Genomic DNA, 57,671 nt, shown 5'->3' with positions numbered 1-57,671 from the left:
CCTCCGGCTACCGCCAAAATGATTGGCGGAAAAAAACACAGCGGCCTAATGGTGTTTAAAAACACATAGGCTATTGGCCCCCACCAGCCTAATGAAGTAATTAATTTACTAATAGCTTCTGGCTTAAATCGTTCAAGACCAAACCCATATATATACATAAAGGCTACTATACTAGTAAGAATGAAACAACCAGTTATAGCAGGTTTTGATAAAGAATTATTAAAGTATCTCATGAGTATTAATTATAGTAGTATCTGGAAATACTGTAAAGAATTTTTTAACTGCACTCCACATTATATATTTTGAAAATTCTGCAAAATTTTGTAATAGTCTCCAGCCTCCATGTATAAACATGTAGAAAAAGGTCCAAAGGAGGCAGAGCAATGCTTAATAAGAGCGAAAATATCGTATGGAGCGAACTTCAAACAAGGTGTGTACCTGAGTCTTTTGTGCAGTATTTCGACTTTTCTGGTGAATTGAAAGTAAGAGATTCCTTAACAAATGAATTAATCACACTCCAATTAGCAAACTGTAGTGAGGTCCAGCAAGCGGCTAGAATCTTTGGTATTAAACCTGGCTACCAATATTAGGTGAAGTATGTTATAATAAAAAGATGGCTCATTTACCAAATGGGGTAAAAAGGAGCTATCTTTTTATATTTTGTGCCTATATTACTAATACTATTATTACCTTATTAAAAGCCATATTATAGTAAAAGAATGGTGTGGGTATTATAATATATAATAGAACAAACAAGGAGATGAATGAATTGGATAAATTTAGAGAGTTAGGATTAAGCGATTATTTAATCAGGTCACTTAACGATATGGGCTTCGAGGAACCTACCCCAATACAAGAAGCAGCTATACCTCCCGTAATGGCTGGTAATGATCTTATTGGACAAGCCCAAACCGGAACAGGCAAAACTGCTGCCTTCGGTATTCCGCTAATAGAAAAGTTAAAAAATACTACAGCGGGTATACAAGGCGTAATATTAACACCTACCAGAGAACTCGCAATTCAAGTTGCAGAAGAGCTTAATAAAATTGGGCAATTTGCCAATGTTTTTGCACTGCCGATCTATGGTGGACAGGAAATCGGGCGACAAATCAGAGCCTTGAAAAAAAATCCTCAAATAATTGTGGCTACTCCAGGCCGCTTGATGGATCATATGGATCGCCGCAATATAAGACTAAGTGAAACTAAAGTTATTATCCTAGATGAAGCAGATGAGATGCTTAACATGGGCTTCATCGATGATATTGAAAAAATATTAAAAGAAACTCCGGATAGCCGCCAAACTTTATTATTCTCAGCCACCATGCCAAAAGCAATTCAAAACTTATCACAAAGATTTCTGAAGAACCCTACCTTCGTAAGTATTAAAGGCAAAGAGGTCACTATTCCCCTTGTAGAACAATCCTATATTGAATTACAAGATAGACAAAAATTTGATGTACTATGCCGCTTGCTGGATATACAGGCTCCGCAGCTATCAATCGTTTTTGGCAGAACTAAGAGACGGGTAGATGAACTTTCCGAAGCTCTGAAAAAACGCGGCTATTCGGCCGAAGGTATTCATGGAGATTTAACGCAAGCCAAGCGTGATAGTGTATTACGGCAATTCAGAGACGGCGTGATTGATATTTTGGTAGCTACCGATGTTGCCGCAAGAGGTTTGGATGTCAGCGGCGTAACCCACGTATATAATTTTGATATTCCACAAGATGCCGAAAGCTATGTACATAGAATTGGCCGTACTGGACGAGCTGGCCAGACTGGCTCAGCACTTTCCTTTGTAATTCCGCGTGAACTTGAGCATTTGAGAACTATCGAAAGACTCACCAAAAGAAAAATTGTCAGAATGGCGATACCGACAATAACTGATGCTCTAGAGGGTCAGCAGAAATTAGCTGTGGACAAGCTGCTCCATATTATAGAAGAAGGCAATTTCGATGAATATAAAGGCCGAGCGGAAGAACTCTTAACAGACATCGATTCTGTCTCCCTTATATCTGCCGCCCTTAAACTACTGACAAAAGAGCCGGATACTACGCCAATAAAATTGACAGAAGAAGCACCTCTAAGGGTTCGTCATGACCGCGGCAATAGGCCATATAATAAACGTAAAGTTTCCGGAGATGGCCGTCCGCCAATTAATAAAAATCGTTCACGCCCCCGTTCCTGATTAAATTCAAAATTTAACCCTCCTTCTTATGCCAAAAACTGCTTGTATTAGTTGGGACCAAACTTTGGACAAACTAATATAAACATATGTAGAAGGGGGCAGTTTATGATAAACTCAAGCAAAAAAGGTCAAAAAAGAAGATATAAGCGAATTGCTGCTGCACTTGCTGGGGCGGCAGTAATTTCTTCCGCACTACTGCCCAGCATTCCAATTTTTAAAGTACATGCCTCTCCCAAGGTAGATAATGTCAGTTCTCAAACAGTAACTAAGGATGAATATTTCGCGGCAAAAAGCTCTCCGCTAAAAACAGCAAGAGAACAAGCTGATAAATATGGCTTTAACACAAACCGCGATAGATTCTCGTTGCAGAAACGAACCGATAATAACGCAACGGTTATCATTCGTACTGCAGACGGCAGAATGTATAGAATGGAACTATCCAGACATGATAACCGCGACTGGCGCATTGACAGTGTGCGGCCGATCAGTGAATCAACCGCTACATTAAGTGATCCCGTAAAAGAGGTTAGGGATAACGCTTATCGCTTCGGCTTTGATACTGATACCAGTAAGTTTAGTCTACTGTCACTTACCGGTTTAAAGGCAGTTGTTCAAGTACGCACAACTGGTCAAGATTTTAAGGTAGATTTAATAAAAAGACAGGGCGACTGGGAAATTACTGCTATCCGCGGTATCGGTAATTCAAAATATCCAGCAACATATATACCAGCTAGCATGTTCCCTTATACAAGCCTTCTGCCCAAGCCAGTTATCAATGTTGGTGAAACTAAAGTCCTTTTCAGTTCTGATAAGTTCAATGGATGGTCCTGGTTAGAAAACACTTATCCTGCTGATAGGTCGTTTGGTATTCTCCTGCAAGATCCTCGACTTAGTGATACAGCTGACCTTTATCCAGGCAGTGTCATAGACTCAATAAAAAATGTTGATTTCGGGAAAAACTTTGTCCTCTATGCATCATTGGGAAGTGCTAGCGCAAAAGGTTATGGCATAGGAATTGAAAAGGTTGTTCAAACAGGTAATGATTTTACTGTTACAGTAAGAGCAAAAAGCCCTCGTGCAGATCAGACTCAGCCAGCAACAAAGTTTTCCGATTATGTAACACTTAATCGCGCGTCCTTGGACTTTAGTGATCCTGTCAGCATAACCTTTGTTGATGTAAAAGGAAACACCTTAAGCCAATATACACTAAGACTAAGATTCTAGCAGTAAATTTAAAGCCTGAATCCAGCTAAATTGCGGATTCAGGCTTTGATTGATTTTCAGCTAAAATGGCGAGTTTTCGTTGGCTGTAGTATATAAGTTGGCTATTACTGATTTATAATTTGTTAATTCTTCATCACTTGTTTCAGCATCATAAAGCCTGAATAATAGCTCATCAAACAATCCAGTCGCAACATCAGTAGGCATTTTAGTCGTACCTAAAACGAACGCCAGCACCAAAAGAGAAGTCATCTTTGCCGCAGGGGTCTTAGCAGCACTTAGTTCAATAATCATATTTACGATGGTTTCCTCATGTGGATTTTTGCTGAATTCTCTTATCCACTGAAAGCTTGAATCTAGCACTTGTCCAGCTATCTCTGTTATACAAGCTTCATCGCCAATATTAGAATACTGCTGTATGAATGCTTTTATTAATTGTGTGTATTGTTCCTTCAAAAAAGATACCTCCCGAAAAACAAATCATTCTAATCAGTTCTTCGTTTTTGATCTAAAGCCTGCTTAATATTTCTAAGACAATTAGATTTTTTTGCATGCCTGAATAATGCTTTAAAGTATACTGGTTTTAAATTCTTTATAATATTTCCATCTCTGCTCCTTAATGCATCTACTATTTCTTTGATAGTTTCACTAAACAGCTTCGCCAATTCAATCTTCTTTATAAATTCCTTATTCTTTTGCTTAAGTGTAGTAGTTAGTTTTTTCATCTCAAGTTTAGCAGGGCTTAAACGTTCCCAGAACATATAGAATTTCCAGGCTTGACAACCGATAACTATAGGTAAAACGACGAACATTGTTGTAGCAATTATTTTTAATGTAGTCTGGCTTGCAGCCGAATTATATATATCTAAGCTATGTTCAGGGCTTATCGTCGAGACTATTATTTTTGGAAAAAGAGCGATTATAATACTTGTATATATTAAAATTATTGCACTTGTGCTGGCTAGTAGACTTAGCATATACTCACTGTTCTTAAGCAGTCTGCTGCCTTTAAGCAAAATTAAGAAAGACATTGCTAACGTGATAACTGCCAAAGTTTTCTCACCTGTCGAAGTATCAGTTATTGTTAGGATAAAAAAACCTAAAAATACTATAAAAATATATCTATATATTTGCAGCCCGATATTTTTAAAACGCTCATCTAGGCCCTGCTCAAGTCTAAGGGCCAGATAAGTTGAGCCGTGTATCAAAAATACCATTGTTAAAGTTATCCCCAGCGATACCGTGTACATGCTAAGTACGGCAAATATCGTGCCGCTGTATTGCATATCTCCGTCAATAGGTAAGCCTTTTAAAAGACTTGCGATTGCAGTTCCCCATATCAATGGAGGAATAAAGCTTCCGCTAAAAACGCACCAATCACAAATTTTCCGCCATTTAAAACTGCGCTCTTTACTACGCAGCTCTATTGCTACCCCCCTGAAAATTAAAGTTACTAAAATTAAAAACAAAGCAGGATATAAGCCGCTGAATAAAGTTGCATATACTTCCGGAAAACTTGCAAATAGTACTGCTCCAGCTACTATAAGCCAAACCTCATGGCCCTCCCATACTGGAACGATAGAATTAATTATTACTTGTTTTTCTAGTTCTGTCTTACCTGCAAATGGCAGTAGCATACCTACGCCATAATCCAGACCTTCTAGTATTAAATATCCTAGTAATAAAAAACCAAATAGACCAAAGCAGATTATATTAAAATCCATTTTGCCACCTATCTAAGTTATTCAAGCGTTTCAGGTCCGTCGTAAATAATATTACGCATAATATACATGGCCACTAGCGCAATAAAGGCGTATATGCTGACAAAGCTTATAAGAGAGATCCATATATATGTAACAGGTACTACCTTAGAAACACCATGTTCGGTTAATTGTAAGCCGTACACAATCCAAGGCTGCCGCCCTAATTCGGCGATTAACCACCCTGCAGTATGGCAAACAATTATTAATGGCATTGCAATCATAACCCCTTTTAGCAATGAAATTTTTAAGGCTAAATGCCGCTTTTTTTGCCACCACAAGCAATATGCTGAAAGCAACAACAGCAAAACTCCTATAGCAACTTTAACGCGAAAACTCCAAAACAATATGCCTACAGGTGGAATATAATTGTTTTGTCCATATTCGCTGTAAAATTTGTATTGAAGCTCATTTATTCCCTCAACCTCGCTATTAGAGCGATTTGTGGCCATGATTGATAACATACCTGGCACACTGATTTCAGCTCTATTCCTACGCTGCTCTTCATCAATTATCGCAGCAATTGAAAAGGGTGCCTTAGCTGTAGTTTCCCATATGGCTTCCATAGCAGCAAATTTCATGGGCTGAGCTTTAACTAGATATTGAGTATAAAGATGACCACTAAGAAGAAGCATTGCTGTAGTAGCCATTGCGCAAACTACACCTATTTTGAAAGACTTATTAGCAAAATTCTTATGTCTTTGCTTAATTAAATAGAAAGCGCTCACAGTCATAAGAAATAGCCCGCCTGTTAATAAACCTGATAGCACTGTATGAGAATACTGATATATTAAATATGGATTCATCATTATCGCTGATAAATCAGCCAGCTCCAATCGCCCATTTTGATAACTATAGCCTATTGGTTTTTGCATAAAAGCGTTGGCGGCTAATATCCAAAACGCCGAGTAGTTACTGCTTATAGCAACAAGCCAAATAGCTAATAGATGTACCTTGCGCGAAAAGTGGTCCCAGCCGTATACCCAAATCCCAATAAAAGTTGATTCTATAAAAAATGCAGTTAAAGCTTCAAACGCCAATGGAACTCCAAATACGTCACCAACAAACCGCGAGTACTCTGACCAATTCATACCGAATTGAAATTCTTGAACTATGCCTGTAACTACTCCGACTATATAGTTGACTATGAATAGTTTCCCCCAGAAGCGGGTCATTGTCTTGTATATCTGTTTATCCTTAACCAGGTATATAGTTTGCATTATAGCAATTAAAACTGATAGTCCCAATGTAAGTGCTACAAACCAGAAGTGATAACTCAAAGTAATACCAAACTGCAGTCTTGATAAAAGCAAGGCGGTATCGTTCATTTACTCCCCCGTCATGGATGCATAATTTGTGCTATTTCTATTATGTCTATTTTTACCACATATCAATTCTAGAAAACAAAAAAAACTAGCCGCTGCCAACAGCAGCGACTAGTTTTGAAGGGGTTGGGCTATTATCTGCTCGTAAATGTATCATCTTGCAACAAGACGAAAAGGAGTAGGATTATTGCTAGAACGATTAAAATATCATCATTATTGTTGTCACAACCAAAAAATCTCATGTAAACTCCTCCTTTGTGGGCACTTATATATTTGTTCCATCCTATGAAAAACACAGCCAATTTGCTAATGTTTATTAGTACTAATTTTTATTTTTTTAGTTCTCGATCATAAAAATATGTAATTGTTTTGGTGAGTAGATTTTAGAAGCACAAAAACCGGGGCTCAAAATGCCCCGGTTTTTGTACTTCTAAATGTTTAATTTCTAGCCATTAGTAATGCTGTCCATTTTCATAGTATTTTTCTTCGCTTAAAGTTATAAAGTATATTTCAACTTGATCGTGCCCCAAAGCTCGAATATTACGATCTATAACGGCCGCAGCCTGGTCTTGCACCGACTGACCTCTGTCAAACCAGTTTACTTGCACAATAGGAGATCCTGAAACCTCTTCGCCATCATAAACAAATGTTGAATTAACTGCTTCAATAGTAAAATAGTCCCGCGGACAGCCTATTATGGTGGTAAGCTCGTCTACCAACTGTTTACTCATCTTTTTTATTAAGTTTTTTTCCATGCCTCGAATAATAAGTTGGGGCATCTTATTCCCTCCTGATTTAATTAAAACACTGAGCATAATTATGCCCAGTGCTAGTATCTTTATTATTTAATTTTTAAAATTACCGGTTTTCAGGAAGAATTTCAATCCAATAGCCATCCGGATCTGAAATAAAATAAATTCCCATGTCCTTATTCTCGTAACAAATACAGCCCATATTCTTATGTAATTCATAAGCCTTATCAAAGTCATCGACGACAAATGCCAGATGAAACTCGTTTTCACCCAAATTATATGGCTCGGTACGATCATGCAGCCAAGTAAGCTCAAGATTGTGCTGAGTTTTTCCATCACCTAAAAACACCAAGGTAAAGCCTGGTCTTTCTTTACGCCTTACTTCAACGAGACTTAATGCTTCGCGATAAAAAGCAAGACTTTTTTCAAGATTTAGGACATTAAAATTGTTATGCACAAACTTAAACTGCATGGGTAAATCCTCCTTAATATTTTTCCCAAAGACACTCACATTACTGCTTTTGTCCTTAGGTAATTTATAATTATATTTCATCCTCATCTAGACCAATTTTCTTTTTATTTACAAAAGCCATTGACCTCTGTAAAACTTCGGCATCGCCTACTACTACCAGCCTGTCTTCGGCATGAATAGTAGCCAACGGGCCAGGCGAAATGATAATATCCGTATCACGGCGTATTGCGACGACGGTTGCGCCTGTATGCTGCCATAATCTTATTTCAGCAATTGTCTTACCAATAATATGTGAATCATCGGGTACCCGCACTTCAACAGGGTTATATGGTGTTAAATTTTTAAGCCTGTCGGAATAGCCAATTATATCGTTTAGAATAGTTTCAAGTCTCACATCAATCTCATTTTTTTTCGTTAATAATATTTCAATTTCCTGCCGTAACGAGTAAACCGATTGCATGCTTTTATGATGTTCAATAAATTGATAGGCTTGCTCCACTGAGAGCACAGAAACTTCTTTCCCTTGTGAAACACTTACTACATTTGCATCTTTTAAAAGCGCCACTGCCTTCCTGATCGTTTCCGAAGACACATTATAATGGCTTGCTAATAGACTTCTCCCGGAGATTCTGCTGCCAACAGTAAACTCTTCGTTAATAATACGCTGTGCAATATCAGTTGCAATAGATAGATACATTGATGCCATTTTACAAAAAACCCCTCCGAAAGAGCATTTAATACTATTCTACTTTATATTAGAGCATCTAGCCAATAAATTGCAACTTTTACCAAAGAAATATTTATCATTTCGAAATTTATTAAGTATAATTCTAAGCCAAAATACAAATAAAGTACCCTCCTCTTAGGAAGATACTTTTTATAAATATATTGTTATATTACTGATCACTAACATAGTAAATTTACGCGAGATCTAGTTCAGCCAACGTCTGCTCTGCTCTACATTCACTCATAATAAGACTTCTCTGTCTTTTTTCATATTCGAAAATATCATTCATTTCATAGAATCCTTTTTTATCGTATATAAACTGTGCGGCTTTATATGCCCCCTGAGCAAAGGCTACCCTTGAAAACGACTCATGAGAAATTTCCAGCTGATCATATTCGCCGCAAACCAATACTTTATGTTTGCCAACAATTCCGCCAGCCCTAACAGCGTGCGTAGGAATTTCCCTATAGGTCATTCCATTATTCCTAATTTTGTCCGCGATTTTTTTTGCTGTACCTGACGGGGCATCTTTTTTATATTTATGATGTTCTTCAAATATTTCAAAATCGTAATCACTCATCAGCTCTGCGGCTATCTCGGCCATTAACATTAATATATTGACTCCATAGGTAATATTCGGTGCCATTACAACACCAATATTGCCTTTCTCTGCAACATTTCTGATTTTATTGATTTCGGCTGCATCATAGCCTGTAACTGCTGTAACAACACTTACACCACATTTAGCAAGAGTATTAATATTATCTCTTAAGAAGCTGCTGCAGGAAAAGTCAATAACTATATCCGGTTTTCGATAAAATAGTCTTTCCTCAAGATGGTCGGTTGGCTCAACGATTATTCCCGTTTCTTGCATGTTTAGTATAGAGCCAAGGTCTTTATTAACTTTTGAACTGTTCGGACGGCACATTACCATACTCAATGCACCCTTTTGTAATAAATACCTGGCAACTACTTCTCCAGTTCGGCCCAATCCAACAAGAGCAATTTTCATTCCTGCACCTCCCATTTTCTTACTAACAACTCAATAATATCATCAAAGTTGTTAGTTGTCAATCCTGTAATATTTTTCCAGGTTATTATTTATTTTTTGATCTTAAATTTTCAATTAATAAAGTAAAGAAAACACGGCTTAAGCCGAGCCTTAGCGACAGTGCAAGTCGATATTACCACTTATGCATGTTAAGAAAGTTACTACTTTTTTATTGTACAAAAAAACTGCAAGCGATTTAAAATCACTTACAGTTTTACTATCACTAATACTCTCAGCAGCTACCGTTTTTGATCTTCTCAGCCAATTCGTTTAAATAGGTCCAACGATCTAGCAACTCTTCAAGTTTTTGTTCAAAAACCTTCTGCTCGTTGATCAGTTCTTGGAGCGCTTCAAAATTACTCCCAGCCAGTTCTATTTGCCTTTGGACATTCTCTAAAGCATTTTCAACGTCTGCTATACTGTCGTCGATTTGCTCATATTCACGCTGCTCGGCATAGGTAAATTTAAGCTTCCGTCCACCTACAGACACATTGAACTTTGTGTTGGTGTCAGTATCTTTCTTTATTTTATCTTTTTCATTTAGCTGTTTTTCAATGCTTTTTTGTTTTAATTCTTCTTGATATTCCGTATATCCACCATTGTGCTGGGATATAACTCCATTGCCCTCAAAGGCAAATACTTTATCAACTAACCTATCTAAAAAATACCTATCATGTGAAACTATAATGAGCGCACCCGGGAAACCATCAAGATAATCCTCAAGCACAGTTAATGTCTGGATATCAAGATCATTAGTTGGCTCATCTAACAATAGAATATTTGGTGCTCCCATTAATACTTTGAGTAAATAAAGACGGCGCTTTTCACCACCGGAAAGCTTAGATATTGGTGTCCATTGCAGATTAGGCGGAAATAGGAAGGTTTCAAGCATTTGCGCAGCCGTAATAACACTTCCATCGGCTGTAGTCAGGTAATTAGCCTCTTCTTTTATATATTCAATTACCCTCATATTTTCATTTAAATCGCTGTTCTCCTGCGAGAAATAGCCAATCTTAACGGTTTGACCTACATCGACCGTTCCATAATCTGGACTAACCTTACCTGAAATAATATTTAGTAACGTTGATTTTCCTTGTCCATTTGGCCCGATTATTCCGACTCGGTCATCCTTTAGCAGCGTATAAGTAAAACTTTTTATTAGTGTATTATCACCATATTTCTTTACAATATTGTCCAATTCAATAATCTTTCGTCCTAGTCTGCTGACTCCCGCTAGTATCTCCATTTTGCTGTCAGCAAGCTGCGGTTTAATAGCACTTAGTTGTTCAAATCTGTCAATACGTGCCTTTTGTTTAGTTGTTCGAGCTCGTGCTCCACGTTTAATCCAAGCAAGTTCGTTTCTAAACAGATTTTGTCTTTTTCTCTCACTTGCCTCGCGCTGCTCTTCACGTGCAGCTTTCAGTTCCAGAAAACTAGTATAGTTGCCTGAATAACTGTATAAATTACCTCTGTCCAGTTCAATCATGCGATTCGCAACACGATCAAGAAAATAACGATCATGAGTAATCATAATTAGTGCACCTTTGCGCTTATGGAGGTATTGTTCCAACCATTCTACCGTGTCATTATCTAAATGATTGGTTGGCTCATCAAGAATAAGCAGTTCAGCTGGATTTATCAAAGCACTTGCCAGTGCTATTCTTTTTCTTTGTCCGCCTGAGAGGTTTCCAATTATAGCAGTAAAATCATTGATACCTAATTTCGTAAGGATTGCTTTTGCCTCACTCTCTAACTGCCAAGCGTCGGCTGAATCCATCCGCTGACTCAAACGTATTAAGTTCTGCTGTAATTCCGGACTATCTGGATTTACCATACTTTGGTCTAATGCTTGTTGATATTCTCTAAGCAGGACCATAACAAGTGAATGCCCTTTAAACACTTGCTCTAGGACAGTAGCAGATTCGTCAAAGTCTGGGTTTTGCGGCAAATATTCAATATTGCTATTACTTCCCTTAATAATATTTCCAGCATCGGCGGGCTCCTTACCTGCTATAATTCTAAGAAATGTTGATTTTCCCGTACCGTTAACTCCGATAAGACCAATTTTATCAGTCTCTTCTATTCCTAAACTGATACTGTTAAATAAAACTCGTTCGCCGTAAGCCTTAGTTAAATTTTCGATTGACATTATATTCATAAACATTACTCCATTTATAATTCATCAGAAATAAAAACACTTATTATAATTAACTTTAACACATATTCATCTAAAGATAAAACTTTAAACTACTGTAAAGGCTATACCTTATACAAGATTTGAGCATGTAAAAGTTATTACTAATAGCGTGACCATGGAAACCCCTTTGATTATCATTAACACTATCTATAACATCTCTATTGCATTTAAGCTTAATTACTCTAAAATGAATAATATAATTCTAATATAAGGAGGCCGCAATTATTGCGCAAATTGACCTACCTGGCCTACCTCGTTTTCATTTCACTCGGTTTAACAACAACTTTATTTGGCATTGTGTTATTAGATATCTCAAGAACCTTTGCAGTAGAACCCTTCGTTATTGGTTATATTTTGGCCCTATTGCCAATTGGAAGCACTTCAATGATGCCCTTGTCTGGTAAACTCCTCGAAACGATGCCGCTAAAAGCACTTATCTTAGCTGCACTTTTAATTATGTCTACTAGCTTGATCACAATGATTTCCAGTTCCAAATTATTGCTGTTTGCTGCAAGTATGCTAATGTTAGGGTTAAGTAATGGCATGCTCATATCTATTGCGAATTATCTAATAGTCCATCTTTACGATAACAACGCCCGCCCATCTTATCTTAATATGCTGAATTTCTTTTATAGTTTTGGTGCAGTAGCTGCCCCTTTTATAAGCGGTATTTTAATTAAATATTTTACCTGGCAGCTATTTTTCTGTGTTTCACTGTTCTTACTATTAATCACTGGTACCATTACACTAAATTCCGATTTTAAACATATTAGGCGAGACTGCCCATTGCGAAATGCAGCAAATACCGATAAATGGGGCAAACCAATTTATTATATAGGTTCAGCTCTTTTTTGCTACGTGCTGTCTGAGTTTATTCTGGTAAATTGGACTGCAGTATATTTTCGCCAAAATTTAAGCCTAAGCTCAAAAGAAGCAAGTACTATACTCTTCTTTTTCTTCGTATTGATGGCAATCGGCCGTTTTTTTTCAGGTTATATAATAAAATTCATAAAAATTGATCGATATATCTTGATTTGTTCAGTTTCTGCCATCATTTCTTTCATTATCTTACTAATCGTCCCTGGTCTAACTTACAAAGTTATCGCATCTTCACTAATGGGATTTGGTTATTCCGGCATTTATGCTTCGCTCTTGTCGTACGGGACACAACAACTCCCTTATCCATCACCTAAGCTAGTCACCTATTATATAACTTCTGGTTCCGCGGGCGCAATCGCAGGGTTAATCGTTTCCGGTTTATTTGAACAGTTTATTGGCACATTAGCATGCTTAATCCTAAGTATAATTGCAATGTTACTGGTATTTGGATTAGTTATTCTAGCACGCAAACCAGAAGAAAAGGAGGATAAATAATCAATTTTAGACTATTTATCCTCCTTTTTATTTTTTATTATTACAATTTTGATTTTGTGCTTCATTTTGGATTCTTTTTTCTTTTAAATCATTGTTAGTTAATTCTTCTGACATTTCAAACTGTATCTCCATTTTAGAAGGCACAGAGGATTGGTCAGTAGTCGCTCGGTAACGATTTTGAATAAAATATAGTGTCGTAAATAGACCAATCATTATTACTCCAGCAGTCAAACCAGCGCCTTGACCTGGTATAAGCGGCATACTAACAATTATCGCCGTTATGCCAGCTAGCGCAAACCAAGATGTATATGGAAACCACGGAAGTTGGCACTTTCCATTAGGTGGACAGCCATTTTTCTTGCGGTGCTTATAATGAGTCGCCAAAATTACAATATAAGCAAACAGCAGTGAAAACCCGCCTGAGCTTACTAAAAAGAGATAAACTTGTTCTGGGAGAATAAATGCAAACCCTAGCCCAATTAGCATAGCGGCTCCTGAGAACAATATTCCACGGTAAGGAATATCACCATTATCTCTAATCCAACTAGGGGCATGCCCTTCGTCAGCCAGCGATCTAAGCATCCGACCAAGGCCAAACATTGCCGCTAGCATAGTAGATAGAATAGCTGTAATTAGAACAATATTCATTATTGAACCAAACCACCCCATTCCCCATCTCGCTAATGCAGCGACTAATGGGCTTTCCTCACTAATTAAACTAGCCGTAGGTATTAACGGCAGCAGAACGCCTACCGCTGTTACATACAAGCCAACGAGTGCTAGTACTGTGTAAGCTATAGCCCGTGGTATTGTCTTGTGAGGATCACGTGCTTCAGATGCAGCTAGTCCGATTATTTCGAAACCGGCATATGTAAACATCACGATCAGCATACTTCCGGCAATTCCTCCAATTCCACCTGGCAACAAAGGCTCATTGAGCAGTTCTCCAGCTCCAATTGCAGCCCCCGTATTTAAGGCGCCGCTGATCAAAGCAATCCCCACTACTATAAAGCCTGTGACCGCAAATATTTTTATTAAAGCCAACCCACTTTCTAACTTGCTCAAAACGTCTGCCCCCAACAAATTAAGCAAGGTGACAGCTATAATGATTAAAGAGCCGAGCAGCGGAATAGATACGCCCGGAAACCAATTTTTAAGGAAAATTGAAACCGCAGTAGCTTCGCTAGACATGGCTAGCACCAGTCCCGTCCAATACACCCATCCGACTACAAATCCAATAGCTGGTCCAAAAGCTCGATGAGCAAATGTCCTGAATGAGCCTGGCGCATTATCTGAAACAGTCATTTCGGATAATGCATAAAGGATGACAAATACTAATGCCCCGCCAATAATGTAAGAAATTATAACAGCCGGACCGGCAGCTTTTATTGCTACTGCAGATCCCAGAAAAAAAGAGCCGCCGATAACAGTTCCTAATGCCATCATAGCTAACTGCCACGCAGATAACCCATTATCGCTTTTCAAAAAATCAGCACCCCCAGTCATATTCTTTTCATTTAAAGTATTTGTAAAACAGCTCCAGGTTATTATTTATACCTCTTAAATATCTTATAAAAAGGCTATTACGTCCTAAGATAAGTCTATACAAAAATAAAAACGAGAGTATAGTCACCTATACTCTCGTTTACCTATATAGTTTTACTTACTATAAACTTGATTAAACTCTGCACCAAGTTGTTCATAAAATTCAAGATGCTTAACTACTTCAACAGATTGTGTAAAATCAATTTCTACAACACTGTCTTTACCGATAGCTTCCTGAATAATACTCTTGATCGCAAAGGAACAATAGCCCAAAAAGGCTAATCGCTTCAAAAGCTGCTTTATACGCTGCTCCATTATTAATTCCTCCAAACTTCAACAAATTGGTAATTACAACGCACCTCTGGCACGTCATCAGCCGCTAATTACCTTTCGACTACTACCAATTACGCATTAGATTAAAGAGATAATTCGGGCAGTTTTACTCTTTCTAATGGTCGCTTATCGCATCGCAATAATCTATGTAATAATACTATATATATTACTATTTGTCAATAAATAATTTTATCCACGGATAAATTTTATTATTTAACCTTAGCTTTAGTTTTAAAACTGTTTGGTTTACGGCGGATATTAGAATCTAGCACTTGTCCATTAGCAATATATTTAGCAGAAATCTTTATCTTTAAACTTGTTTCAAGTTTCTCGATGATATATTTCTCCTGAGGAGCAACAATTGAGAAAGCAGTGCCGCTGCGGCCAGCTCGTCCCGTCCTGCCAACACGATGCAGATATATTTGAGGGTCATCAGGCATAGCTAAATTAAAGACAAAATCTACCCCGACTATATCTAGACCGCGTGCGGCAACATCTGATGCTACAAGCAACTGTACCTTGCCTTTTCTAAAATCTTCGATTGCCTTTTTGCGATCCAGCTTTTCACTACCGCCATGTAAGCCCGATGCTTTCAATCCTAAAAAGTTCAGCTTAGCAGTAGCAATTTCGATCTCATCGCTTTTATTTACAAAAACTAATCCACGCTCAACATTTAAGCCTCTTACTAGTTTACGAAGTTCCTCAATTTTATCACGATGCTCGGCAATTACAAATAGATGCTCTATATCGGGCTTTACATCAGCCGCGCCAGTTGCTTTAATTAATTCAAATTCGCCTATAAATTCTTTGGATCTTTCAATCGTTTTTGGCGTAATCGTTGCAGAAAACAACATTATCTGACGATCTCGCAAAGTTGTCTTAATTAACGCCTTAACACTTGTCACATTCTGGTCGTCAAGCAATCTGTCAGCTTCATCCAATACAATTGTCTTAACCGTCTGCGATGATATCTTCTTTTTTTGGATCAATTCTAAAATGCGCCCGCTTGACCCGATAATAAGGTGAGGCTTTTCTCTTAGCTTCTCAATTTGACGGGCTATATTGACATTGCCAATAATGGGTGCGGCATTAATTTCTAAATTACCATTATCGATAAGCATTTCAGCCTGACGTTGAATCTGAATAGCCAATTCATAAGTTGGCGCTAAAATAATTGCCTGATTCTCCCGTTTTGTTGCATCAATCTTTTGCAAGATAGGAAGTAAATATGCAAGTGTTTTTCCTGTACCCGTAGCGGATTGGCCAATCACGTCTTTTCCTGACAATCCGATAGGGATAACTTGCTTCTGTATAGCAGTAGGAACAGTTATGTTAGCTTTTTGCAAGGCTGCAGTTAACTGTTCATTTATTCCTAACTTAGTAAATGATTCACTCATTTTATTCGCTCCTATAAAGTTACTTTAATTGGTTTCTTAATTTCCATTTGTACCGGAACATCCGGTTTATTATCTTTGTCATTATATGTTGCTCGGCATATCGGAAATTTAGTACATCCCCAAAACTTACCATTTTTACCGTTTATCTGCTGAAGAGCACCTTTTGCACAGCGGGGACAACTATGTTCAGGTTTCTTTGGTTGTCCATTGTGGTCGTCGTAGGACGCCTTACACTGCGGATATGCCGAGCACCCCCAAAACTTACCGTTCCTACCGTTTCTAGCTTGCAAAACTCCTAACCCGCACTGTGGACATGGGTACTCACCTTTTAGCGGAATACTAAGACTTATAGCTTTCGAACAAAGCTTAATTGTAAACTCAACTTGTTGACTAATAAACGTGTCTAAACTTTCCGCACCGCTGGCCATACTGTGTAAATTGTTTTCCCACAGAGCAGTAGAATCAGGATAGGTCATATCGTCGGGTAATGCATCAACTAAAATATAAGCAGCATCTGTTGGGAGTAGATATTTTTTCTTTTTTTCTTCACGCAGAAAGCCACGGGTTATCAGCTCATTAATTATAGTAGCACGAGTTGCCTCTGTCCCAATGCCACTAACGTCCTTAAGCTGTTTTTTTAATTCTGGGTTCTTTACATATTTATGGATTTCTTTCATAGCCGCTAATAGTGTAGATGCCGTAAAGCGAGTCGGCGGTCTAGTTGCCTTTTTGTCAACTGCCGCACTAATATAGTTAGCACTATCCCCCTTAGACATAGCAGGCAAAGAATTACTATCTTCGTCCTTTTTGTCTTCAGCATCCGCCCCATATACTTCTTTCCATCCAACCTCAGTAATTATCCGACCGCTTACTGTAAAGGTTTCATCAACATACTGCACTTCAGCGCGAGTCTGATCATAAATATGAATTGGGTAAAACTGGGCAATGTACGCTTGAGCGATAAGAAAATATATATTTCTTTCTGTCTCGCTTAAGCCGGCAAAATTACACTTTTCTTGAGTAGGTATGATAGCATGATGTGCTGTAATTTTCTTATCGTTCCAAGCCCTGCTTTTAAGAGATGCCTTAGCACCGCTTGACCAGTTAGCGAGCTCACTTTGAGCGATTGATCTTAAGTTATCTAGAATCACTGGGGCATCCTCATGCTGCGATTCCGGTAGGAAATCACAGTCTGAACGCGGATAACTGGTTAGCTTCCTCTCGTAAAGCTTTTGAGCTGTATCTAATACAGTTTGCGGATCGTAATTATATTTTTTACCAGCCAGAACCTGTAAGGCTGAGAGAGAAAAAGGAAGCCGCTGCGGTTCTTTTTTTTCGACTGTTTCGCAAAATGAGATTACAGCATTTTTATCCGAGGTCTCAAGCTTATTGACTAATTCATTTGCTACAGTCTCCGCGATTAGCCGCCCTTCAGAATCCAACCCTATTTGTTCATCCTTTGGCTTCCATGTAGTTATGAAGCTGCCATTAATATGCTGGAATTCAGCTTTGATTGTATAGTAATCTAATGGCTTAAAATCTTCCAATTCCCGCTCACGTCTCACAACAAGTGCAAGGGTCGGTGTCTTAACCCGCCCGATCGGCAAAGTCAGTCTATGCCCTGCCCGCTGGGCCGCCAGCGTATAGGCCCGAGAAAGATTCATCCCGATCAGCCAGTCCGCACGCGCCCTGGCGAGTGCCGATTGTTTTAAATTAAAAAAATCTTTGTTGTCCCGTAAGTTGGCAATAGCCTTCTTTATACTTTTTTCGTCAAGCGCATTCAAAAGAATGCGACGCACTGGTTTCTCATTATTTATGTAGTCAAGCACTTCATCAATCAGCAGCTGACCTTCTCGGTCAGGGTCACCTGCATGAATTATCTCTGTTGCTTTATTTATTAGATTTTGGATTATCCCAAATTGTTTTTTACATGATTCTGTGACTAAAAGTTTCCAGACTCCCGGAATAATCGGCAAGTCTTCCATCCGCCATTTTTGGTATTTTTCATCATATTCACCTGGCTCAGCTTGACGAAGAATGTGCCCAAATCCCCAGGTAACTACACCATCACCAGTTGTTATATAGCCATCCTTACGGCTGATCGGTCCAGGTAGACATTTTGCTATTTCGGCGCCCATGCTGGGTTTTTCAGCAATATATAATCTCACTTTCACACCTCTTAAAGACTATGGTTTATACTTTTAATTCCGCTGGCGCAAAAGCCCAAGGTCTTTATCCAGGTCTCGAGCAGAATTAAAAAATGGGAATCCTATTTCAGGATTCCTATTTTCATATTACTTCTGTTGTATCATATCAAATGGTACACTCTACGTAAATACCTGCTTTTATTAAATAAGATATCATAGCAGTTTTATTCCTGTTTGTGTTATTATATAATACAAAGCCATTGGAGAAAATACTGGAAGGAGAGTACATATATGGCTGAACAAAAAAAATATAGACTGGTAACCAGAAGCGATTTTGACGGCTTAGTTTGTGCCGTTTTATTAAGAGAAATGAATATGCTTGAGGATATTAAATTTGTCCATCCTAAAGATATGCAGGATGGCAAAGTGCCAGTTTCTGAAAACGACATTACAACTAATCTACCTTACGTACCAGGTGTTTATCTAGCATTTGACCATCACCTCAGCGAAACTATTCGAGTCAGTGATAAATACGAAAACCACATTATCGACGCTAATTCTCCTTCGGCAGCTAGAGTTGTTTATAATTATTTTGGCGGAAAGGACCGCTTTCCTAATGTTTCTGAGGAAATGATGGCTGCGGTGGATCAAGCCGATTCAGCTCAGTATAGCTTAGATGATATTTTAAACCCGCAAGGCTGGGCTCTGCTTAATTTCTTAATGGATGCTAGAACAGGTTTAGGCAGATTCAGAAATTTCCGTATCTCAAATTACAACCTAATGATGGACTTAATTGACTACTGTCGTACATATAGCATAGATCAAATATTAGAGCTGCCCGATGTCCAAGAACGGGTGGAGCTGTATCGCTCGCATGAGGAAAAATTCAAGGAACAAATCAAACGTTGCGCCAGAGTAATTGACAATATTATCGTTCTTGATCTAAAAGACGAAGAAATAATATATCCAGGCAACCGGTTCATGATTTATGCCCTCTATCCAGAATGCAATATATCAATTCACGTTCTTTGGGGCCTTAACAAGCAAAATACCGTTTATACAGTAGGTAAGTCAATCATCAACCGCAGTTCAAATACTAACATCGGTGAGCTTATGTTCAAGTATGGCGGCGGTGGTCATGTCAACGCTGGAACGTGCCAAATTGCTCATGAAGATGCTCATGTAGTTCTAGACGACCTTATTAAAAAAATCACCCAAGACGGTTAACTTTAAAAAGTAATAATATAAAATCTTACTATAAAGCCAGGCTGTATCCATTATAATGGATACAGCCTGGTGTTTTTTACTTAAAGATTAGATATCCCAGCCCTATCAAAGATAGACTTAACCATACTAACATCATCAGTATAATAATCCCAAGAACCCACGGCAACCGCTTTCGCCATTTTAAGCTTTCATGATAGCACTCCTTAAAAATTGCATCTGGAAGCAGTTTTGTTATATAAACTACTGCTGTAGGAAGCAACAGGGCATCATCGGCAATTCCAATCAGAGGCAAGTAATCCGGAAGGATATCCACCGGACTAAACACATATGCAATGACTGCAACAATCAATCCTTTAATATAGCCCGGAGTAAACGGATGTTTCCAAGCATAATATAAAACCACGGCATCATCCTTAAGTATCTTAATCCACCCGGAAAACCGGTTTAAAAAGTCTATTCGCATTAGAATCACTACCTATAAGTTTTATTATTATCCTACCTTGCCGCCGCTTAATTATATTAAGGCTATTATAGAAAAATTCATAATACTGCTGATGCTAAATAAATTATCTTAACTGATTTTTTGGCAAAAGTGCTTACCTATTACCGCTTTAATCGCAGCATAGCCAATTTCCTCTGGTAATGCTTCCTTGATAGGCCGTAAAGCAGCAGCTCCAACATTATTAATTACCGTTACTATCAGATCTTCATATTGTTTCGGAATAAGTCTATCCCAATCAACCTCATAACCTTCACTACTGCAGCGATTTAGATGATTTTGAACCGTACTTAGAGTTAAACCACGAATGTGCGCGATCTGTTCTAAATCTTGTCCCTGCTGAAACTGCTCCAATGTAATAAGATGGCTCGCCTTTTCCTTCTTAGATTCTTTTGGTGTTACTTCCGTTACTGTTGGTTTTAAGATATCATCAGTATTTTCCCTGATAAGCTGAAGGAATTCAGCTCCATATTTTTTTAACTTTAATTCGCCAACACCTTTTATCTGGCGTAAAGCGCCTTCATCTTTTGGACAATATTTGCTCATCTCTTTTAGCGTGCTATCGGCAAAAATCAGATATGGCGGAACCTGTTCCCGTTCGGCGATACTCTTGCGCAGCTGGCGGAGTAGTTCGAATAGACCATCATCAGCGTCCATTTTGCGCTGCTTAACTCCCTTTTGCCATACACCTGCCAGATTTTTCAAAACAGCGAAAGCCTGCGGTGTAAGTTTCACTATTGGATATTCACCTTCGGTAAGACTTAAATACTGTGTTGCAACCAAGCGTTGAACCAATGTCTTTAAGTCCTGAACAGTATACTCAGACATTAAACCATATGTCGGAAGCTGATCCAAACCAAACTGTTGAACCTTTTTATTTTTTGAGCCTTTTAGTACGTCGGCAATCATTGCTACACCAAAGCGTTCTTTCATGCGGTAAACACATGAGAATACCTTTTGCGCATCTAAAGTGATATCAATAAGTTCGCCTTCTTCTTCGCAGTTACCACAATTGCCGCATTCTCCAGACAGCACAGTTTCTCCAAAATAGCGCAAGATATATTGCCGCAGGCATTCCGGGGTATGACAGTAGTCTACCATTTGCTGCAGTTTGCGAAGTTCATGCTGCTTGCGCGCGGGATTCTCTACCGATTTGTCAATTAAAAACTTTTGCAGCAGTGTATCCTGAGCGCTAAAGAGCAATATACATTCTCCTGGCTCGCCATCACGCCCGCTGCGCCCTGCCTCTTGATAATATGACTCCATATTCTTCGGCATATTATAATGAATGACATAACGAACATTGGACTTATCAATTCCCATACCAAAAGCATTTGTTGCTACCATTACCCGAATATCATCATATATAAAACATTCCTGCTGCACAGCTCTTTCATCGTCACTTAGCCCAGCGTGATATCGGCCAACAGCTATTCCTCGTTTAAGAAGAAGTTCATAAAGTCCATCAACCTCTTTGCGGGTAGCAGCATATATTATCCCGGCCTGCCTACTGTTAGACTTTAAATAATTTAGAATATACTTCTGTTTATCTTCTCCCCGCAGTACGGTAAAAGATAAATTCGGTCTATCAAAACCAGTGACATAGACGTCTGGCTGCTTTAAAGATAATAGTGATACAACATCGCCCTTGACTTCTTCTGTTGCTGTGGCTGTAAATGCCCCAATTACCGGTCTTAGCGGAAGATTTGCAATAAAAGGGCTGATATTTCTAAAACCGGGGCGGAAATCATGCCCCCATTGCGAAACACAATGGGCTTCATCAATTGCGACAAGGCTTATATTAAGTTGTCTTAAGGCCGCTTGAAAAGATTCAACTTCCAACCGCTCGGGAGCAACGTAAATCAATTTGCAATACCCAGCACTTATTCTCGCTAAACGCTGCCTGACTTCAGCAGCAGATAAAGTGCTATTTATATAAGTAGCAGAAATGCCCTGATCACTCAGTCCATCTACTTGATCTTTCATAAGTGAAATAAGCGGTGAAATAACAATGGTAACACCCGGCAAAAGCATTGCTGGTATTTGAAAACAAATTGACTTTCCCGCTCCAGTTGGCATAATTGCCATTGTGTCACGCCCAGCTAAGAGACTTTCAATAATTTTAGTTTGCCCTGGGCGAAATTCACTATATCCATAATATTTCTTTAATATTTCTTTTGCTTTTTCCATAATCATAATTACTCTGGGACCTGCCCTTCTTAATAACTGGGTATCTAATTCCCAGAAGCATTACATATTTCAATGCTCTGTTTTAAAATTCGCTACCATTTAGCTTAAGTCCTCTTACCTATTGGTGCGTATTGTAATAAAGGTTTAGCACTGATAATATTATTATTGATACGGACTGGTACAAGTAAAAGATAGGATGATTCTATGATAACTACACTAATTTCGAAATTTAAAAATACCAATCGGGACTATTTGCTTTTTCTCTTAGCGAGCGTCTTTATCGGTATTAGCCAAAGTGTTGATGGTTCTACATTAACTAATTATTTAAAAGAACATTTAAATATGCTTATCCTCCAGCGTTCTGCCCTTGAGGTTCCCCGAGAGCTGCCTGGCCTGCTAGTATTCCTAGTAATTGGTTCACTTTATGCCTTAGGTGATGTACGGATAGCCGTAGTTGCTAATATTTTAGCTGCTATAGGCATGTTTTTACTAGGTTTTATTCCGCCTGACTATTTCATGGTTGTTATCGTTATATTTATCTATAGCATGGGTCAGCACATGTATATGCCGTTGGCTAATAGTATCGGAATGAGTTTTGCAAAGGATGGCGAAGTTGGTAAAAAACTCGGTCAAATGAGCGCGTTAAACACAGCTGCCCTTGTCGTAAGCAGTGCCGTCCTATGGGCTTTGTTTAAATTTTATAATATTAGCTATACGACATCATTTACAATTGGTGCTGTCTCATTCTTAATTGCCGCGCTTCTGCTTTTTTATATTACACCTGCAGCTAAGTCTAATAATAAAACAAGGTTTATATTTAGAAAAGAATACCGTTTGTATTATTGGCTTTGTGTTTTATTTGGTGCAAGGAAACAAATTTTTATCACATTTGGTCCATGGGTATTAGTAGATATTTTTAAAGAACCTGTAACCACAATGACAATGCTCTTCTTTATAATTTCTATAACCGGTATATTCGTTAAGCCTTTAATCGGTTATTTAATTGATAACGTTGGTGAAAAGTTTGTTCTAACAAGCGAAGCAATCGCCTTTTTCTTCGTTTGTTTAGGTTATGCCTTTACTGCCGATATTTTCAGTTCAAGTTTTGCTTTATTCATAATAAATGCCTGCTATGTCCTTGATCAAACTTTAAGCTCTGTCAGCATGGCTCGTGCCACTTATTTAAGGAAAATTGCTCTAAAGCCTGAGGACGTTTCACCCACTCTGTCGTTGGGTACTAGTATCGACCATATAGTTACTATGTTTCTTCCTTTAGTCGGCGGTATGGTATGGTATAACAATGGTCCCAATGGTTATAAATACGTATTTATTGGCGGTGCATTGATTGCTTTATTAAATTTAGGTTCAGCAATGTTCATTAAGATCCCCACCAAACAATCCACTCAGTCTTATTAAATGCTAATTTAAATTTAATCAAATAGCAGATTAAAAATGTACAGAGCTGCTTATTGCAACTGTACATTTTTCCTTCTTAAAACAAAAAAATGCTGCTCACTTAAGCAGCTAAATGTTACTAATGGAGTTGTACAACTTGATATTCAAATTTATTCCCTTTACTTACAATAGGCGAATGAAAACCTGTGCTGGAATGATCACTTAAGCTAGCCAATTTATTATTGATCATATCAATCGTAAAAAGTCCTAAATTAGCAACAAGAGCACACAAATCTTGATGATTTAGATTAGTCAATTCAAAATCTTCATTTGCATTTTGGCTAATGCCGCTTGGTAAACTAATTGGCTGCATAAGACTGCCTACCGACTGCCCAGATTCATCAATATATTCTATCCATTCCCACTTAAATGGCACCGTTTTGCCATATCCTCTTTTCATAAAGCAGCGCGTTAGACACTTCCATTTAAATTCTCTGCCAATGCCACGCTCTTTAGCCTCGTTTATAAGAAAGCTTTCACCATTTGTGTCTTGATAAAGAATAAAGGCTGCTAAATTAGTGTATGTTTCGTAGTCAGTCAGCTCCACCCAAGTAGAATTGTGTAGAGGTGAAATATTTGCATAATCTACAATTCGCTCATAATTATAAGTATATCGACAAACATCAGATACAGAATTGAGCAAAATAGAAGCATCTAAAACCTTAGCATCACTTAAGCCACTGGCTATCTGCTGCCAAAATATATTAGAAGTATCAATGACTCTTAACCTTTGCGAATCCTTCCTAGCATATAAACGCCTAAATTGTTTAGAAATTTCCTGATAAATTTCCATCAATATTCCCCTCTAATAACTGTATACCTAATGCTACTATTTGCGGATATGAGCTTTTTATGCATTAAGGGAAAAGATTGATCATAAATAGAAAAGCACTATGCTTTGCTCTTAGAGGACAAAGCTATAGTGCTTTTATCGGCTTAAACTGCGCTCGTTATGTGTGCATTTTTATTCTGATTATAAAACAGCTTGTTTTTTGACCAGTTCAAACTCAGCATTTTGCAAAGAAGATTCATTGCGGAAAAACATTGTATAATCTCGTGTATAACAAATTACTCTAAGTGAGCAGCTTCTTAAAATAATTGACATAACATCAGCAAACTTTCCTGCAGATAGAGTGTTCAACGAATTACTGTAAGTTAAGTTAAGTATCATCTGCTTACACTGGTCTAGCTGATTCAAAACAGCCCATTGAAATTCTGCAAAATCAGAACCGGTAAGTTCCTTTAGTATAGTTATGTATAATACTCCATCCCGATTTTCGATTAGATATTGCAGTTGTGATGCTGGCTGATTCACTGCCACTTGAGAGCTTACTAGCTTAGCTAAACCCCTATTGTAGTCACTACTATCAGTACCAAGAACTTCGCTAATAGTTGAAATCAGTTTATCTTCTTTTAATGGTTTTAAGATGTAGCTTTTTGCACCATTTTGCAAAGCTTCAAAAACTTTATGTTTTTGCCCTAAAGCACTGACCATAATAACCTTTGCCTCGGGATCGTAAGCTGCTATTTGTGTTAACGCTGTAATTCCATCTACTCCTGGCATGGTAATGTCCATTGTAACTATATCCGGACGATGTTTTTTATAGGCTTGGACCGCCTGTTCACCATTCGCAGCCTCATCAACAATTACATGACCTGCTTTGGTAAGCATGGTTCCTATAGCCTTCCTCATCATTAATGCGTCATCAACCACTAATACACGTGCCATTTGAATCCTCCTTGTCATTTTCAAAGGATATTGAACTAAAATATATCTGTCCTAAATCAGTATCAATATTCCAGGTTTTAGTCTCGGCATCAGCATAATTAGCCGATGCACCTTCTGCCCACACCGTAACAGGTGGTCCGATATCAATACCTTCTAAATCAGATATTTGCTGTAACGAGTTACCAACAATCGTGTTAAATACTTCGGCAAACGTACTTTCAATCAATTGTTTCTCGTAAGTAACAGTATTATCTTCCGGATAAAATTTGTTTAATAAATGAGCTGCTAACGCTTCGTCCGCACTTATCATTAATCTGCCTCTTAGGATTCCATGGATATCAATAAACGTAGAAATATTCCTCATTGGAACAACACTTTGGTTTGAGATAATTGCGCTCACCTTAGTTTCAGATATGCCAAACTCTTGTTGCAAGTAGGTATTAGTTTGATTAAGAACATGATTACTAAAACTAGCAAAACTATACCGCACAGCTTGGTGAAGTTTAGGCAGCACAAATGTAAATGTTGTACCACTTCCTATATCACTTTCGACCTTGATATAACCTTTTAGTTTTTCTACCTCCTCATGTACGGCATTTAGGCCTACGCCTCGTCCTGCCAGGTCGCTAGCACTAGCCGCACTAGAGAAACCATCGGCAAAAATCATACCAACCGCCTCTTCTTTCGATAGCTTATCAGCTTCAATCTGGCAGCAGACCCCTTTTGCAACAGCAATATCACGAATATGCTCAGCATCAATGCCTCGTCCGTCATCAGAGATTGTTACAACAATACAATCATCTGTTTCATCTATTACGCATTCAATCCTACCCTTAATGTCTTTATTGGCTTCAAAACGCTCATCTGGAGTTTCCAAGCCATGTGCCACTGCATTTCGGAAGACATGGGTAAGAACCTTAGCAAAATTACTATATTTTTCTGGTTCAACCAGACATTCTGATCCAGTAATATCGAATAGGTGTACATCTTTGCCCTGATTATTAGCAATGTTTATAACATAATCAGGATACATTTTAAGCAATTCTCTAAAAGGTTTGTAGCGCAATCGACGCAGATCGGTTATAAGTTGACTTGCTTGGCAAGGCGACAATAGTCGCTTTACTTTTTCTTCTAATTGTTTTAGCTTAGAACTTTCAACAATGACAGTATCTTCCTTTACAAAAAATCCTTCGCCAAGAATCCCTTTTAAAATCTGCAGTTCTTCATTCAACCATAAATACATTGAACTTGACAGACACTGACAAAAACAATTTCGTAAATCCTCATCACAAACTTCTGAAGTTCCATTACTGCGAATATTAGCAAGATCATTTTCCAAGTTATGCAGTTTAGTTGCAAGTCGGTCTAGTCCTAATTGCCCAAAAGTCCCCTTCCATGTATGAATATGCCTAAAGATTGTACTAAGCTTTTCTGCAGCCGTTATATCTGCTTCTAATATACTAGGTAGTTCCTCTTCACAAAAAGCCTTGTATTCATGAGTCGACTTTATAAACTGCTGATAATGTGTAACTGTTTGAACTACCATTGCGAGAACATTCTTTTCATCTTGGATTTGTCTTTCCATTTCACGACGCTCGGTTATGTCAGTAAGTATGAGAAGAATCTCCTTCCGATCTGATCCCGAGCGATTAATTATTCTATAGGCGACACTAATAAATAATTCATCTAAAATTATTTCCGCTGGTAACAATGACAGATAATTTTCTCTTAAAAAGTCATCTGTTTCATTAAAAATTTTCGCAAATAACGCCTCTAAAAATACCTGCTGCTTCTTATCATTTGGATATAATAGTTTAGGAATTGATTCGCCATTAATTTCCTGATTGAAAATCATAACACATTCGGCACTGTATTCACCAACGACCCTTAAATCAGCACCAAAGGATAGAAATCCTTGTCCCGTGTTATCCATTAGGTTGCGCAATTTGCTAACAACCTCTGTTAATTCTTGCGTTTTTCCTTCCAGCTGGGCTTGGACAATTAGTTGCTCCTCATTGATCTTCTCTAACGCCATCTTTTGCTGGCCAATTTCTTTTTGAGAATTTTCCAATTCAACTAAAGCCTGTCTTAAACCCATATCATTTACTTTAATACAATGGGCCATCCAGTTCATATTTCGCATAAGCTCTATAAATTCGTTTTCACTTCCGCTATCCTTACCTGAATTAGGTACTGGGAGATGGACCTCGTACTGTCCCTTTTTAACATCTAAGCAAAACGCTTTAATCTTATCTAAGTGTTTTGTGAAAAAGAATTGCATAATAAAGCCTGGTGCAATCAGTCCAACCAGCACTATCCCCATTAACGCAAAAGCCGCAGCACTGTGGAAAGATTTATTTGCAGCTAATCCTGACTGAGTGGCCACCCAAAACATTATTAATATGGGCATAACCCCAAAAACAAGTAAAATAACACTTAACCTAGTTTTGATTTTCAATCTTGCGCACCTCAACCTAAATTTTCAAAATCCATAATATAATTGATAATGATAATCATTACTCATATTATCATTTATATTATTAAATATGTCAATATATTCTAGATTGTCTATCTGCTTTTTTAAAAAAATAAACAGTGCTTGTCATCATGTGACAAGCACTGTTTTATTAATCCATGCAATTTTGTTCTTTTAAATTATCTTCGTCGGAAGTTTTCGTCAAAACTATACTTACCAGGGCCAATTAAGATTAGGCTAAGGAATAAAATACCCAGCTCTATTGGTTGGGCGGCTCCGGCAAACCCCACGCCTGAAGCAAACTTAGTGCTTATAGCAACAATCATAGTTATGGTTAGCAACAAATTTGCTATGCGGAAAAAAAGTCCTAATACAAGCAATAGTCCGCCTCCGAACTCAGCAAAGGCTGCCATAAACCCCCAGAATACTGGAAAAAACGTGATCCCGAAATTACTAATCGCTCCTCCCAGCTTGGCCCAGGTAGCTGTCCCACCCATAATTTTAGGCCATCCATGATACATGAACATTATTCCAATCCCAAATCTAAGCAGTAAAAGTCCTAAGTCCCGATGTCTATCCAAGCTTGTACAAAACATCTTATTCCCCACCTTTTTATAAGTAAAAGTATTACTCCGATTATATATAGTTGGTCACTTCACATGAGAAAATTTTTCTTTAATCTCAAGTTCAGTATACAAGTATTTTCTTCATTAAATTCGAATTAAATACATCAAAGAAATTTTAACAGTACAGTCTGATGAAAACTAAATCAACCCAGTTGTTGTATAAATTAAAACTCCAAGAAACCCTACTGTTACTTTCATTAAAGTCAGTATAAATACATCATAGTAAGACTCCTTATGCGTCAGTCCGCATACTGCTATAAGCGTAACTAGTGCGCCACCGTGGGGAACAGTATCTAAACCACCTGAGGCCAAACACGCAATTCGATGCACCACCTCCGGCTGGATACCGACGGCATTAGCCCAGTTCAACCATTCTTTACCGAGCATGCCTAACGCAATAGTTATTCCTCCAGAAGATGATCCAGCAAACGCAACCATTATATTTGTAGTTACCACTTCTGATAATAGCGGGCTATTTCCAATTCTTAGCTCAAACAAAGCATTCTTTACTGTTTGAAAACCAGCTAGACTCGCAATAACTGCACCAAAAGCATAGCCAGAAGCGGTATTTAATATAGCACTTACTGATGATACTGCACCAATATTAACCGGGAAAATCAGCCCGCCATTTTTCGCAATTCTTTTTCTACCGATAAGCGCTGCACAAACTATTCCAATTCCTAATGCAATATTCAGCGACCAAATAGCCTGAATTCTATCAACACTTGAACTTAGGAGCGTAAGATTGAGTGGTCTTAAAGCAGCTAAACTCTTTGAATCCCAATGATATGCCCAATTCCAATGAAAAGGATTGCTCATATAGATATTTACTAATATGACAGCAGCTAACGGGATTGCAGAAACTGACCAATGAGGCAGCTCATCTTTAACAGGCTTAGGTTCATTTAGACTATGCGTACCATAACCTTCACCTTTTAAGGCAAGTCTTCTGTGTCTATATGTAATCCACGCCCAGCCGAAACAAAAATATAAAACCCCACCAATAAGACCTAGCATAGGTCCAGCCCAAGTTGAAGTACCAAAAAAGGTAGTGGGTATTATGTTTTGTATTTGCGGCGTACCAGGCAATGCAACCATTGCATAAGTAAAAATCCCCATCCATAAAGTTGCCGGAATTAGCCTTTTAGGTATATCTGCTTCACGAAATAGAATTGCCGCAAACGGGTACATGACAAAAGCTACGACGAAGACACTTAGGCCGCCATATGTTAGAACACCACAACCAAGCAGAACTGATAGCACGGCTCGTTCCTTACCTAAAGAACGGACAATAGCTGCTGCAACCGAGCTAGCCATACCACCCTCTTCCATTATCTTTGCAAAAACAGCTCCTAGTAAAAAGACAGGAAAATATATTTTTACATACTCAGCTATTTTGGTCATGTATATCTCACTAAATACCGGCATTATTTCATAACCACTCCCAATTGAAGCGGTCATCGCAAATAACGGGGCGAATAGAATTATTGAATATCCCTTATATGCAAAAATCATCAATAATGCAAGACTTACTAAAATCGCTGCGAAATCCATACTATCTCCTTCTAGTGCACTTTATTAATTATTAACTTCCACCATAGATTATCAAAACCTGCTCTTCTTTAAATATTGGGCAATATAAAAAAACATCTGATAAATAAGCGAAATATTAATCAGATGTTTTCTATAAGCTATTGAATTTGATCTAACTCCTAAAGTAATTTAGTACGTTATCCAGCATATAACTTAACATTTCTCCGCCAGATACTTCGGCTGAATCAAAAAACATTAAATCAAAACCTATCTTGTCGAGCTTAACCATAGGGAAAAGTTCGTCGCCGGTTTGCAAAAATACCGGTTCAGTAAATTCATGAACGACGGTTTGCATAGAATAATCATTTCTGCTGCGGCTTTCTTTTATGTATTTATTAAATATACCTTGAACTGAATCAATACAATTTCTTTCAGCATCATAAATAAATAAGGTTTTAGGTTCTCCGCCAAGCTTAATCTGCTGATCGCCCATTCCTAGGCGTTCTTTTTCGGCCTTGGCCCACTCTGCGTCTACTTTTACTTGGACATTCTCGATCACCGATTCCCATACCTTTTGGTCAAGAGGCATTTTAAGCTCATACAAAGTAATGCCCACATCTCTCGCTAAATCGTGGGTTACTTTTTGGTATACAGGCTGGGTAACTAAAACACCGGCGGTTTGGCCAGGAATATCGCGTAATATTGATAATAATTTGAAAAGTTCGGTATTTCCAATCTTTTTATTCCAGTCCTTGACTTGAATAACCGTATTATAGTTGATCTCACCATCCGTGAATTCCCAATAGATATCAACTTCATGATAGCCTACTCTTCCTTGAATTGTAGAGTTACGCACAACTTTAATTGTCTTGACAGACTTTTCGTCCTCTATTGCTTGAACTAGCTTACTGATAATTTGTTCATAATAAAACTTCTCATCCTGCATCTAAACACCACCTGCAATATTTTGAGAGATTAATTCCTAGACCTCTTTTAAGACCAGACTTACCTTCACTATATTTGACGCAAATTCGTAAATACCTACTTTTCCCAATAAAAATGATGGAGAAGTATGTATCACACTTCTCCATCATTTTGCTTGAGCACAGCAACAACCTCTTCTTCCCTTTCTTCCGGCACAAAAGCTACCACAGTGAAAGCATGTCCGCCTGCAAGCCCGTCTCCCCCAATACTAAACCCGCTAACTGATGGATCTGCCCCCATGAGAACTCTTTCTGATGCATTAGTAGCATCGTTCGGTAAATTTGCCGAGAAGATGGTTAGTCCTGTAAGTGTCTCTGCACTGGATATGGCGCTATCCCTATGCTCATCTTGTGTTACGCCAAAGCGTGTGTTGCGTCTGATATGAACATCTTGTAATCCTTTTTCGGCTAATGTCTTCCGAGCAGCGTCTGCCTTGGTACTTGACGGAAAATGTGCGATGATTGTACGTTCGTTTGGCACCAAATAACCCCCTAGACTACTTTTTCTATTAGGTTATCAGATGCAGCTTAATTTATACTTCCTAACAAGTGATGTTTAAGAGCCACCCCAAAATTGAGCAGCTCTTAAACATTATTTTTTATTTAAGTACTTACGAATATCAAATGCTACTGCAGCTACAATAATCAGACCTTTGATAATAAGTTGCCAGTAAGGATTTATCCCAATAAAGGTTAAACCATAATTTATTACTCCAAAAATTAGTACACCTGCTAGTATGCCAGGGACTGTCCCGATACCACCGGCAGTGGATACTCCCCCCACTACACACGCGGCTATCGCATCTAATTCGTACATATTGCCATAGTTATTAGTTGCGCCGCCAGTCCTTGCTGCTTCGAGCACACCTGCTAAACCATAAAGAGCTCCGGCTATAGCATAAAGATATAATAGATTTCGTTCAACATTAATGCCAGATACAATTGCAGCATGAACATTACCGCCAATTGCATACATATTTTTCCCCAGCCTGGTCTTAGAAAAAATGACCCAAACTAATATCGATATCACTATTGCAATAATTACGATATAAGGAACTGAATACTCTCCAGTCCCGAAGGCTCCTGAGCCTAGCTCAGTAAAATCGCTTCTTAAACCCCCGATCGGCTGAGATTCATTTGGCTTCATATCAAAATAGATAGAATTTACTCCGTATACCATTACCATAGTACCCAGCGTAGCAATGAACGGTGGAACACTAAATTTAGCTACAATAGTTCCATTTATCACCCCTACAAGCAGACCCGCCAAAATTGCCAGCATTATCGGCAGCCAAAGCGGTAAATCCGGCATATCAGGGTAAAAGCGGCGTGAATAGTCAGCTACCTGAAGCATGGATGCAGATAATACCGCTGTCAAGCCGACTACCCGTCCAGTCGAAAGATCTACTCCGCCGGTTATTAGCACAAATGCAGCACCAAGAGCAATAATCGCCCTAGTTGATGACTGCAACAATATGTCTCTAATAGTGGTAACCGACATAAATCTTGGATCATAAATTGCAATAACAATTATCAAACCAATTAGAACTATGTAAATTGCATGCTGCATAAGAAAATCATATGATTTTCTTGCGTCAAGACTCATCGCTCTCCCCTCCTTATGATAAACGCTGAGTTGCCAACCTCATAATTTCTTCTTCTGACGCTTTATTGCCATCAACAATACCAGTTAATCTTCCTTCACACATCACCATTATTCGATCTGACATTCCTAATAGCTCAGGCATTTCTGACGAAATCATGACAATACTTCTACCTTGCCTTGCTAATTCAGCAATAATTGAATATATTTCAAATTTGGCACCTACATCTATCCCACGGGTTGGTTCGTCAAGAAGTAAAATTTCCGGTTCAGTCAGCAGCCAGCGTGATAACAAGACCTTCTGCTGATTACCGCCCGATAAATTCTTGATAAGAGTTTTAATTGATGGTGTTTTTATACGAAGTTTTTGCATACTCTGCTCAGCGTCTGCTACTCGCTGTTTTTCATTTAGAAGCAAATAACTTGTTTCATAGCGAGCTTGCTTAGCGATAGCTGTATTCTCTAAAACCGACAATACGGGGAATATTCCCGTTGCACGGCGTTCCTCGGTTAAAAGAGCTATTTTATGCTTTTTAGCGGCAATGGGTGATTTTATCGATATTTCTTTACTATTTAACACAAACTTTCCTGAAGACACAGTTCTTAATCCAAACAGAGCCTCAATTAGTTCTGTTCGCTGTGAGCCTACAAGTCCGCCTATTCCAAGAATTTCTCCTTTTTTTAGATCAAAAGATATATCTTTAAAAGATTTAGCATCACACGCTGTTAAGCCTTCTATCCTAAGTACTACATCACCCGGATTATTGAACCGCTCAGGAAACCGCTGAGTAAGATCCCGTCCAACCATCTTTGAAATAATCATATCTGTTGTCAGCTCCGCAGCTGGCCATGTTCCAATATACTTACCGTCCCTCATTACAGTAACTTCATCTGATATTTCGAGAATTTCCTCCATTTTGTGAGAAATATAGATTATTGCGACACCACGTTTTTTTAAATCGCGAATAATATTGAACAATTGCTCTACTTCATTGCCTGTTAAAGATGATGTTGGCTCATCCATAACGATAACTTTCGCGTTGAATGAAACAGCTTTCGCTATTTCAATTGATTGCACTTTAGACACGGACAGTTTACCTAAAAGTATTTTCGGGTCTAAATCAATTTGTAAATCTTTAAAAAGCTGTTCAGTATCTCTGAGCATCTTAGCTTCATCTACCAATTTGAACGGTCCAAATCCCTTTACAGGGTAACGGCCCAACCACAAGTTATCCATTACATTTCGATGCGGTACAGGATGCAGCTCTTGATGAATCATAGAAATTCCTAAATCGAGTGCAGCCTTTGAATTAGATATTTCAACCTTTTTGGCATCTAATAATATCTCGCCGGAGTCAGGTTTATAAATACCAAATAAACACTTCATTAAGGTTGATTTACCCGCACCATTTTCGCCCATCAATGCATGTACAGTACCAGCTCGGACCTTTAAATTTACACTATCCAGGGCCTTTACACCGGGAAATTCCTTAGAAACATTGCGCATTTCAAGCAAAATATCTTGACTTGCCATGAGGCCCCCTCCTCACACCATATTACATTTTATATAGACGGTGTATACACCAGGAGTTTTCAAAACTGAGAGATATAATAAATAGTTTATCGATATTTAACTATCAGCAGAGGCGAAAAACCTCTGCTGATAGTTAGTTACGTTACGATTATTACTTAGCGTCATTCATATTCTGTTTAGTTATCTTTTTATATGCGACCCAAACATATTTACCATCTGTTAACTCAAAGCCGGTATTTTCTTTTGTAGGTACTTGCCCATTCGCTAGAACTGAAGCTATGTTAATAGTAGCTTTGCCTTGGTTAACAGCATCGTTTAAAACAGTTCCTAAAAGAGTTCCTTCTTCTAGAGCTTTTAACGCAGGTGCGGTTGCATCAACACCTACTACCGGAATAAATTTTCCGTCTTTAAAGTAGCCTTTAGCTTTTAAGGCTTCTATTGCACCTAACGCCATATCATCATTATTAGCAAAAACCGCTTCAATACTGTCGCCATGAGCTGCTAGAAAAGCAGCCATTTTTTCTTGTCCTTTAACTCGATCCCACATCGCGGTATCTTCAGCTACCTTTTGTACTTTGATACCCGCATCTTCAACTGCCTTTATCGAATATTTAGTGCGTAACTCTGCATCCTGATGGCCCGGTTCACCTTTAAGCATTACATACTGAAGAACTCCGTCTTTATTCTTATCGGCTGCTGGATTTGCTTTTAAGTAATCTACAATAAGTTGGCCTGAGATTGTTCCCGACTCCTCAGCTTTTGCCCCAACATAATAAACCTTATCCCATTTTGTCATATCTTCAGGCAGTGGCTCACGATTGAAGAATACAACTGGAGTGTTCGCCTTTTTTGCTTTATCAATAATAACTCCGGCAGCAGTACGATCAACAGGATTAATTGCTAACGCATTAACCTTTTTAGTAATGAACAAATCAACCTTATCATTTTGAGCAGATTGTGAATTCTGACTATCAACAATTTCTACTTTAGCTTTACCCTCTGCAAATTTTGAAATAGCATTGCGAACCCCTGTCATAAAAGTATCATCAAATTTGTAGATAGCAACGCCTACTGTCTGTTTGCCTGCAGTGGCGCCCGAAGGTGCTTGAGAATTTGAACATCCTGCTGTCAATAAACCAAGCAGCAAACCAGAAATAACAAGTCCTTTTAAGCCCTTTTTCACAGAAATTTACCTCCTCTTATTTTGGGTAAAGTTTTTAATATAAAGCAGAAGAGACTAAATAGTTTCTCTGCTTCACAACATTAGGAAACTACTACTGCTGATTAAGCATATTAAGTTCGGTTATCTCCGAAAAAACTAAGTCAGTTGCGCCCCTAAGCGTATTTTCTGTTGCCTTGTCGGAAAACCTTATATCCAGACCGCTATTACAACTTTCGAATGAACGTTCCCGTACTATCTGTTTAACCATGCCTTCTATATGCTTTCTTGCTCGTACAATCCCACCGGCAATAACTATAAGTTCAGGATTAAAAATATTCACCAAATTTGCTATGCCAATGCCTAAGTAGCGGGCAACTCTGTTTAGCATTCTAATTGCAACATCATCACCAGCGTCAGCAGCCTTGTATATTTGCTCTGGCTCAATATCCTCCAAATTTTCTCCAATATACTCTTTGACTAGTGTTGGCTGACCTTCTTTAATTGCTTTAATAACTAAGTCAACTAAAGCATTTTCGGAAGCCATTGCCTCTAAACATCCGTAGTTTCCACAGCTGCAGGCCGGTCCGGTAACATCAATAGTTGTATGTCCAACTTCTCCGGCACTATCATTAACACCACGATAGAGTTTTCCATTAAAAATTATCCCGCCCCCGATACCATGACTGACCTTTAGCATCACCATGCTCTGAGCATCCTTCACTGAACCGTAGTAGTATTCGCCGTTAGTTAACGCTCGTGAATCATTTTCCACAAAAGCTGGCAGACCAGTCTTATCTTCAATAATGTACTTTAGTGGTACATTACGCCAGCCAATATTGGGCGCAAATACCGAAATACCTTCTTTAAGTCGGACAGGACCTCGTACTATTACCCCTGCTGCCGCAACAGATACATCCGAGGACTGCCGACAGCTTTCGATTATTTTAAGCAGTAGTTTTAAGACTTCCTCTTTATTGCATTTTCGTATATCTTTTACCTGTTGATGATGGATAGTTAGTTCTGCATCAACCAAATAGCCCATAATCTTTTCGGATCTAATGTGTACCACAATGATTCGGGCGATATTCGGGTTTATTTTCAGGAGCACAGGGCGCCTTCCCCCATTTGATTCCCCCATCATGTGCTCTTGAATAATTTTTACTTCAGTTAGCTTGTTGATAATATTGGTTACGGCAGGAGGCGTCAAACCAAGTTGTTTTGCAATCTCAGCTCTCGAAATTTTTCCAAAACGCCGAATCAAATTTATAACCTGTGCATCATTTGTACCCTGCCCCAGTTTTACCTTTGCCGCTGAAATTTCACGCATAGCCTCCCCCCTCAAGCTAGGCTCAATAATTCAAATAGACTAATATTAATTATTCATTTCATAAGAAGTAAGCCTTATTTCTAGATACCATTCTTTTACTGCCCCTGGGCCCAATAAATCTATACTGTTTAACAAATAAGCGGTATCAAGCCGGTCAAAATACCCTGTGGCTGGCTCTAGGGCACAATTATACTCACCTTTAAAACCACCCTCATTAACCCAAACACCTAAATATGGCACTTTATCTACAGGAAATAATAGTTCATATATCAGTTGGTTGTTATTAAGAGTTATACCGGCAAAACCCTTAGCTTGTTTATCGGCAGCATAAAATTTTTTAGTTTTCTCTAACGAGCGTGAACCGACCCGATTTAAATGAGCCTCGATACCATTTATCCCCATGCTCACAGGAAAAGAATGTCTTGTTCCAACTGACCCTAGTATAGTGCTTTCATGAACGTTAATGACCTCGGAAACACCAGGCAGCATAATACGGGTAAATTCATCACAGGCAACCAGTCCGTGGAATGCCCATAAGCCGTATATTGCAGCACTTCCAATATTGCGGACTTTGTACGACATTCGAATAGTGCTTTTGTTTAATGAAATAGTCCGAAAAAAGACATAGGGAAGAGTTCGTCCTTCTACTCTTGCAGCCAAACCATCTTTATCTACGGTCACTTCCCACGGCAAACTCCAAAGTTCCCCATGGTCGGGCAATGTTATGCCAGTATAGTCACCTGTCGGATAGCTGCAAGGATCTATCGTGGGAAACATCTCATCCGCACCAGAAGTATCATACTCAGCAAAATTAGCCCCATAGTTTGCTAGTTGGTATTTGCCGTCTGCCGGCTGAAATAATACTTCAAATTGCTGGGGTTTGTAAAAAATCGAGGCAATCTTCGCACCTAATTCCGGTAGTATAAGTAAGCTGATAAGGCTATTCTCAATGCTATAGCAGGATAACCCTTTGTATATACCCCTCTTAATCTCCATCATAACCCTCGTATCTTACACCCTCAGATATTACGGCTATATAAAATTCCGCTGTTCTCCCAGTCGAATGCTTATAACCAGCACCAACAGAAGTAATAAAATCGTCTATCTTACCGTTTTCAACCAACGCAATTGCACAACCGCCAAAGCCGGCCCCAGTCATTCTAGCACCAATACAGCCTGGAGAACTTATAGCATGTTCAACAATTGAATCAAGTTCCGGTCCGGAAACTTCGAAATTCTGCTGCAGCGATTTATGTGATGCTATCATCGAATTACCAAAGCCAGTTAAGTCTCCATTACAAAGAAGCCTTACTGCTTGACTGACTCGTATGTTTTCGGAAATAACGTGCCTTGCTCGCTTCCTTATAGCTGGGTTTGTAATAAAAACTTCCACCTCATTTAAGTAAGCTTGACATAAATTTTCTATATGTCGATTTTTTCTTATCTCTGTGAAGGCTTGATCGCATTCCTTGCGACGTTCATTATACTTTGAGTCTGTCAATTCCCTTTTCTTATTTGTGTTCATTATTACAAGCCTGTATTTCTCAAGTACAAAAGGAATATAGCTGTAATTTAAGTTATTGCAATCCAAAAGAATCGCCTGATCTCGCTGTCCATGAGCGATTGTAAAATGGTCCATAATACCGCAATTCACACCAATAAAATTGTTTTCAACACTCCGACAGGATTTTGCTAACTCTACTCTATCCATTTTATCTTTTGAAAATGCATGCTGCAGCATAAAAGCAGTGAGGACTAAAATTGCGGCTGAAGAGGAAAGACCAGTCCCCTCAGGCAATTCGCCATAATACAGAATGTCGCAGCCCTTAAGTTCATACCCGTGATCTATTAGATATTTGATTATTCCTTTAGGATAGTTAGCCCATCCATCAATTGCCTCAAATGAAACTGGCTGATTAAGATCAATGGAAACAGATGATGACATATTCAGTGATCTAAAATTAATTATGCTATCTGTACGCTGGCGCAAAAGTCCCCAAATTCCCAGAGAAATTGCTGCAGGGAAAACATAACCGCCGTTAAAGTCGGTATATTCGCCAATGAGGTTAACGCGACCAGGAGCAAAATATCTTTTAATAGGCAATTTAGAAGGACCAAACATCTCTATGAACTTATTACCTAAATCAGCCTTCATCCGACGCCTCCTGTGCACTTACATATTTTAAGTAAGCTTTTCTAAGCTCCTCGGCAGTCTGTTCAACTGACATCGGATTGCAAGCAGCCCATGCTCCCATCTCTGAAGAAGCATAAAATTTCAGCTTATCAGCTTCCCTCAATGGAGTATAGAACTCTATATGAAAATGATAATAGAGGTCTGAATCCTGGTATTCATCACAGTTAACCGGGGTTTGATGAAAACACATCATATAGGGAAAAAGCCTATCGAATAAGTTATCAAATGCGCCAGTAACATTTTTTAACATTAACGCCAGCTCATATTTTTCTTTTTCCGTAAAACTTGTGATGTTAGCTTTATGACTCTTGCTGACAACAAAGACTCCATGTGGATAATCTGTAAAGAAGGGTAAATAGGCGATGAAGCTATCATTTTCAGCAATAAACCTTTGCTTAAACCTAATTTCCTCTTTGTTCATATCACATATTAAGCACTTGTTATTATCTTTAAAATATTGCTGACAGCTGTCGAGCTCTATTTTAATTTTTTGCGGCAAAAATGGATACGCATAGATTTGCCCATGCGGATGAGGCATGGTTACACCAACTTCCCTGCCTCTGTTTTCAAACTCAAGAATATATTTTACTTTCGGATCGCTGGATAATTCAATAAAGCGCTCCGCCAAAAGGCATATCAGCTTATAGATGTGTTCTTTAGATAATGAAGGTAAGGTTGCATGATGGTCAGGTGAATAAAGTATAACCTCGCATTTCCCATAATTTTGTTGAACCTTATAGGGTCCGTTTTCTTCTATATCTGGAATATCCGGCGTTTTTGTCAGAGCCGGAAAATCATTATTGTAAGAATAGACCTCATAAGTTTCTGGAACTTTTCCTGAACCAGGACAAAAAGGACACCAGTTACTCGGTAAATGCGGTCTTGCTTGTCGATTAGCAGCAACCATGGTCCAAGTACTAAGCATAGGGTTCCATCTAAGTTCAGCCATAACATCCCTCCAAGAGGCATTTAAAACTTAATAAATAACTTTATTAACTTCTTTATTAAGTTTTATGAAAAACAAGCGGTAAGCAGAACTTAATTCCTTTCAAATTTTTTCTTTTTTCTAAAATCCCCAAAGGTTTATTAAGTATTTCAATTAACGAAGGAATCATTTACCATTTTACCGTATAAATATAAATCAAATGTTTCTTCATATTTGTCTTTAAAATATAACTAATTGGCTAACTTCCGAGGAGGATGTGTCATGACTTTCGATGTTTTTTTAGCACGAGTCTATCAAGCCTTTACTGTTACAACTGAACAGCTTTTCATAACATCAAGATTATTTGACCGTGAAATTTCTGAGGGACTAGCTAATAAACCAAGTTCACTGGCGATGCTTCCTTCATATTTAACAAAGCCAACCGGACACGAACAAGGTATCTTTTTGGCGCTGGATTTTGGTGGGACTAACGTTAGAGCACTGCTCGTTGAGCTTAAAGGCTGTGGTAAATCGACAATATTAAGTCGCGTAGATTCCCCTTTAATAGATCCAGACGGGTACTATGACTATACTTTACCAACCGCTACAGCCTGCGAGTTATTCGATTTTCTCGCTGATAAACTTTCACAATTGACACAACCAACTCAAGAGTACCCTTTGGGCCACGCATTTTCTTTTCCATTTCGAATGACGGATCAAAACAATGCTGTGCTTTTATACTGGACTAAAGAAATTGCAACAGCTGATGTTGTCGGGAACAACATAGTTAATTTGCTAAATGACGCTTTTGCCAGAAAAGGCATAAGTAATATTAAATCTTCCGCTATTTTAAACGACTCAGTCAGTGCGCTTATGGCTGCAGCTTATCAAGACAATCGAACAGACATTGGTTCTATCTGTGGGACTGGCCATAACACCTGTTATCTTGAACCAAATCCTCCATGGTCTTCCGGACGCTCAATGTATATAAATATGGAATCTGGAAATTTCAACAAAGTGCCTGAAAATATCTACGATAGGCTTCTAGACGAAAAAAGCGACAGGCCTGGGGCCTATCGCCTAGAAAAAATGTGCTCTGGTCGCTACATAGGTGAACTACTGCGGCTAGTTATGCTCGATTTAATAGCAAATAAAGCCTTACTTAGTAATTCTACTGCTTATCTTGATGCATACTCCTTAACGGGAAAAGATCTTAATACTTTATTAACTGATACAACACCGCACTTAGAAAGTATTGCTCAATGGCTAAACCAATTGGGTTATAAAAACAGCAGCTTGAGTGACCGCACCTGCCTTCAGAAAATCGCCGCATTAATTACCCGTCGTTCAGCCCGTCTTGCCGCTTCTACTTATGCTGCAACGCTATTGCATATTGACCCTGAACTAAAGCAACCTCACGTTATTGCAATAGATGGCTCACTTTATGAAAAAATTCCTGGCTATGCTAATACTATCAAAGAGACTCTTTCTGAACTGCTGGGAACTCGTGCTTCTAAAATAACGTGCGAACTAAGTCAACATGGTTCTGGTATTGGGGCTGCAGTGGCAGCCGCTACAACGCTGTCATTAAAAAGATTTTGATTGATTTTTCATAAAAGCATGCTTTAGGCTAAAAGTTTCGATTAATAAAATTTACAGATACTGCGTGATATGCTGCAATTACCGAACCAATAATGTCTGCAATTAAATCTAAGTCAGTATCAATCAGGCTAGGCTGACCGGGAGGATAAGGATGTGTAGTACTGTCAACAATAAATTCCAATACTTCATATGTTGCGCCTAAACTTATACCCAGACCTACAATTAAAATAAATTTAAACAATGGTTTCACTGGGTTATTTAATAATTGCGCAACTAAAACATAGGTAAATAACGCAAAAGAATAGGAACCAAATAAATGCTGTGCCTTATCAAATAAAGTTGATGTTAAATAATATTCCAAATAGTATCCGAAGAAGCCATCGCTCAGTAATGTAATAACCATGGCAGTCCTTATGTAGTTACTCATTTCAAAGCGGATTTTGGACTCCAGATATATATAAACCAACCAAAAGGAAGACGTTGCCGCTATACCACGAATATAATTATAATTGCCTCTTTCAGCCACTAACATGATTATTAAAATTTGAGCTGCCAAGAATAACGCATCTATTGCCCTCTTAGCAAGTCTATTTTGAGTCAAAGCATACCTCCGAAATGGATCTTATTTTTAAAACCTATTGCACAATTATTATAACCACGTTTTAACAAAGACTTTCATAAAGTAAGCCTTGATTCAGGTGGAGTTTTAAGTCCATCTTAAGCAAGGCTTGGGCATCAGATAAATGATTATGGCCTAATATCTTCACGATATTAGGCCATAATCATTTATAATTAAAAATTAATTCATACTCCTGCAGCCGAAAAAGTATCATTTACAATTTGCTTTGCCTCTTCTTGAATTTGCTTTAAATGTAATTGCCCTTTAAAACTTTCAGCATAAATTTTATATACGTCCTCTGTTCCTGATGGTCTAGCTGCAAACCATCCATTTTCTGTACACACCTTTAGTCCGCCAATCTCGGCATTATTCCCTGGAGCTTTTGTTAACTTCGCTGTGATAGCTTCGCCTGCCAAGCTATCTACCTTTACTTGTTCTGGGGATAACTTAGCCAGCACAGCCTTTTGCGGAGAAGTTGCTGCTGCATCTATGCGCTCATACACAGGCGTACCATACCTAGCTGTCATATCAGAATAATGCTGGCTAGGGTCCCGCCCGGTCTTGGCGGTAATCTCTGCCGCAAGTAGGCACATTATAATGCCATCTTTATCGGTCGTCCACACAGTGCCATCTTTGCGTAAAAAGGAAGCTCCCGCACTTTCTTCACCGCCGAAACCATAAGAACCGCCCACCAAACCGTCCACAAACCATTTGAATCCCACTGGTACCTCAGCAAGTCTTCTGCCAATACCTGACGCTACACGGTCAATTATTGAAGAGCTTACTAAAGTTTTGCCAACCGCGGCATCCTTTCGCCAGCCTACACGATCTTGAAATAAATAGGAAATGGCAACCGCTAAATAATGATTAGGGTTCATCAATCCTGAACTGCGGGTAACTATCCCATGTCGGTCAAAATCGGGATCGTTACCAAAAGCTAAATCATATTTATCTTTTAATTCTATTAGGCCCGCCATGGCGTAGGGTGAAGAACAATCCATGCGAATCTTTCCATCACTGTCAACATTCATAAAACTAAAAGTAGGATCTGCGTGACCATTTAGCAGGTCAATATTAATCCCGTATTTATCAGCTATCGGAAGCCAATAGCCAAGTCCAGAACCACCAAGAGCATCTGCACCTATTTTAAGACCAGACGTCTTGATTGCTTCTAAGTCGATAATATTCTGCAAGTCATTTACATAAGTTCCAATATAATCATATTCGTGAACATTATCTGCTTTTAGCGCTTTCTCATAACTAGTACGCTTTATCTCTTTTAAGCCATTCATCATTAATTTATTTGCGTAGTCAGCTATCCATTTTGTTATGTTAGTATCAGCAGGTCCGCCATTAGGGGGATTGTATTTAATGCCGCCATTGTCAGGGGGATTATGAGATGGAGTTATAACTATTCCATCAGCAAGCCCATCCTTGCGACCTCTGTTATAATTTAATATAGCGTGTGATATACTTGGGGTTGGGGTATAGTTCATTTCTTTAGCAATCATTGTTTCAACGCCATTAGCCGCTAATACCTCTAATGTCGATATAAACGCTGGCTCAGAAAGAGCGTGTGTATCAAAGCCCAAGAAAAGTGGCCCAGTTATTCCATTCATTTGGCGGTAGCAGCAGATTGCTTGAGTAATTGCATATATATGATCTTCATTAAAACTGCATTTAAAAGAACTGCCCCTATGTCCCGAAGTACCGAAGACCACTTGCTGAGCAGGATCATTAGCATCCGGATGATTTGCATAGTAACAGCTTACAAGGCGTGGAACATTTACTAAAATTGACTGCGGCGCTTTATGGCCAGCTAAGGCATGAATCGTCATATAGATACCTCCGTAGGTCAAACCCATATTTTACCTTTTATTATTTCTATCTTTTATTCTTTATTTCCTTCAAACTTTTAGCTTAACTTCTTGATTATGGATTTTTGATGATATTCTCTAATCAACTGCACTTGCTGCAAAATTTCTCAATTGTTTTATATCTATTTTTAAAAATAACTTAATCGAGGATGGTTTTATGGAATTAGGAAAGTATAATCAATCTGCTTCGTGCGATTCTAATTCGACATTGTGGACTAATAATTTTATCCTAATATGCTTATTAAATCTCGCCGTAAGTATTCCTTTTCACAGTTTATTAGCCACACTGCCTATATATATCTCGGCTTTAGGGGGTTCAAAAGAAACAGTTGGTTTAGCATTAGCCTATCTAACCATCGCTGCTGTAATAATCCGTCCATTAACAGGGCTTTCTATCGACAGGCTTGGGCGAAAAGGCATCCTTATTATAGGTCTTATAATATTTGTAATCCCGATGGCTTCTTTCATTACGATAGTGCCCATCACTACCTTACTCTTTCTTCGGCTTGTTCAAGGCTTTGGCTGGGGAATATGCAGTACCTCAATAGGCACTGTCGCATCAGATGTTATACCTAAAAGCCGATTAGGTGAAGGCTTAGGTTTTTTCGGCTCTACTGCTAGTATTTCTCTGGCATTGTCTCCGGCAATTTCGTTATGGCTAATTGAAATACTGCCATTTAAAACTTTATTTATACTGTGTACTATCTTTACATTAGCTGCTCTTATGTTTAGCCTCGCAATTAAATATCCTAAAGTAGAAGTTAAGAACCCGCCTTCCAAAATTGTTCTTATTGAAAGAGCTGCTCTCAAACCTTCTTTAATTATGCTCTTAGTTACACTTACATATAGTTCTCTTTTGTCCTTTCTGGCCTTATATATGAAACAAAAAGGTATTCCCTCAACAGGGCTATTCTTTACGGCAATGGCTTTAACAACCCTTGCATCCCGCCCTTTAGCGGGCCGTCTGATCGATACTAAAGGTCAATACGGTTATAATCTTATAGTACTTTCGGGCATCGCCGCCATTGCAGCTGCAATGATAGCCGCAGTCAATATCTCAAGTGCAACAATTCTTATTTTAAGCGGGCTGCTTTATGGTGTAGGCTTTGGTTTTATCCAACCATCAATGCTTGCTCTCTGCCTTAATAGAGTACCTTCAACCCGTAGAGGTGCTGCAAATGCTACATATTGGACGGCATTTGACATAGGTGTAGCAGTTGGTTCAATAGTCTGGGGTATTATTGCTGAAACTTGGGGCTATCAACTAATGTTCCAACTTAATCTTATCCCTCTTGCTTTGGCGGCATTCTTGTATGTCTATAACAGCCGCCAAAGTTTATTGGTGTCGCCAGATCCAAATAGCTAGTTTTAACCTGCTTTGGCTCATTGATAAACGTACGCATTAACACAAATTTTTATGACGAAAAGCATTATTTTAAAAAAATTATTTTTCGGCCTTTACTTTTATTTAAAAGTATCATATAATAAAGGAGCCCAGTAATAGACTCAGCGAAATTTTCATTAGTCCTTCTCAATCTTTGTATGAGAAAGCCCTATGATCAATTCCAATACCTATTTAGGGTAATTAACTACTTTGGGGAGGCTATATTATAATGGCTCAAGACAAAAATTTAACATGCCGCGATTGCGGTACAGACTTCGTTTTCACTGCTTCAGAACAAGATTTCTTTGCGGAAAAAGGTTTCACTAACGAACCAGGTCGTTGCCCTGATTGCCGTGCAGCTCGCAAACAACAAAACAACCGTGGTGGTTTCGGTGGTGGCCGTAGCAACAACAGCTTCCAACAACGCGAAATGCATGATGCAACTTGCGCAGCTTGCGGAATTCAAACTCAAGTTCCTTTCCGTCCAAGCAACGATCGTCCAATCTACTGTCGCGATTGCTTCCAAAGCAACAAACGCTACTAAAAACAAAACTCCCCTGCTTATGCAGGGGAGATTTATATTTTATGACGTAATTTTGTTTTAAGTTTCTTATAATAGCTTAATTACTCAAAGTATAAGTAAACACAAGTCTGTACAAACTTTAACATAACAGTTATCTAAAATGAGGTATTTTAAAATGTCGACTGATTTTATTTCACTAGGTATTAGACCTGAAGTAAACGCATGCTTAAAAGATATTGGTATTGTCGAACCTACTCAAATTCAAGTAAAGGCCATTCCTGTATTACGCAGTGGCAAGGATCTTGTTGCCCAGTCTCAGACAGGAACTGGCAAAACTTTGGCTTTTCTCCTGCCGATCCTGGAAAGTATTGATTTGAACAAATCATATACTCAAGCCCTGATTATTACACCTACGAGAGAATTGGCACTGCAGATATCTAAAGAAGCCAAAAAATTAGCTGAAAAATTTGATATAAAAGTTGCCGCTGTTTACGGCGGTCATACCCTAGATAAGCAGATTAACCAATTGAGAGAAAATGCTCATATTGTAGTTGGCACCCCGGGCAGGATTCTGGACCACGTAAGACGGGAAACACTCAATCTCGGCGGTGTTACAAAACTCGTTCTCGATGAAGCTGATCAAATGCTGCATATGGGATTTCTAGAAGAAATTGAAGATGTGATTCGACGCACTTCCAGCAACAGACAAACTATGTTGTTTTCAGCAACAATCCCGGCCAAAATTCGTTCCTTAGCTGATAAGTACATGCGTCGCCCAATTGATATTCGTATACAAAGTCAAAATATTACGCTTGATGCAATTAACCAGATTATACTTGAAACTACTCTCGATAATAAGCTTGATAAGCTTTGTGAAATGATTGATGAATACCGCCCTTATTTAGCTATGGTTTTTTGCCACACTAAACAGCGTGCGATTTCTCTCGGCCTCGCCTTAGCGCAACGCGGATATCAGGTTGATGAGCTGCATGGCGATTTATCTCAATCGAAACGCGAACAAGTAATGCGCAAGTTTCGTGATGCAAAATTACAAATCCTAGTCGCTACTGATATCGCAGCAAGAGGATTGGATATCGAAGGTATCACACATGTATTCAATTACGATATTCCGCGCGATGCTGATACATATATTCACCGTATTGGAAGGACTGGCCGTGCTGGCCAGACCGGGACAGCCGTTACTTTTGTCGTACCAGGTGAGCAGCTATTCCTACGTCTTATTGAACAAGGTATCAACGCGTCAATTAAGCGGCAAAAGAGCTACAAAGCTAAAGAAGCAAATGACAAAACTTCTCTAAAGAAGTCTACTGGCAAGTCAACTGAAAAGAAAGCGATTTCGACCCCATACGACCCGAAAAAAAGCAAAACCAAAAGGGCCAGTGCCCATGGCGGAGCAAATCTCCGCAGCCGCCGCAAACCAAAAATAGAAGAGTCGGCAGATGCAAAAAAGCATTCCGGAGTTCGTCGCAAATCATCGGGACGCGGCAAATCATTGTAATATATAAACTAAGAAAAAAAGCAGTACGCCGGTTTTAGCCGGACGTACTGCCTTTTTTCTTAGAATGCGTAATTAAGAGTGGTTTCAAGGGAATTGAATTTATCACTTCCGTCTATGGCTTTCATATCCTTGTAGGCTAGACTTAAGGTAGTATTAGGTCTGAACTTGTAGTCATATCCAAAGGATACTCCCTTATAGCCATTATCGAAATCAGTACTTTCGTTTATATCACTCATTACTTCTACTTTGCTGTAATTTACTGAAAACGAATTTTTATCGTTTAAGTCATAGCTTACACCAACAACAAATGCTTTATTATCAGTATCTGCATCCGACTTTGTATATTCGCCAAAATATGTAGTATTGCCTTTGGTATAGGCGGTATCTACTGCCCAGTGATTGGTAGAAGCCGCACCGCCGGCACTATACTTAGCAAGTGTTGCACCCACTGTCCAATCTGCAGCCGGTTGATATGCAGCACGCACGCTGTATACCTTGTTATCGTCTACAGTTTCTTTACCAGCTAAGAAGCTTAGCTCTGTAACTCCCACCGCTGCTGTTGCACTAAGACCATCAAGCAGGTTACTGCTGCTGCCGATATTGCCATCAGTACTATATAACAAAGCTGTTGAACCAATAGTACCGCCTTGGCGTCCTAAGGTGTATGTAACATCAGTTCCCTTTATAATAAAGCCAAAACGGTCAATTGTCATAATAGATTTACGACCGTTATCCGTGTTAAAGTCGGCAGTAATATCATCACCATGATATCTCTGAGCTGCCAGTCTGGCATAAAAATCAGTGTTATCATCTAAGGCTGTTTTAGCATTCAGGATAACAGTATTTCTGGCGCCCTCGGATTTACCATCATTATCTGAGTCGTCCCACTGGTAGTGAACTTCTGCTGAGCCATCAAACTCAACCGGTGCGGCCATAGCTACTCCAATCGATAACGTCATAGATGCAGCAACAGCTGCGGCAAGCAATCTTTTTTTCATTTGTTTTGTCCCCCTTGTTAGTAGAAAATCTTCTGCTACAAAGCTGACTAATATTTGCGATAAGTGTCCACGTTTCCTTATCATACGAGCAGCCCGCAGCGAAATAAATATGTACATACCTAAGTATATCTGATATTGATTATCACTGTCAACCATATTAATACTCTTTTTCCAACTTAACCCTTGCAATCTTAGATCAATATTATCCTTAGAGTAATTAAAGTAGGATGATACAGGGAACTTCTGTATCATCCTACTTTTCATTCATATAATTTAAAATGATTCTCTTTATTACTATTTAATCCAATTTATCCTTTATCATCGAAATAAATATTTTTGTAATCATAGGGTCAAACATAGTTCCACTGCACGCTTCTATTTCCGCGAGCGCCTCCGCTGGCAATCTTGCCTTTCTATATGGACGTTCACTGGTCATAGCGTCATATGCATCGCAAATGGCTAATATTCTGCACTCTATAGGTATCTCCATACCACTTAGCCCAATGGGATACCCATTGCCATTCCACCATTCATGATGCTTTAAAATCCAATCCGCAATATGGTTTAGCTCAGGAGAAGCGATCGCAATTCGATAGCCAATTTCGCTATGCCTTTGCATAATTTCCTGCTCCTTCGGGTCAAGACTTTCGGTTTTAAATAAGATACTATCAGGTATACCTACTTTACCTAAATCGTGAAACTGAGCTAATAATCTGAGATCATGTATTTTAAACTCCGGAATGCCCATTTTTCTCGCTAGTTGCTCAATCATATTCTGCATGCGGTCAGCATGTCCTTCAGTAATAAAGTCCCGAACATGCAGTGCTTGCACCAGAGTTCGTACAATTGCACTTCGCGTGCTTTGACTGCGATGAAGTTTTTCTTTATACATTCTACTATCTGCCTCCTGTAAGGCATCAGAAATTCTCTGCCCGTTCTCGGCGATAGCATAACCGATCGAAAGACTTACCGTGAACTCATTACATGAAGAATTAAACTCACTAATTTTTGTCTGCAAGTCTTTTACCATGTTTTCGAGGATAATTTCATCAGCATACGGCAGTACCATACTAAATTCATCCCCACCCATTCTAGCTATAACCCCTGCTTGCGGAGTACAGCACCTTATCAGCTCAACCGCTTTTTTAAGAAGCTCATCGCCTCTCGCATGTCCGAAACTATCATTAACTAGCTTTAAACCATCTACATCAAAAACCAAAACGCCATAAGACCCAGATCCATTTCCCGAAACTTGCTCAATATAACGGTCAAAATATCTTCGGTTATGAACTCCCGTTAACGAATCATGATATGTCAAATATTCAAGCTGCCTCTCAGCTGCCTTACGTTCGGAAATATCACGGTAAATAGCATAGGTTCCAACAACACTTCCATCAACAATAATCGGATAAGCAATGACTTGAACATCAACCAAACTTCCGTCTTTTCTCATACGCACAGTTTCAGCCTGTACGTACTCCCTCCTGGCAATTTCTTCTAAACGAACCCCTTCTGCCCTAAGATTTTCGGGCACTACAACTTCATCAATAAAGCATCCTTCAATTTCATTCTTTTTATAGTTAAACAACTCTGTAAAGTGCTTGTTTACTAAAACAATCTTATTGTCTTGATCAAGTATTGCAATACTTTCAGGTGAGTTTTCGAAAAGTTGGGCAAAATACACCTTTTGCCTTTGAATCTCAGTTTCTGTTAAATCTCGCTGAATCATGAGATTTTTTAGTTTTTTTGCCATTATGACGAACTTACGATTGAGCTCACCAATTTCATCAGTTGAAGAATCCGAGGCACTTATTTCATATTCTCCTTTTTCAATCTCTGATACATTTGCTACCAGTCGTTCAATTCTGGCTACAAATCCTCTTGAAACTGCCGCACTAACCAAGGATGCCAAAATTATTCCTAGTAATGCAACAATTATAGTTGTCGCTTTGATAGGTCCAGCTTCATTGTTAAAGGTTTCCTCAGGCAAAAAACCGACTAGAGTCCAGCCTGTATCTGGTATTGTTATGGCACTAACGTAAGTACTGCTATCGTCGAGTTCTACATGAACAGATTTTAAATCTGTACGCATAAGCTTATTAAACCAAACAGAATTGCTGACATTTGTCCCGATTAATGATAAATCGCTATGCGCTAGGATGTTGCCTTTTGAATCAATTAAGATTAGGTAACCTCCAGCCCCAATATTAATATTCCTAATAATGTCAGATAGTTTATAAAGTGAAGTGTTTATGGCAACAACGCCTTTGAAAGTTCCATCTTCATAGATGGCTTTCGCAGCGGTAACCACGGTGTTTCCAGTAATCGGCTCAATGTGTGGTTCACCCCACTCTACCTCTACAGCCTGAATTGATGACTTATACCAAGGTATACTTCTCAATTCATTCTTGGCTGAGGGATTCCATGGCGGAGCAGTATATATTTCATCTTCGGCAGAAATATATACGATAGACCATATATTATCGGAATTACTCCGGTGTTGGTCTAGCTTATTAGTTATACGCCTTGGACTCCGTTCTGTCGCATTCTCGTTCAATGCGGCATCTTTAGCCAATAAATCTAGAGTTTTTTCTATATCTCCGATATAATATTTTATAAAGTGATTAGATGCATTTTCCATAGTTACCATCGATGAATTTTTAATGCGCTTCTCCAGCATACTTTTAGATTCAGAAAATGATAAAAAGCCTAAAAGTAATACTGGAAGAATAATCATAGCTATGGCAAACAAAAACATTTTTCGGTAAATATTCCACTTCAAATATATCTCTCCTTTCATGAAAAACTCCTATTGTTAAATTCGTGCCAAATCATATTTTAACCTGCTTTATAAGCCCTTTTTCGACATTATGCGTCATAAATATTTTTACAATTGTTAAGATCATAAGTTAACTTGTAACACGTAATTAGGCAGATAGTTAGAAGTCCGTTTTGTAGTAATTATCTATTGCGAGGTGTTTCGATTGTCTGTCCATATTATATTAGCCTTTGTTGCTTTTTTATGGGGAATAAACCCTCCCATTATGAAAATCGGCCTGCTATATATAGAACCAATGCCCTATAATGCCATACGTATGGTTTTGGCTTTAACAGCAGGCTGGATTGTATTGAGGCGCTTAGGCTGCTGGCAGCCAGTTATACGAGAATTTTGGAAACCCCTCATAGTATCTAGTCTTGGATTTTTCCTTTTTCAGATTTTCTTTACTCTTGGAGTTCAAAATACTACCGCCGGAAACTCCTCACTTATTCTAGGCTGTCTCCCAATCAGCGTTGCCATTATTAATCACTACCACGGTCTAGAAAGTATTAATAGGAAAATGCTGGTGAGCATCTGTATATCACTTTTTGGTGTTGTAATCATGATTGCCGGGACAGATAAGGAATTTAGTTTTTCTGGAACGCACGTTTTTGGTGCACTGATGCTACTTATAGCTCAGATGAGTTACGGATACTACACTGTTTTTTCGCGCCACCTAACTAGCACATATTCAGCTTATCAAGTAACTGCTTACATTTTGCTGATTTCTACGGGACTATTTATTCTAATATCAATTCCTTCAATTATGAATGTTGATTGGTCTACTATACCTTGGCCTGGTTGGGCAAGCATCCTTTATTCTGGACTATTTCCGCTTTGCCTAGGAAACTGTCTTTGGATTTGGGGTACAGGAATATTAGGCAGCACAAAGGCATCTTTATATAACAATCTTCCGCCTGTCTTCGCAGTTATTACTGGCTATATCTTTCTTAGTGAAAGTTTTGGCATTCTGCAATTTATAGGGGCATCAACAATTTTTGCAGGTCTATATCTCGCAAAGAGCAGCAAAACCGCTTCTCAACATGATAAGCTTAACGATGTATAGGCACATTGATCAGATAGTAGCTGATTTTACTAACTTACATATCTAAATAGAAACACTGTAATCTTTTGAAGATTACAGTGTTTCTATTTAGAATTAAAAGTGATATTTTACTCACCAAGTTTTATTCTTTTTATTTCGTCTATAAGAATAGGTAATATCTCTTCAACATAACCGACAATACCATAGTCTGCCGCTTGAAAAATTGGTGCATCAGGATCATTATTTATCGCAATTATTATTCCGCCGGGCGCCACGCCCGAAAGATGATGAACAGTACCGGATATTCCGCAAGCGAAATAAACTTTTGGTGAGACCGTTTTTCCACTTTGCCCAATTTGATTAAAAGCAGGCTGCCAGCCATAATCAACTAAAGCCCTAGAAGCTCCCATGGCCGCAACTAACACCTCAGCCAATTGCTCTATCAATTTGAGATTTTCGCGTTTACCGATACCCCGACCTGCGGCGACAATAATATCTGCTTCCTCCAACTTAACAGAGTGCCTATCAGTTTTTATAATCTCCAAAAGCGTCGTTCGGCTCTCTAGAGTCGTCAAAATATTATTTGGTACATAGATTATTTCGCCATTATCACGATAAACATTAGTTAGCCTTTTAAATGCACTTGGCCGGACAGTCCCCATCTGCGGTCTGCGCTCGTGACAATGAATAGTTGCCATAATGTTGCCGCCTAAGGCTGGACGAGTCCACGAAACAAGCCCGGTCTCCTTATCAATACTAAGTTCTGTACAATCAGCAGTTAGCCCTGTTCCTAAGCGGGCTGCAACTCGTGGGGCTAAATCCCGCCCGTTTTTAGTAGCCCCAATTATAAAAGTATCTGGCTTGTATGCTTCTAGAAGATTACTAATAGCTGTTGTATAAACATCTGTATTGTAATGGGCGAATTTTTCCCCTGCTATTAGATAAACTTTTTCAGCACCAGCCGCAAATATTATCTTTGCAAGACTTTCAACTTTTTCACCGATCAAAACAGCTGCTAGTTTTCGATTGGCTGTTTCGGCAAGCTTTCTGCCTTGCCCGAGCAGTTCTAGACTAACTTCTAGCAATTCTGTTTCAATAACTTCGCAATAAACCCAAATTTCCTGGGATATATTATTCTCTCTTGTTTCTCGTGAAGTAAAAGCCATTTAAATACTCCCTAAAAAATTCTTTCTTCTGTAAGCTTTCGAAGTAATAGCTCGACAGCCTCTTGGGCAGATTCTTTTTGAATAATTAAATTTTTCCCTTTGCGTTCTGGGGTAAAAATTCTAGTCACCCTAGTTGGAGAGCCCTTAATACCAACCTTTTTACATGAAATATTTATATCGTCTGCCGTCCAAACAGTTATATTGGCACGATGGGCTTTTATAGTATTACTAACACTAGGATAGCGAGGTATATTCATGTTTTTTAGTACCGATACAAGCAGGGGCAATTTAGCTTCAATCACCTCAAAGCCCATCTCGGTCTCCCGCGTTACCTTGAAAGCTGCTCCATCGTATTTTATTGAACAAGCCCAGGTAATCTGAGCTATTCCTAGTTGTTCTGCCAGTTGAGGTCCGACTTGCGCAGTATCACCATCGCTTGATTGACTACCGCATATAATTATATCGAAATTTCCTGCCTTTTTAATAGCATAAGCCAAAGTATAGCTAGTTGCTAAAGTATCAGATCCAACAAAAGCTGTATCACTAACGAGAATAGCCTTATCTGCGCCCATTGCTAAACAATCTTTGAGTATTTCTTTTGCCTGCAGTGGCCCCATAGATATTACTGTGATATTACCGCCGTATTGTTCTTTAAGCTGAAGTGCCGCCTCTAGTGCGTGTTTGTCATGCGGATTTATAATACTTGCGACACCTTGGCGTATTAGTGTATTAGTAGTTGGATCAAGCCTTATATCCAGCGTATCAGGCACTTGTTTTACACATACACAAATATTCATTAAAAACACTCCTGCTTAGGTAGTAATATAGCTTCCAGCATCTCACTAACATATCTGGCAAGACTTAAACAGCAGGTAATTCCCGGTGATTCAATACCGATTAAATTTACGAAGCCTGGTAAATTTCGTTCAATTTCATGGCAAATTATAAAATCACGCGGCGGACTTCCGCAAGGCACAAGCAGTCTTGGTCTCAATCCAGCAATGTCAGGCTGTAAGTCAGCTAGCTCTAAAAACGTTAAGTAAGAACTAACAGTTTTATAAAAGTAGGCTGCATTTCCGGGTTGCACACTATAATCAGTGGAAGTTGATGAAGCATAATGAGCATCCGGCCCAAGCCTTAGCCTACCCTTAAGGTCTTTAATAAGCGGAATACCAGGACCCTTTAATTCCCTAATGGAAACTGGAAAAATCAAATTATTCACCATGGCTGCCTTTCGATTAGTTATAGCAAAGTATTCGCCTTTACAGCGATAGATACGATATCCCGCTTCATCCACATTTATTCCAGCCATAGATGCGATTCGGTCGGCTGTCAGACCTGCCGCATTTACTAATGCCCGGCATGCCACAGAAGATTTATCTCCATTTTCGTCAATAAAGTCTATAATATATTCACTGCTTTGCATCCTTATTCCGAAAACTTCTTGTTTATATACAAGCATAGCACCATTTTGCTTTGCTCCTTGAGCTAGGCTTGCCATAAGTTTATGTGAATCAACTATACCGCTTGTAGGACAACATAAGGCTGCTTGGGCTTTTATATTTGGTTCTATTTTCGTAATGTCATCTGAGTTTAATAGTCTGGTTGAGGGAACTTCATTAGCAACTGCCTGTCTAAATAAGAACTCAAGCGTTTCTATATCCTTATCATCTTGGGCGATTATTAGCTTGCCAATTTTGTTATATGGTACTTTCCATTTATTACAGAATTCATATAAAAGACGGTTGCCTGAGACACATAGTTTAGCCTTTAAACTATCTGTCGGATAATATACTCCCGAATGAATGACTTCACTCGTACGACTTGACAATCCTTTGCCAAACGTAGCTTCTTTCTCTAATAGCAATATGCTTTTATCTGGCCAGCGTTGTGATAACTCATAAGCTATAGCTAAACCTATTACACCTCCGCCAATAATAATGCTATCGACCCTATCCATTAATCATCACTCCTACTAGCAAAACACCTATTTAGCAAACTGGACTTACATGTACAATCATATCTTAAATAGTTTATATAATTATTTGCTAGACAACAACAGTTTTCGCACTTGTACAGTATCAATTTTTAACGATTCAGTACTAATAATTAACTAACCAACTGGCTAATACTATAAACAATAGTAAGGAGGTTATGATAAGAATGATTAACAAACAAACTTTTCATGTCGCGATAATTTTTATGCTGATGCTAAGTGTATTTTTAGGAGGATGTTCAAACGTTAATCCAGTTGACCCGCAGCCTCCATATTCAACTACGCCGCCAGCTAACCAACCCCCACAGGGTAATGATGTTGTTGTAACTTATAATTACGGAGATACTGACAAAGTTCAACTATCTGCAAATAATGTTGTACTTAAAGTAGGTCAAAAACTTATCTTGCAGCCTGCTCAAGGACTTACCAAGAATACCCGTTTTACATCATCGGGAGAGAATTTTTTCGGAGATGTTATGAAGCAGGAAGTATCAGATAATAATAGCGGTAAAGCGGTATTCACTGCCATTAAAGCAGGTAAAGGTAAGCTTCAAATAATACCAAACACAACTGAAGTAGAAAGAGCTGTTGATTTTTGGGTAACAGTACAATAAAGATTCTATAGTTTTAAGCAAACAAAAGAAGCTAAATTCTAAAATTAGAGTCTAGCTTCTTTTGTTTGCTTAAATTTAAATAAGAATAAAGTAGTACAATATTGTCGAGAAAAGGAAATTACTGTACTTGCATAGAATTACTATCTCATCAATTAATTAACGGAGAGATACTTTATGTCTTCTTCTAATCACATGATGACACCAGATGAGATTGAAGCTTTGCTGGCTTCAATGAATACCGGGCAGGAGAACCTAACTCCACCTGTTGCCACCCCCCTTGAGCAGCCTAAACCTCAGAATCAAGCATCACCCGACGCAATGATGTCACCTGATGATATTGAAGCTTTAATCGCTTCTATGAACGTTGGGCAAGAAGAACAGTCTCCTGCTGCTTCAACAGCCCCTGAGCAGGTTAACCCTCAGCCGCAAGCATCACCTGACGCTATGATGTCGCCTGATGATATTGAAGCTCTAATAGCCTCAATGAACGCTGGGCAAGAAGAACAGGCTCCAGCTGCTGCTGCCCATGAGCAGACTAATACTCAGCCGCAAGCATCACCTGACGCTATGATGTCACCTGATGATATTGAAGCTTTGCTTGCTTCTATGAACGTTGGGCAAGAAGAACAGGCTCCAGCTGCTGCCGCCCCTGAGCAGACTAATACTCAGCCGCAAGCATCACCTGACGCTATGATGTCACCTGATGATATTGAAGCTTTGCTTGCTTCTATGAACGTTGGGCAAGAAGAACAAGTTCCAGCTGCTGCCGCCCCTGAGCAGACTAATACTCAGCCGCAAGCATCACCTGACGCTATGATGTCACCTGATGATATTGAAGCTCTCCTTGCTTCTATGAACGCTGGCCAAGAAGAACAGGTTCCAGCTGTTGCACCTGAGCCGCCTAATCCTCAGCCGCAAACTTCACCTGACGCTATGATGTCACCTGATGATATAGAAGCTCTCCTTGCTTCTATGAACGTTGGGCAAGAAGCTCCAGCTGCTGCCGCCCCTGAGCAGGTTAACCCTCAGCCGCAATCATCACCTGACGCTATGATGTCACCTGATGATATTGAAGCTCTCCTTGCTTCTATGAACGTTGGGCAAGAAGCTCCAGCTGCTGCCGCCCCTGAGCAGGTTAACCCTCAGCCGCAAGCATCACCTGACGCTATGATGTCACCTGATGATATTGAAGCTCTCCTTGCTTCTATGAACGTTGGGCAAGAAGAACAGGCTCCAGCTGTTGCACCTGAGTCGCCTAATCCTCAGCCGCAATCATCACCTGACGCTATGATGTCACCTGATGATATTGAAGCTCTGCTTGCTTCTATGAACGTTGGGCAAGAAGAACAGGCTCCAGCTGCTGCCGCCCCTGAGCAGACTGACCCTAAACCGCAATCATCACCTGACGCTATGATGTCACCTGATGATATAGAAGCTCTCCTTACTTCTATGAACGCTGGGCAAGAAGAACAGACCCCTTCTATTGTTGCAGCCCCTGACGCTATGATGTCACCTGATGATATTGAAGCTTTGCTTGCTTCTATGAACGTTGGGCAAG

49 protein-coding genes (1 of these 49 running past the window's edge) are annotated in these 57,671 nt (G+C 38.9%); 13 read left to right on the top strand and 36 right to left on the bottom strand.

Annotated features, from left to right (window positions below; all coding sequences use genetic code 11):
- Nucleotides 1–158 carry the start of a TVP38/TMEM64 family protein gene (locus tag V6C17_RS11020; RefSeq protein ID WP_333522631.1) on the bottom strand. The gene continues 472 nt to the left of window position 1, outside the view, so only the first 158 of its 630 coding nucleotides appear in the window; its start codon is at nt 156–158; its stop codon lies off the left edge, out of view.
- A 225-nt stretch (nt 159–383) separates the two neighbouring features.
- On the opposite strand from V6C17_RS11020, the gene V6C17_RS11015 reads away from it, so the two are divergent.
- From V6C17_RS11015 to V6C17_RS11005, 3 genes are all read left to right on the top strand, one after another.
- Nucleotides 384–590, top strand: coding sequence for a hypothetical protein (locus V6C17_RS11015; protein ID WP_333522630.1), 207 nt, complete (start codon nt 384–386; stop codon nt 588–590).
- Nucleotides 591–769: 179 nt separating this feature from the next.
- The gene (locus V6C17_RS11010; protein ID WP_333522629.1) at nt 770–2,188 is read left to right on the top strand and encodes a DEAD/DEAH box helicase; all 1,419 of its coding nucleotides are present in this window, start codon (nt 770–772) and stop codon (nt 2,186–2,188) included.
- A 105-nt stretch (nt 2,189–2,293) separates the two neighbouring features.
- A complete protein-coding gene (locus V6C17_RS11005) occupies nt 2,294–3,412 on the top strand; it encodes a hypothetical protein (protein ID WP_333522628.1) in 1,119 nt (372 codons plus the stop codon).
- A 60-nt stretch (nt 3,413–3,472) separates the two neighbouring features.
- On the opposite strand, the gene V6C17_RS11000 is transcribed toward V6C17_RS11005, so the two are convergent.
- The 8 genes from V6C17_RS11000 to V6C17_RS10965 all read right to left on the bottom strand — a co-directional run bounded on the left by V6C17_RS11000 (nt 3,473) and on the right by V6C17_RS10965 (nt 11,654).
- Nucleotides 3,473–3,865, bottom strand: coding sequence for a hypothetical protein (locus tag V6C17_RS11000; RefSeq protein WP_333522627.1), 393 nt, complete (start codon nt 3,863–3,865; stop codon nt 3,473–3,475).
- A 29-nt stretch (nt 3,866–3,894) separates the two neighbouring features.
- Entirely contained in the window at nt 3,895–5,133 is a 1,239-nt protein-coding gene (cydB, locus tag V6C17_RS10995) for a cytochrome d ubiquinol oxidase subunit II (RefSeq protein ID WP_333522626.1), read from the bottom strand.
- Between the two features lie 17 nt (nt 5,134–5,150).
- Entirely contained in the window at nt 5,151–6,497 is a 1,347-nt protein-coding gene (locus tag V6C17_RS10990) for a cytochrome ubiquinol oxidase subunit I (protein WP_333522625.1), read from the bottom strand.
- A gap of 449 nt (nt 6,498–6,946) precedes the next feature.
- Nucleotides 6,947–7,273, bottom strand: coding sequence for a DUF1904 domain-containing protein (locus tag V6C17_RS10985; protein WP_333522624.1), 327 nt, complete (start codon nt 7,271–7,273; stop codon nt 6,947–6,949).
- A 79-nt stretch (nt 7,274–7,352) separates the two neighbouring features.
- On the bottom strand, nt 7,353–7,718 hold the full coding sequence (locus tag V6C17_RS10980; RefSeq protein ID WP_333522623.1) for a VOC family protein: 366 nt from the start codon (nt 7,716–7,718) through the stop codon (nt 7,353–7,355).
- A 70-nt stretch (nt 7,719–7,788) separates the two neighbouring features.
- Nucleotides 7,789–8,424, bottom strand: a complete 636-nt coding sequence (locus V6C17_RS10975; protein WP_333522622.1) for a TrkA C-terminal domain-containing protein — start codon at nt 8,422–8,424, stop codon at nt 7,789–7,791.
- Between the two features lie 214 nt (nt 8,425–8,638).
- Nucleotides 8,639–9,457 (bottom strand): 4-hydroxy-tetrahydrodipicolinate reductase, encoded by an 819-nt coding sequence (gene dapB / locus V6C17_RS10970; RefSeq protein ID WP_333522621.1) that lies wholly within the window; start codon nt 9,455–9,457, stop codon nt 8,639–8,641.
- 271 nt (nt 9,458–9,728) lie between these two features.
- Complete coding sequence (locus V6C17_RS10965; RefSeq protein ID WP_333522620.1) at nt 9,729–11,654, bottom strand: ABC-F family ATP-binding cassette domain-containing protein; 1,926 nt, start codon at nt 11,652–11,654, stop codon at nt 9,729–9,731.
- A gap of 264 nt (nt 11,655–11,918) precedes the next feature.
- Here V6C17_RS10965 and V6C17_RS10960 point away from each other — a divergent pair, with 264 nt between their 5' ends.
- Nucleotides 11,919–13,067 carry an MFS transporter gene (locus tag V6C17_RS10960; RefSeq protein WP_333522619.1) on the top strand — a complete coding sequence of 383 codons (1,149 nt, stop codon included), beginning with the start codon at nt 11,919–11,921 and terminating at the stop codon, nt 13,065–13,067.
- Between the two features lie 27 nt (nt 13,068–13,094).
- On the opposite strand, the gene V6C17_RS10955 is transcribed toward V6C17_RS10960, so the two are convergent.
- From V6C17_RS10955 to V6C17_RS10940, 4 genes are all read right to left on the bottom strand, one after another.
- Nucleotides 13,095–14,552, bottom strand: a complete 1,458-nt coding sequence (locus V6C17_RS10955; protein WP_333522618.1) for an amino acid permease — start codon at nt 14,550–14,552, stop codon at nt 13,095–13,097.
- A gap of 174 nt (nt 14,553–14,726) precedes the next feature.
- Nucleotides 14,727–14,927: a hypothetical protein gene (locus V6C17_RS10950; RefSeq protein WP_333522617.1), complete on the bottom strand. Its 201-nt coding sequence runs from the start codon at nt 14,925–14,927 to the stop codon at nt 14,727–14,729.
- A 227-nt stretch (nt 14,928–15,154) separates the two neighbouring features.
- Nucleotides 15,155–16,342, bottom strand: a complete 1,188-nt coding sequence (locus tag V6C17_RS10945; protein WP_333522616.1) for a DEAD/DEAH box helicase — start codon at nt 16,340–16,342, stop codon at nt 15,155–15,157.
- 11 nt (nt 16,343–16,353) lie between these two features.
- On the bottom strand, nt 16,354–18,510 hold the full coding sequence (locus tag V6C17_RS10940) for a DNA topoisomerase 3 (RefSeq protein WP_333522615.1): 2,157 nt from the start codon (nt 18,508–18,510) through the stop codon (nt 16,354–16,356).
- A gap of 270 nt (nt 18,511–18,780) precedes the next feature.
- Between V6C17_RS10940 and V6C17_RS10935 the strand changes: the two genes are divergently transcribed.
- The gene (locus tag V6C17_RS10935; RefSeq protein ID WP_333522614.1) at nt 18,781–19,716 is read left to right on the top strand and encodes an exopolyphosphatase; all 936 of its coding nucleotides are present in this window, start codon (nt 18,781–18,783) and stop codon (nt 19,714–19,716) included.
- Nucleotides 19,717–19,792: 76 nt separating this feature from the next.
- Here V6C17_RS10935 and V6C17_RS10930 read toward each other — a convergent pair whose 3' ends face one another.
- Nucleotides 19,793–20,179 (bottom strand): YkvA family protein, encoded by a 387-nt coding sequence (locus V6C17_RS10930; RefSeq protein WP_333522613.1) that lies wholly within the window; start codon nt 20,177–20,179, stop codon nt 19,793–19,795.
- Between the two features lie 108 nt (nt 20,180–20,287).
- Complete coding sequence (gene recQ, locus V6C17_RS10925) at nt 20,288–22,411, bottom strand: DNA helicase RecQ (RefSeq protein WP_333522612.1); 2,124 nt, start codon at nt 22,409–22,411, stop codon at nt 20,288–20,290.
- A 198-nt stretch (nt 22,412–22,609) separates the two neighbouring features.
- Between recQ and V6C17_RS10920 the strand changes: the two genes are divergently transcribed.
- A complete protein-coding gene (locus V6C17_RS10920) occupies nt 22,610–23,821 on the top strand; it encodes an MFS transporter (protein ID WP_333522611.1) in 1,212 nt (403 codons plus the stop codon).
- 118 nt (nt 23,822–23,939) lie between these two features.
- Here V6C17_RS10920 and V6C17_RS10915 read toward each other — a convergent pair whose 3' ends face one another.
- The 14 genes from V6C17_RS10915 to galT form a co-directional block, all read right to left on the bottom strand.
- Complete coding sequence (locus tag V6C17_RS10915) at nt 23,940–24,653, bottom strand: hypothetical protein (RefSeq protein WP_333522610.1); 714 nt, start codon at nt 24,651–24,653, stop codon at nt 23,940–23,942.
- Between the two features lie 180 nt (nt 24,654–24,833).
- Nucleotides 24,834–25,589 carry a response regulator gene (locus tag V6C17_RS10910; RefSeq protein ID WP_333522609.1) on the bottom strand — a complete coding sequence of 252 codons (756 nt, stop codon included), beginning with the start codon at nt 25,587–25,589 and terminating at the stop codon, nt 24,834–24,836.
- Nucleotides 25,567–28,047 carry an ATP-binding protein gene (locus tag V6C17_RS10905; protein ID WP_333522608.1) on the bottom strand — a complete coding sequence of 827 codons (2,481 nt, stop codon included), beginning with the start codon at nt 28,045–28,047 and terminating at the stop codon, nt 25,567–25,569. The genes V6C17_RS10910 and V6C17_RS10905 overlap by 23 nt, the downstream gene beginning before the upstream one ends.
- A 197-nt stretch (nt 28,048–28,244) precedes the next feature.
- Nucleotides 28,245–28,661 carry a DoxX family protein gene (locus V6C17_RS10900; RefSeq protein WP_333522607.1) on the bottom strand — a complete coding sequence of 139 codons (417 nt, stop codon included), beginning with the start codon at nt 28,659–28,661 and terminating at the stop codon, nt 28,245–28,247.
- Nucleotides 28,662–28,829: 168 nt separating this feature from the next.
- A complete protein-coding gene (locus tag V6C17_RS10895; RefSeq protein WP_333522606.1) occupies nt 28,830–30,245 on the bottom strand; it encodes a GntP family permease in 1,416 nt (471 codons plus the stop codon).
- A 151-nt stretch (nt 30,246–30,396) separates the two neighbouring features.
- Entirely contained in the window at nt 30,397–31,170 is a 774-nt protein-coding gene (locus V6C17_RS10890; RefSeq protein WP_333522605.1) for a restriction endonuclease, read from the bottom strand.
- Between the two features lie 131 nt (nt 31,171–31,301).
- A complete protein-coding gene (locus V6C17_RS10885) occupies nt 31,302–31,688 on the bottom strand; it encodes a hypothetical protein (RefSeq protein ID WP_333522604.1) in 387 nt (128 codons plus the stop codon).
- 111 nt (nt 31,689–31,799) lie between these two features.
- Nucleotides 31,800–32,813 (bottom strand): galactose/methyl galactoside ABC transporter permease MglC, encoded by a 1,014-nt coding sequence (gene mglC / locus V6C17_RS10880; RefSeq protein WP_333522603.1) that lies wholly within the window; start codon nt 32,811–32,813, stop codon nt 31,800–31,802.
- 13 nt (nt 32,814–32,826) lie between these two features.
- A complete protein-coding gene (locus tag V6C17_RS10875) occupies nt 32,827–34,344 on the bottom strand; it encodes a sugar ABC transporter ATP-binding protein (RefSeq protein WP_333522602.1) in 1,518 nt (505 codons plus the stop codon).
- A 151-nt stretch (nt 34,345–34,495) separates the two neighbouring features.
- Nucleotides 34,496–35,527, bottom strand: a complete 1,032-nt coding sequence (locus tag V6C17_RS10870) for a galactose ABC transporter substrate-binding protein (RefSeq protein WP_333522601.1) — start codon at nt 35,525–35,527, stop codon at nt 34,496–34,498.
- Between the two features lie 91 nt (nt 35,528–35,618).
- Nucleotides 35,619–36,833, bottom strand: a complete 1,215-nt coding sequence (locus tag V6C17_RS10865) for an ROK family transcriptional regulator (RefSeq protein ID WP_333522600.1) — start codon at nt 36,831–36,833, stop codon at nt 35,619–35,621.
- Nucleotides 36,834–36,878: 45 nt separating this feature from the next.
- Entirely contained in the window at nt 36,879–37,829 is a 951-nt protein-coding gene (locus tag V6C17_RS10860; RefSeq protein ID WP_333522599.1) for a hypothetical protein, read from the bottom strand.
- Nucleotides 37,819–38,988, bottom strand: a complete 1,170-nt coding sequence (locus V6C17_RS10855) for a galactokinase (RefSeq protein WP_333522598.1) — start codon at nt 38,986–38,988, stop codon at nt 37,819–37,821. The genes V6C17_RS10860 and V6C17_RS10855 overlap by 11 nt, the downstream gene beginning before the upstream one ends.
- A complete protein-coding gene (gene galT / locus V6C17_RS10850; protein ID WP_333522597.1) occupies nt 38,978–39,976 on the bottom strand; it encodes a galactose-1-phosphate uridylyltransferase in 999 nt (332 codons plus the stop codon). Before galT ends, V6C17_RS10855 begins: the two co-directional genes overlap by 11 nt.
- A 258-nt stretch (nt 39,977–40,234) precedes the next feature.
- Here galT and V6C17_RS10845 point away from each other — a divergent pair, with 258 nt between their 5' ends.
- Nucleotides 40,235–41,554 carry a hexokinase gene (locus tag V6C17_RS10845; RefSeq protein WP_333522596.1) on the top strand — a complete coding sequence of 440 codons (1,320 nt, stop codon included), beginning with the start codon at nt 40,235–40,237 and terminating at the stop codon, nt 41,552–41,554.
- Nucleotides 41,555–41,582: 28 nt separating this feature from the next.
- Here V6C17_RS10845 and V6C17_RS10840 read toward each other — a convergent pair whose 3' ends face one another.
- Complete coding sequence (locus V6C17_RS10840) at nt 41,583–42,155, bottom strand: hypothetical protein (protein ID WP_333522595.1); 573 nt, start codon at nt 42,153–42,155, stop codon at nt 41,583–41,585.
- A 203-nt stretch (nt 42,156–42,358) separates the two neighbouring features.
- Nucleotides 42,359–44,011 carry a phosphoglucomutase (alpha-D-glucose-1,6-bisphosphate-dependent) gene (gene pgm, locus V6C17_RS10835; protein WP_333522594.1) on the bottom strand — a complete coding sequence of 551 codons (1,653 nt, stop codon included), beginning with the start codon at nt 44,009–44,011 and terminating at the stop codon, nt 42,359–42,361.
- 196 nt (nt 44,012–44,207) lie between these two features.
- Here pgm and V6C17_RS10830 point away from each other — a divergent pair, with 196 nt between their 5' ends.
- The 3 genes from V6C17_RS10830 to V6C17_RS10820 all read left to right on the top strand — a co-directional run bounded on the left by V6C17_RS10830 (nt 44,208) and on the right by V6C17_RS10820 (nt 47,476).
- Nucleotides 44,208–45,416: an MFS transporter gene (locus tag V6C17_RS10830; protein WP_333522593.1), complete on the top strand. Its 1,209-nt coding sequence runs from the start codon at nt 44,208–44,210 to the stop codon at nt 45,414–45,416.
- Nucleotides 45,417–45,663: 247 nt separating this feature from the next.
- Complete coding sequence (locus tag V6C17_RS10825; RefSeq protein ID WP_333522592.1) at nt 45,664–45,978, top strand: zinc-ribbon domain containing protein; 315 nt, start codon at nt 45,664–45,666, stop codon at nt 45,976–45,978.
- Nucleotides 45,979–46,132: 154 nt separating this feature from the next.
- Nucleotides 46,133–47,476: a DEAD/DEAH box helicase gene (locus V6C17_RS10820; RefSeq protein WP_333522591.1), complete on the top strand. Its 1,344-nt coding sequence runs from the start codon at nt 46,133–46,135 to the stop codon at nt 47,474–47,476.
- Between the two features lie 59 nt (nt 47,477–47,535).
- On the opposite strand, the gene V6C17_RS10815 is transcribed toward V6C17_RS10820, so the two are convergent.
- Together V6C17_RS10815 and V6C17_RS10810 are read right to left on the bottom strand one after the other, a co-directional pair.
- On the bottom strand, nt 47,536–48,474 hold the full coding sequence (locus V6C17_RS10815) for a hypothetical protein (RefSeq protein WP_333522590.1): 939 nt from the start codon (nt 48,472–48,474) through the stop codon (nt 47,536–47,538).
- 298 nt (nt 48,475–48,772) lie between these two features.
- Nucleotides 48,773–51,256, bottom strand: a complete 2,484-nt coding sequence (locus V6C17_RS10810) for a diguanylate cyclase domain-containing protein (protein WP_333522589.1) — start codon at nt 51,254–51,256, stop codon at nt 48,773–48,775.
- 202 nt (nt 51,257–51,458) lie between these two features.
- On the opposite strand from V6C17_RS10810, the gene V6C17_RS10805 reads away from it, so the two are divergent.
- The gene (locus V6C17_RS10805; protein WP_333522588.1) at nt 51,459–52,358 is read left to right on the top strand and encodes a DMT family transporter; all 900 of its coding nucleotides are present in this window, start codon (nt 51,459–51,461) and stop codon (nt 52,356–52,358) included.
- A 107-nt stretch (nt 52,359–52,465) separates the two neighbouring features.
- On the opposite strand, the gene V6C17_RS10800 is transcribed toward V6C17_RS10805, so the two are convergent.
- From V6C17_RS10800 to V6C17_RS10790, 3 genes are read right to left on the bottom strand one after another with little or no spacing between them, the layout of a single operon-like run.
- Nucleotides 52,466–53,503 carry an electron transfer flavoprotein subunit alpha/FixB family protein gene (locus V6C17_RS10800; protein ID WP_333522587.1) on the bottom strand — a complete coding sequence of 346 codons (1,038 nt, stop codon included), beginning with the start codon at nt 53,501–53,503 and terminating at the stop codon, nt 52,466–52,468.
- Nucleotides 53,504–53,514: 11 nt separating this feature from the next.
- A complete protein-coding gene (locus tag V6C17_RS10795; RefSeq protein WP_333522586.1) occupies nt 53,515–54,300 on the bottom strand; it encodes an electron transfer flavoprotein subunit beta/FixA family protein in 786 nt (261 codons plus the stop codon).
- Nucleotides 54,300–55,463: an NAD(P)/FAD-dependent oxidoreductase gene (locus V6C17_RS10790; RefSeq protein ID WP_333522585.1), complete on the bottom strand. Its 1,164-nt coding sequence runs from the start codon at nt 55,461–55,463 to the stop codon at nt 54,300–54,302. Before V6C17_RS10790 ends, V6C17_RS10795 begins: the two co-directional genes overlap by 1 nt.
- Before the next feature lie 203 nt (nt 55,464–55,666).
- Here V6C17_RS10790 and V6C17_RS10785 point away from each other — a divergent pair, with 203 nt between their 5' ends.
- Nucleotides 55,667–56,113 carry a hypothetical protein gene (locus V6C17_RS10785; protein ID WP_333522584.1) on the top strand — a complete coding sequence of 149 codons (447 nt, stop codon included), beginning with the start codon at nt 55,667–55,669 and terminating at the stop codon, nt 56,111–56,113.
- 174 nt (nt 56,114–56,287) lie between these two features.
- A partial coding sequence (locus V6C17_RS10780) for a hypothetical protein (RefSeq protein ID WP_333522583.1) occupies nt 56,288–57,671 on the top strand: 1,384 nt, incomplete at its 3' end.

It is taken from the genome of Dendrosporobacter sp. 1207_IL3150 (assembly GCF_036763085.1).
Lineage (GTDB): Bacteria > Bacillota > Negativicutes > DSM-1736 > Dendrosporobacteraceae > JBAIYU01.
This window is presented reverse-complemented; position numbering and strand designations above follow the sequence as displayed.

Bases quoted from the DNA above. Each gene is read 5' to 3' on its own strand.
- V6C17_RS10830 (WP_333522593.1), top strand. From the start codon at position 44,208: ATGGAATTAGGAAAGTATAATCAATCTGCTTCGTGCGATTCTAATTCG.
- V6C17_RS10965 (WP_333522620.1), bottom strand. From the start codon at position 11,654: ATGAATATAATGTCAATCGAAAATTTAACTAAGGCTTACGGCGAACGA.
- V6C17_RS10900 (WP_333522607.1), bottom strand. From the start codon at position 28,661: ATGTTTTGTACAAGCTTGGATAGACATCGGGACTTAGGACTTTTACTG.
- V6C17_RS10845 (WP_333522596.1), top strand. From the start codon at position 40,235: ATGACTTTCGATGTTTTTTTAGCACGAGTCTATCAAGCCTTTACTGTT.
- V6C17_RS10915 (WP_333522610.1), bottom strand. From the start codon at position 24,653: ATGGAAATTTATCAGGAAATTTCTAAACAATTTAGGCGTTTATATGCT.
- V6C17_RS10895 (WP_333522606.1), bottom strand. From the start codon at position 30,245: ATGGATTTCGCAGCGATTTTAGTAAGTCTTGCATTATTGATGATTTTT.
- V6C17_RS11005 (WP_333522628.1), top strand. From the start codon at position 2,294: ATGATAAACTCAAGCAAAAAAGGTCAAAAAAGAAGATATAAGCGAATT.
- V6C17_RS11015 (WP_333522630.1), top strand. From the start codon at position 384: ATGCTTAATAAGAGCGAAAATATCGTATGGAGCGAACTTCAAACAAGG.
- V6C17_RS10855 (WP_333522598.1), bottom strand. From the start codon at position 38,988: ATGAAGGCTGATTTAGGTAATAAGTTCATAGAGATGTTTGGTCCTTCT.
- V6C17_RS10990 (WP_333522625.1), bottom strand. From the start codon at position 6,497: ATGAACGATACCGCCTTGCTTTTATCAAGACTGCAGTTTGGTATTACT.
- V6C17_RS10975 (WP_333522622.1), bottom strand. From the start codon at position 8,424: ATGGCATCAATGTATCTATCTATTGCAACTGATATTGCACAGCGTATT.
- V6C17_RS10795 (WP_333522586.1), bottom strand. From the start codon at position 54,300: ATGAATATTTGTGTATGTGTAAAACAAGTGCCTGATACGCTGGATATA.
- V6C17_RS10945 (WP_333522616.1), bottom strand. From the start codon at position 16,342: ATGAGTGAATCATTTACTAAGTTAGGAATAAATGAACAGTTAACTGCA.
- V6C17_RS10980 (WP_333522623.1), bottom strand. From the start codon at position 7,718: ATGCAGTTTAAGTTTGTGCATAACAATTTTAATGTCCTAAATCTTGAA.
- mglC (WP_333522603.1), bottom strand. From the start codon at position 32,813: ATGAGTCTTGACGCAAGAAAATCATATGATTTTCTTATGCAGCATGCA.
- galT (WP_333522597.1), bottom strand. From the start codon at position 39,976: ATGGCTGAACTTAGATGGAACCCTATGCTTAGTACTTGGACCATGGTT.
- V6C17_RS10825 (WP_333522592.1), top strand. From the start codon at position 45,664: ATGGCTCAAGACAAAAATTTAACATGCCGCGATTGCGGTACAGACTTC.
- recQ (WP_333522612.1), bottom strand. From the start codon at position 22,411: ATGATTATGGAAAAAGCAAAAGAAATATTAAAGAAATATTATGGATAT.
- V6C17_RS10860 (WP_333522599.1), bottom strand. From the start codon at position 37,829: ATGGAGATTAAGAGGGGTATATACAAAGGGTTATCCTGCTATAGCATT.
- V6C17_RS10875 (WP_333522602.1), bottom strand. From the start codon at position 34,344: ATGGCAAGTCAAGATATTTTGCTTGAAATGCGCAATGTTTCTAAGGAA.
- pgm (WP_333522594.1), bottom strand. From the start codon at position 44,011: ATGACGATTCATGCCTTAGCTGGCCATAAAGCGCCGCAGTCAATTTTA.
- V6C17_RS10910 (WP_333522609.1), bottom strand. From the start codon at position 25,589: ATGGCACGTGTATTAGTGGTTGATGACGCATTAATGATGAGGAAGGCT.
- V6C17_RS10815 (WP_333522590.1), bottom strand. From the start codon at position 48,474: ATGAAAAAAAGATTGCTTGCCGCAGCTGTTGCTGCATCTATGACGTTA.
- V6C17_RS10950 (WP_333522617.1), bottom strand. From the start codon at position 14,927: ATGGAGCAGCGTATAAAGCAGCTTTTGAAGCGATTAGCCTTTTTGGGC.
- V6C17_RS10865 (WP_333522600.1), bottom strand. From the start codon at position 36,833: ATGCGTGAAATTTCAGCGGCAAAGGTAAAACTGGGGCAGGGTACAAAT.
- V6C17_RS10935 (WP_333522614.1), top strand. From the start codon at position 18,781: ATGGCTGAACAAAAAAAATATAGACTGGTAACCAGAAGCGATTTTGAC.
- dapB (WP_333522621.1), bottom strand. From the start codon at position 9,457: ATGAAAATTGCTCTTGTTGGATTGGGCCGAACTGGAGAAGTAGTTGCC.
- V6C17_RS10890 (WP_333522605.1), bottom strand. From the start codon at position 31,170: ATGCAGGATGAGAAGTTTTATTATGAACAAATTATCAGTAAGCTAGTT.
- V6C17_RS10985 (WP_333522624.1), bottom strand. From the start codon at position 7,273: ATGCCCCAACTTATTATTCGAGGCATGGAAAAAAACTTAATAAAAAAG.
- V6C17_RS10820 (WP_333522591.1), top strand. From the start codon at position 46,133: ATGTCGACTGATTTTATTTCACTAGGTATTAGACCTGAAGTAAACGCA.
- V6C17_RS10800 (WP_333522587.1), bottom strand. From the start codon at position 53,503: ATGGCTTTTACTTCACGAGAAACAAGAGAGAATAATATATCCCAGGAA.
- V6C17_RS10790 (WP_333522585.1), bottom strand. From the start codon at position 55,463: ATGGATAGGGTCGATAGCATTATTATTGGCGGAGGTGTAATAGGTTTA.
- V6C17_RS10920 (WP_333522611.1), top strand. From the start codon at position 22,610: ATGATAACTACACTAATTTCGAAATTTAAAAATACCAATCGGGACTAT.
- V6C17_RS10785 (WP_333522584.1), top strand. From the start codon at position 55,667: ATGATTAACAAACAAACTTTTCATGTCGCGATAATTTTTATGCTGATG.
- cydB (WP_333522626.1), bottom strand. From the start codon at position 5,133: ATGGATTTTAATATAATCTGCTTTGGTCTATTTGGTTTTTTATTACTA.
- V6C17_RS10930 (WP_333522613.1), bottom strand. From the start codon at position 20,179: ATGCGAATAGACTTTTTAAACCGGTTTTCCGGGTGGATTAAGATACTT.